The sequence below is a fragment of the Halomonas sp. R57-5 genome, assembly GCF_900070345.1.
Lineage (GTDB): Bacteria > Pseudomonadota > Gammaproteobacteria > Pseudomonadales > Halomonadaceae > Vreelandella > Vreelandella ventosae_B.
The window spans coordinates 2,478,794-2,536,464 of the sequence record NZ_LN813019.1; the positions used below are offsets into that span (position 1 = coordinate 2,478,794).

Here is a 57,671-nt window from a genome sequence, read left to right on the forward strand (position 1 = left end):
GCCAAAACGGTTCCCCAGTTGGCAGCGCGAGGCGCTTAGGCTGGCAAAGAGAGCAGGGGTAGCGCTTAGTGCCGCTGCGCTAGAACCACTTGGGCCACTCTTAGCACTGGCTTACCCTGAACGCATTGGCCAGCAAGTAAGCCCTGGTAACTTTCGGCTTGCCAATGGTAAAACCGCCACGCTGTCGTTAAGCGATACATTGGCGCATCAACCCTATTTAGTGGCCGTGGCGTTAAATAGCGCGGCAAGTGGTCAGGCACGTATTGCCGCGGGTGAACCGCTGTCACTTGAATCGCTGCTTTCGCTCTATCCCAGTATTCAACAATGGCAGCCGCGGATAACATGGTCGCAGGAAGAGGGGCGTTTAGTCGGTGAAGAGGTGCAGGCGCATGGCAGCCTCGCTATTGCCAAACGCCCTTTAGCGCATCTGCCGGAAGAGGCGGTGAAAGAGGCGCTATTGAACGCCTTACGTCAGCAGCCTGAAACGTTATTTGGCGATAAGCTACAGCAGTTACGCGGGCGAATGGCGCTGCTGCGTGAATATCAGGGAGAGGCTTGGCCCGACTGGTCTGAAGAGGCATTGCTAGCCACGTTAGACAGTTGGTTAGCTCCCTATCTGATCGGGGTCAATCGGCTGAGTCAAATTGAGAAATTGCCGCTAGAGCGCTACCTGCTCAATTCACTGCCCTGGGAGGCGCAAGGTGAATTTGAGCAGTTAACGCCATTAACGCTTGAAGTGCCTAGTGGCAAGCAGGTTGGCTTAGACTACCTGCCATGTCTTTCCCAACGCCCACCTATTTTAGCGTTGAAACTGCAGGAGGCCTTCGGCTGGCGGGTAACTCCTACCGTTGTGAATGACGCTGTTGCAGTGATGATTCATCTGCTTTCACCTGCGCGTCGGCCGCTGCAGGTAACCCAGGATTTAGTTAGCTTTTGGCAAAATGGCTACCCTGAAGTGCGTAAAGAGATGCGCGGTCGTTACCCCAAGCACCCTTGGCCAGAAGACCCGCTGACTGCCTCCGCCACCGCGCATACCAAGTGTAAGATGTGACAGTTTTGACATCCGCCGCGCTGGTAGCTACTCGCTGCGCTTTTCCGGGATCTCATCTGGAATCCGGTAGCGCACACCATCTACCCGCTCTTCTTCATAGCGCTGATTCTCCTCGTCAGGCACAACCCCGATGACGGTTTCCTGAGAGCCGTCCGGCCATGTATAAGTCGTACAACCAGCTAACAGCAGCAGAACAATAACAAATAGCGCATTGATGGGTAATGCGAGGCGGCGCTTGAGCATAAGGCACTCCATTGGGTGGCGCTGATCCTGAGAATAAGTTGAGTATCTCACATTAAGAAACTATAGGTAGTCATTTGCCTAGCTGTAAATGCTTAGATTTCGACACTTTACCCTGACGTAATGCTTATGTATGCCTATGATAATAGTGATTAACTCATTCAGGGCTGAATAAATGCAAGAGCGTCAATTCCCCTCGGAGGTTCTATGTGGTCGGTGGTGAAGTCAGTGCTAGCAGCCTTGCTAGGCGTTCAGAGCAACCAAAAGCGGGAGGAAGACTTTAGTAGTGGCAGGCCAGCAGCCTATCTTGTCACTGGTGTGGTGATTACGCTGCTGTTTGTTTTGCTGCTTATTTTTTTGGCCATCATGGCGGCCCGCTGAAAAGCGTTGATAGCGTTAAATGAGCAAAGCGTGACGAATCGCACATATTTTCTATACTGCTAATATCTCATTTCATCCTGCCCTAATCTAACGATAAGTAATAACAATAAAATTGGAGGTATCTATGCATTCACGGTGGTGGCTAATCGCCATATTCCTTACTGTAAATGAGTCGCAGGCTCAGTCCAACGGCTGGAATATGCCCGTTGGGGTAACAGATGTAAGCAGCGATATTTATGGCCTGCACATGACCATTTTTTGGATATGTGTCGTGATTGGCGTGGTGGTCTTTGGGGCAATGTTCTACTCATTGTTTCGTTATCGTCACTCCAAAGGAGCAAAGGCTGCTCACTTTCATGAACATACCAGTGTGGAAGTGTTATGGACTGCCATCCCCATTCTTATCCTGGTTGGTATGGCCGTGCCCGCCACAGCCACCCTAAAAAACATGTACGACGCATCAGACGCCGAGTTGGACGTCATGATCACTGGTCAGCAGTGGCGCTGGCGCTATGAGTATCTTGGTGAGGACGTAGCGTTTACCTCCAATATGAGTACCCCGAGAACGCAAATCAGTGGTGAAGAAGCCCGCGGTGAGCACTACTTATTAGAGGTTGACGAACCCCTGGTGCTGCCGATTAACCGTAAAGTACGTTTTCTAATGACCTCGGACGACGTGATTCACTCATGGTGGGTGCCGGACTTGGCGGTCAAGCAGGATACGATTCCCGGCTTTATTAATGAGAACTGGGTAAAAATCAACGAACCGGGTATTTATCGTGGTCAATGTGCTGAGCTGTGCGGTATTGATCACGGTTTTATGCCGGTGGTGGTGCATGCCGTAGAAGAAGAAGAGTTTGAAAGCTGGCTGGCTGAGCGGAAAGAGGCCGCTGAGCAAGAGGCAATGGGGGTAGACCGTGAGTGGGAAATGGCAGAACTAGTAGAGCGCGGTGAATCCGTTTATCAATCGATTTGCTCCTCTTGTCACCAAGCCGAAGGCCAGGGCTCGCCGCCGGCATTCCCGGCACTAGCAAATAACGAACAGCTATTAAGTGATGTGGATTGGCACCTTGATAAGGTGGTAAACGGTGTCTCGGGCGCGGCAATGCCCGCTTTTCGAAGCACCTTAAACCCTGTTGAAATCGCTGCTGTAGTCACCTATACGCGTAATGCTTGGGGTAATGATACGGGAGAGGTGGTGCAGCCTTCTGCAGTGGCTGAGTTAATCGCCCAATGACGTTGGTTTGCCACGCAATCGGACAACAACAATATTTTGGAGAGACACATGGCGCCCAAACTGCCCCCTCAGCCACCACTACAACATAGCTCTACAGCCGTCGCCGACGGTCAATCGCATGGTCATGCCGCGCCGCCAAAAGGTATTTTGCGCTGGCTATTGACCACCAACCACAAAGAGATCGGCTCTCTCTATTTGATTTTTTCGCTGACGATGTTTTTCATTGGCGGCATATTTGCCCTGGTGGTCAGGGCTGAGCTTTTCCAGCCAGGCTTGCAGCTGGTTGAACCTGAGTTTTTTAACCAGATGACCACCATGCACGGTTTGATAATGGTGTTCGCTGCGGTAATGCCCGCTTTCACCGGGTTAGCAAACTGGATGATACCGCTGCAGATTGGCGCGCCGGACATGGCGTTACCGCGGTTAAATAACTTCAGTTTTTGGCTGCTGCCGGTGGCGTTTACGCTGCTACTTTCAACGCTATTCATGCCCGGCGGGGGGCCTAATTTCGGCTGGACATTCTATGCGCCGCTGTCGACGAATTTTGCGCCACCCTCGACAACTTTCTTTATTCTCGCCCTGCATATTGCCGGCATTAGCTCCATTCTCGGTGCTATCAACATTATCGCAACCATTTTAAATATGCGTGCGCCGGGCATGCGTTTAATGGATATGCCGCTGTTTGTTTGGACATGGCTGATTACTGCTTTTCTGCTGATTGCCGTGATGCCGGTTTTGGCGGGTGTGATCACCATGATGCTTATGGATATTAACTTTGGCACCAGTTTCTTTGATGCAGCAGGCGGTGGTGATCCGGTGTTGTTTCAGCATCTATTCTGGTTCTTCGGTCACCCCGAAGTGTACATTATGATTCTGCCCGCCTTTGGGATTGTCTCGGCGATCATCCCCACCTTTGCACGTAAGCCTCTGTTCGGTTACGCATCGATGGTGTATGCCACCGCAGCTATTGCATTGCTGTCGTTTTTAGTCTGGGCTCACCATATGTTTATAGTGGGGCTCCCGCTGGTGGCAGAGCTGTTTTTTATGTACTCCACCATGCTGATTGCCGTGCCTACAGGGGTTAAGGTATTTAACTGGGTCACTACCCTGTTTCGCGGCTCAATTAGTTTTGAATCGCCGATGCTATTTTCCCTGGCCTTTGTGGTGCTATTTACCATCGGCGGCTTCTCCGGCCTGATGTTGGCCATCGCGCCAGCGGATTTTCAGTATCACGATACCTACTTCGTCGTCGCCCACTTCCACTATGTGTTAGTCCCAGGGGCGATCTTCGCCATCATGGCGGGGGTGTACTACTGGTTGCCGAAATGGACCGGTCACTATCCCAACGAGCGACTGGCTCAGTGGCATTTTTGGTTCTCGATTATTGGCGTCAATTTAACCTTCTTCCCCATGCACTTCGCAGGCTTGGCGGGGATGCCACGGCGAATCCCTGACTACGCCCTGCAGTTTGCTGATTTTAACTTGCTCTCAAGTATCGGTGCTTTCTTCTTCGGTGCGTCGCAGCTGCTGTTTGTATTGGGCGTGATCCTATGCATCCGCGGTGGTAAAAAAGCGCCCGCCAAAGCTTGGGAGGGAGCGGTTGACCTGGAGTGGACGGTGCCTAGCCCAGCGCCACTACACACATTTGAAACGCCGCCAGTGTTTCAGCGCACGTCTCACTAAAAATACATAAACCGCACGGGTCACCGGCCTAAGAGGTGTTATGAATAGTCAAGAACAGACACAAGTGGGAGTGCGACGCACGGTTATTAGGACAGTCGCCGTGCTGGTCGGCATGTTTGGGTTTGCCTTCGCACTGGTGCCGCTCTATGACGTTTTTTGCCAGATCACCGGTCTTAACGGCAAAGTGGATGCCACGGCGCAAAGTATCGTGCATGAAGAGGTGGATGAATCGCGTTATATCAACGTGCAATTTATCACTCGCGGCAGCCCCGGCCTGCCATGGCAGATGAGCGTTGAAATGCGCCAGATGAGCGTGCACCCCGGGCAAATGGCGGAAGTCGATTTTACCTTTACCAATAATAGTAATAGCGAAAGCTGGGGGAGAGCCGTGCCCAGTGTGTCTCCCTTCACTGCCACGACGCACCTGCGTAAAATCAGTTGTTTCTGCTTTCAAGAGCAGCAGTTGCAGGGCGATGAACGGTTAACCATACCGCTGGTATTCCAGCTGGCGCGTGACCTGCCTGCAGATATTAATACTATTACGCTGGTATATACCCTGTATCCCGTAGAGCATGCGATTCAAAATGCTTCACTGAATAGCGCTAATAGCGACTTAGAGAATGATGACGACCTGAGCAATGGTCCCGAAAACAGTCTCAGTAACGAGCCCAAAAACAATAAAGCGGTGGGAGAAGCGATATGAGCAGTGGTAGCTATTACGTTCCGGCGAGTAGTCGGTGGCCTGTTCTTGGCTCGGTTGCCCTAGGCGCCATGATGGTGGGTACCGGTATTAAGCTCGTCTACGACACGGGGTTGCCGCTGGTGTTAATCGGCGTAGTGGGCGTTATTGCGGTGATGGGGCTCTGGTTTCGTGACGTGATTAGTGAGTCTCGGGGAGGACTTTACGATGCGCAAATGGACCGTTCATTTCGCTGGGGGATGGGTTGGTTTATTTTTTCGGAAGTGATGTTTTTCGCCGCTTTTTTCGGTGCGCTATTTTACGTACGTATGTTTGCCATTCCATGGTTAGGGGGGGAAGGGGCAAAAGGCGTTTCCGCGTTGTTGTGGCCTGATTTTGTAGCCACATGGCCGTTGCTGAACCCGCCGGACTCATCTATCGCTGGCCCGCAACAAGTCTTTAGCCCGTGGCAGCTTCCTCTCGTCAATACCCTGATTTTAATTACCTCCAGCATCACATTAACCGTTGCCCACGAAGCGCTAAAGTTAGGCGACAGGAAGACATGCCGCAACTGGCTAACGGGCACCGTGCTGTTGGGATTCTGCTTTATCATGATTCAGGGCATTGAGTATTACGAGGCCTACGCGCATTACGGAATTACCTTAGAAGCCGGTATTTTTGGTGCGACATTCTTTATTTTGACGGGTTTTCATGGCGTGCACGTCATTATTGGCACGCTGATATTAGCCACCATGCTGGTGCGTATTATTAAGGGGCACTTCGCCGACGAAAACCACTTTGGTTTTGAAGCCTCTTGCTGGTATTGGCACTTTGTGGATGTGGTCTGGGTGGGGCTGTTTATTTTTGTCTATGTCTTATAGTCGCATTAGCCTAACTGGCCTGACCAATAGCCGAAAATAATAAGGGCTACAAGCAAACAACCTAAACCAATTCTCCATTTGAGAGAACGTAATAAGCGGTGAGAAGAGGCGTTATCTCGAATCAGAAAAACGGCGCCCATGGCCAGGCTGATGACCATCGCGATAAATACGGCGGCAATGAGTAGTTKTAACCACATGATGAAACCCTCTCGGCAATGGCGTTTTTATAGTTGGTGTCTGTTCTGGAGTGTACTGGTGGCGTTAGGCGCCTGTTTAGGACTATGGCAGTGGGAGCGGGCAGATGACAAGCGGTTAGCAATAGCCATGCGCGATGCAGCCCCCGCTTTGGTAAAACCGACAGCACAGCCAGCCCAAGGCGCCCAGGTGACACTGCGGGGAGAATACTTGGCTGAGCAAACACTCTATTTGGATAATCGCATCGTAGACGGAAGGGTCGGTGTGGCGGTACTAACGCCACTGCGTGATATTCACGGTCAGTTGTGGCTGGTGCAGAGAGGCTTTTTAGCCACCGGGCCGCGTCGCGAAACACCCCAGGCCGCAACACCCAGTGGGACGGTTGACCTGACTGGCGAGTGGCAGGAGGTACAGGCGGGCGGTCCGCTATATGGGGAAAACAGAGAAGGGGCACGGCTGCAGCAGCTCAGTCTTGAGCCATGGCGCGCTTCGCTAGGTGCCTTCAGCTACGCTGGCTGGTTGCATGCTTCCGAAGGCGATGGGGTTCTCACCCCGTGGTGGGAAGCCAATGTCATGCCACCCAGTCGGCATATGGGCTATGCGGTTCAGTGGTGGGGCCTAGCCCTGGCAGCCTTGGTGGTCATGTTTATCGGCGGCCAGAGGTTGCGTCGCGATGGGACTCAACAAAAGCGTTCAGGTTATAAAAATAAACAGGGGTGAAAGTATGCAGGATGCCAAACACATTCGCCGCCAGCGGCTCAAGTTAATCCTTATTTTTGTGATATTCGCGGCACCTATGGTCGCTGCGTGGGGAATGGTCGAGTTACGCATTGGTATTCCAGACCGGCATACGGCTCACGGCAAGGTTGACCTGAAATTACCCATGCTCGATGAATGGCCGTTAACCACGCTGGCTGATAATAGCCAAGAAGAGTGGATATTGGTGTTTGACTGCGCCCAGCAGTGCGAACAGCGCATGGATGAGTTTTGGCGGCTACACCGTGCTTTAGGTCGCGAGGCGCCGAGATTAACCCGTTTGCGGATCGGTGGGGATGCAGAGCCGCTACCGGGAGAGATGACCAGCGAATGGCAGCACTTACCCTCATGGCGTGAAGACAACTCAGTATGGGTACTCGATCCCATGGGGCGTCCTGCACTGGCTTTTGAGGCCAATGTAGCCACTAAGTATGTGCTCGAGGATATCCAGCATTTGCTTAAAGTGAATCCTCAGTAAAGCAAGCTAACCCCTGTTGTTAAGGAACCGCCATGCACGATTCATATGCGCGCCGCTTGCGGTGGTTAGTGCGATTAACGCTGGTAGGGGCTCTGTTTACCACGGTGGTCATGTTGGTTGGTGCCTGGACGCGTTTAGTCGATGCGGGGCTAGGCTGCCCTGATTGGCCGGGGTGCTATGGAAAGTTGTTAGTTCCTGATAGTGACTTGGCCACGCTGCGCCATCCTGATGTCCCGCTGGACCCTTTTAAGGCGTGGGTGGAGATGGCGCATCGCTATATCGCAACGCTACTGGGATTGGTGGTACTTAGCGTTGTGGTGTTGGGTTGGCCGTTGCGTCATCGTCGCGATTATCCATGGCATCTGAGTTTGATGCTGCTAGTGGTTATTTTGCTCCAGGGCGCCTTTGGTGCCTTCACCGTTACGCTTAAGTTGTGGCCTCAAGTCGTTACTCTCCATCTGCTGGGCGGGTTGAGCGTACTGTTGCTGTTCTTGTGGGTACATCTTCGCTTACGTCTCGCTGTGGCGCCAACGCCAATAAATGAACCGCGGCGTGCCAATGCATGGTGGGGCATTGCGGCTTGTTTGCTCGTTGCGCAATTGGCGCTAGGCGGCTGGGTAACTAGCAATTATGCCGGTGTGGCTTGCCAAGGATTCCCTACTTGCAATGGTCAGTGGTTGCCCGCCATGGACATCAGCGAGGGCTTTCACCTTACCCAGACCGTCGGGCCCAATTACCTGCATGGACAGTTGCATGCCGAGGCACGTACCGCGATTCAAGTGGTTCATCGTTTGGGGGCGCTGCTGCTGGGGGGCGGGCTGATAGCGCTTTGGTGGCGTTATCGGCATTGGCGGAGTGCTGCAAGGCCGCTCGCGATAGTTGTCGGTTTGTATGCGCTGCAGGCTGCGTTGGGGGTTGCCAATGTGGTGCTTTGGTTGCCGCTATGGCTGGCGCTACTGCACACCGCTGGCGCCATTGCGCTGGCCGCTGGGTTGGTTTGGGCGTGGTGGCGTTGGCGCTATCAAGTGGCTGAGGTTTACTCTACGACAACTCATTCACCTTATAACAACGTTATCGCTCAATAAAAGGGAAGCATGCCATGCGCAATATAACAATGACGCTACCCACGGCTGTGCCTTCTATGCTGTGGGGTTGGAAAGAGCTATTGGGCCTGTGCAAGATTAAAGTGGTGGCCGTTATGTTGGTGTGTACGGCCGTAGGGATGGCATTAGCGACCCCAGGCCTACCACCGCTGACGAACGTAATGCTTGGTCTAGCGGGGATCGGTCTCGCCTCTTGCGGTGCGGCTGCTTTTAATCATGTTATCGACCGCCGCCTGGATGCGGTAATGACGCGAACTGCTCGTCGCCCTGTGGCAAGTAAGCGGCTACCCGTGGCGATCGCTCTAGGGTGGGCGTGCATGCTGTCTGTCGCGGGTGTTGGGCTATTGGCGTGGCAGGTTAACCMCTTAACAGCTGCGCTCACCTTTGCCTCCCTGATTGGCTATGCGCTGATTTATACTGCTTTTTTAAAACGTGCTACGCCACAAAATATCGTTATTGGTGGGGTAGCTGGCGCGGCGCCGCCACTTTTAGGTTGGGTCGCTATCACAGGGCACATCAGCTCTGAATCGCTGCTGCTGATGCTGATTATTTTTGCCTGGACGCCGCCACATTTCTGGGCCCTGGCTATTCATAAGCGCGATGATTATGCACGTGCGGGGATTCCCATGCTGCCTGTTACGCATGGCATTCCTTTTACACGGCTGCAAATTTGGCTGTATGGGTGGTTAACCGTGTTGGCCACCTTAATGCCGGTGATGATTGGCATGAGTGGCGCACTCTATCTGTTCGTCGTGATGTGTCTTAATGCACGCTTTATGGTGTGGAATTGGCGAGTATGGCGCGGGCAGGATCCCGCCGCCCCCATTAACGCGTTCTGGTTCTCGATTCGCTACCTATTGGGTGTTTTCGGTGCGCTATTACTCGATCATTACGCTGCCGTGCTTGTTTGGTAAGCCCGTGTAGCAAGTGGCTAGTGGAGTAAATATTTAGCTAGCTGGAACTCAAGCCTGGATGCCATTGGCAGAATGGTGGTATAAGGGTGTACAATTTTCGTCAAGTAATTTATCCGCTTAATGAGGAGTTTCATGAACTCAACGGTAGCGCTGATATTACTGGCCGTGGCGATTGCAGTGATTGTAGGACTATGCATCTACGCATGGGGGTTACGCAAAGAGGTCAGTCGCCGAGAAGCTTATCGGCGCGATGAAGATGCTCGCGCTCAGCAAAACAGCTTAGAAAACCTTGATTATGTCGCCAGCGCACTGGTTCAGGAGCAGGTCGATATCACTGAGGGCGCTTGGCGCTGTAAGGTGCTTCTTGAAATCATTGATCCTAGCTTAACGGAACGAGCGGAATTTAAGGCATTTCTTGACCACCATAGTCGCACTAAACACCTGAATACGCATTCCGCACGTCAGCAATTGACCGCCCGAGAGCGTATGCAGGAGGACAAAGAGCGGTTGATGGTGGAAAATGATATGCGCGAAGCTGTACTCGAAGCCGCTCGGGCAGTGTTAAAGTGGCGTGCTCAAGGTAAAAATGCGTTGCATTAACTATTGGATTTTGGCGGTTTAAACCGCCAAAATGCATAGCAAACTAATTTTTAGTGCCCATCGCGGCATTTTTGCTATGCTGAGGGATGTCGGTATTGGCAAGAAGTTGATATCTTGGCATTGTTGCCTTCTAGCGCTTAGGCGTTAATGATAGGTACACCGTTCTGTATTGACTGGGTTCTAGGTAATGAGTACGTCGTCATTAGTACTGAGAGCTTGGTTCATTAACCAGTGGTTCAGAACAGGCGAAAAATGGATGCTCTCGCAAATAAGAAGCATTGGATAGATTTGGTCACTTATGACCATTTCAGCATTGGATCAAGAAGGAGTCTTGCATGAAAAAATCAACGACTGGGTTGCTAATCGGTTCCGCCCTGGTAGTCGGCCTCTCTGGCTGTGCCAGTTCGGCCTCACAATCTTCCGGCCAATCAAGCGCTAGCAGTGACCGTAGCTGGTATCAGCATCCTGCGGTATGTGGTTTGGCCGGCGGTTTAATTGGTGGCAGCATTGGCTACGCCACCAGCAGCAGTTCTGATGAAGAGAGCGGTGCTGCTACTGGTGCCGCTGCTGGTGCTGCTATCGGCGGTCTGCTATGTGCTGACCGTACGCCTGAGCCGGTTGCACCACAGTGCCCAAGCTATGGCGAAGTGCCTGCTGGTGTTGCTGTTGACGCTGAAGGTTGCCCGCTAGATTCTGACGGCGACGGCGTACCGGACTACCGTGATCAGTGCCCAGGCACACCTGCTGGCGTTGAAGTTAATGCCAATGGTTGCCCGCTTGACTCCGATAACGACGGCGTGCCGGACTACCGTGATCAGTGCCCGAATACACCAGCTGGCGTAGAAGTTAACGCACTTGGTTGCCCGGATAGCGTTGTTCTACAAGATGTTAACTTCGAGTTTGACTCTGCTCAATTGACTTCTAACGCTCAGAATGTCCTGAACGGTGTTGCTGAGCGTTTGGTTAGCAACCCTGATGTGCGTGTAAGCATCGAAGGACACACTGATTCACGCGGTTCTGATGAGTACAACAAAAACTTGTCACAAGAGCGTGCACAGTCTGTTGCATCTTACCTCGCTAGCCGTGGTGTAGAAGCCAACCGCATGCGTGCAGTAGGTTACGGTGAAGAGCAGCCGGTCGCGTCTAACGAGACTGAAGAAGGCCGCTTCCAGAACCGTCGCGTTGAATTGGACGAGTGGAACTAAGTTCACTTATCCTCTGAGGGTTGTTGATTGCCTATAAACGGCTAGCTGCAACCCACAGGTAAAGAAACGGGAGGCTTATGCCTCCCGTTTTTATTTTAAGCGGTAGGTAAGTCTGCTAGGCTTGCCGCTGCTTTATAGCGGTACACTTTGCACCTCCCAAGACCATTGATAGCGAAATGTGATCCTTGGTATGGATCACCACTGCGCTCAAGGAACCTGAATGCCTATTGTTACTCTGCCTGACGGCAGTCAAAGAACGTTTGAAGCACCGCTGACCATTATGCAGCTCGCAGAATCCATTGGCCCTGGTTTGGCTAAGGCCTGTATTGCTGGGAAAATCGATGGTGTGCTGGTAGATGCCGCTGACCTGATTGAACAAGACGCGAAAGTGGCCATTATTACCGCGCGTGACGATGAGGGTCTGGAAATTATCCGTCACTCCTGCGCCCATCTAATTGGTCATGCGGTCAAGCAGATGTACCCCGAGGCCAAAATGGCGATCGGGCCGGTCATTGATGACGGTTTTTACTACGATATCGAGTTTGGTCAATCTGTGACGCCGGAAGACCTGGAAGCGATAGAAAAGCGTATGCAGTCACTGATTGAGAGCGAGTACGATGTCGTACGCGAATACGTTAATCGCGATCAGGCAATGTTGACCTTCTTGCATCGTGATGAGCCGTACAAGCAGGAAATTGTTCGCGATATTCCCGATGACGCGAAAATCCGGCTTTATCATCACGAAGAGTACACTGACATGTGCCGCGGGCCGCACGTGCCGAATACCCGCCACCTAAAAGCGTTCAAGCTGACAAAGCTAGCCGGTGCCTATTGGCGTGGCGACGCTGCAAACACCATGCTAACGCGCATCTACGGCACCGCATGGGGCGATAAAAAGCAGCTTAAAGCGTATCTCAAGCGTCTTGAGGAAGCCGAGAAGCGCGACCATCGTAAGCTCGCCCGCAAGATGGACTTATTCCATATTCAAGAAGAAGCGCCGGGCATGGTGTTTTGGCACCCCAATGGCTGGACGATGTATCAGGCCTTGGAAGAGTACATGCGCAACATTCAGCGCGAGCATGGCTACCAGGAAATCAAAACGCCTCAGGTGGTTGACCTCTCTTTGTGGAAAAAATCCGGGCACTGGGGTCATTACAGTGATCTGATGTTCACCACTGAGTCTGAGAAGCGCGAATACGCGGTCAAACCCATGAACTGTCCTTGCCATGTGCAGGTATTTAATCAGGGGTTGAAAAGCTACCGTGATTTGCCACTGCGTTTAGCCGAGTTTGGTAGCTGCCATCGTAATGAACCTTCCGGCTCTCTGCATGGTCTGATGCGCGTGCGCGGCTTTACCCAGGATGATGCGCATATTTTCTGCACCGAAGGCCAAATACAGGCTGAGGCAGAAGATTTTATAGCGTTAACGCTGCAAGTTTATAAAACGCTCGGTTTCGAAGATGTTGAACTGAAGCTCTCAACGCGCCCGGACGACTTCCTTGGCGAAGCTGAAGTGTGGGATCAGGCCGAACAGGGGCTTGAGGCGGCATTGAATGCAACGGGCTTGGCGTGGGATCTACAGCCAGGTGAGGGGGCTTTTTATGGGCCTAAAATTGAATTTGCACTGCGCGATTGTCTGAATCGTGTCTGGCAGTGTGGTACCCTACAGCTCGATTTTAACTTGCCAGGGCGTTTAGGGGCACAGTACGTTGATGAAGATGGCGTACGTAAGACCCCGGTGATGCTTCACCGCGCGATTTTAGGCTCCTTCGAGCGTTTCTTGGGGATTCTGATTGAGCACTATGCGGGCGCTATGCCATTATGGCTTGCGCCACAGCAAGCGGTTGTCATGACCATCACCGATTCACAGCGCGAATATGCGCTTGATTTGGAGAAACGCCTGCAAAAAAGTGGCTTGCGTGCTAAAGCGGACTTGAGGAACGAGAAGATCGGCTTTAAAATCCGTGAGCATACGTTACAGAAAGTTCCCTATCTCCTTGTGGTGGGAGATAAGGAAGTCGAAGCTGACTCAGTGGCCGTGCGAACACGCAGCGGCGAAAACCTCGGTACAATGACGGTCGATGAATTTATTGAACGCCATACTGCCGAGAGAGCAGCCCTGGCGACATCGTCAATTGCCTAAGGAGACGGAACGATCAAGAGAAGCAACCAGCGCGGGCGTCCAGCAGACAAACGCCCACCAATGAACGAGCGAATTGTCGAAGAAGAAGTGCGTCTTATTGGTAGCGACGGTGAGCAGCTGGGCGTTGTGCCCACCACCGAAGCGCTAGAGCGTGCTGAATCTGAAAGCTTAGATCTCGTGCAAATTTCGAATGCCGATCCCATCGTCTGTAAGATTATGGATTACGGCAAGTTCGTTTTTGAGACCAAGAAGCAGAAAGCGGCTCAAAAGAAGAAGCAGAAGCAAATCCAGGTTAAGGAAGTTAAATTCCGTCCTGGCACCGATGAAGGCGATTATCAGGTAAAGCTTAAAAACCTGACGCGCTTTTTGGAAGGTGGTGACAAGGGCAAAGTCACACTGCGCTTCCGTGGTCGTGAAATGGCGCACCAGGATATCGGCCGTAAGCTGATGGAAAGGATCGCGGCAGACCTGGAAGAGATCGGAGTGGTAGAGGCCTTTCCTAAAATGGAAGGCCGCCAGATGATCATGATTATTGCCCCGAAAAAGAAGTGATCCAACGGCGATGTCAACGGGCCACCGTTAAACCGGTGGTCGGCCCTGGGTTTTCTAAAAAATATCGAGCGGAGTTTTCCTCATGCCGAAAATCAAAAGCAACAGCGGCGCTGCCAAGCGCTTCAAGAAGACTGCTAATGGCTTTAAGCACAAGCAGTCTCACCGTAGCCACATCTTGACCAAGAAATCGACCAAGCGTAAGCGTCAATTGCGTGGAATGAAGCAGATCCACGCGTCTGATAAAGCGCTCATCCAGCGTATGCTGCCGAATCTATAAGTCGGGTTTTCGTTTTTCTGAGTGCACAATTTTTTTGCCTCAGCCTTAAAGTCAGGAGTGTGTTATGACTCGAGTTAAACGTGGCGTAGTAGCGCGTCGTCGCCATAAAAAAGTATTGAAGCTTGCCAAAGGTTACTACGGTGCCCGTTCGCGTGTTTTCCGCGTTGCCAAGCAAGCCGTTATCAAAGCGGGCCAGTATGCTTACCGTGACCGTCGCAACCGTAAGCGCCAGTTCCGCGCGCTTTGGATCCAGCGTATTAACGCTGGTGCACGCGTAAACGGCATGTCTTACAGCCGTTTTGTAGGCGGTCTTAAGAAAGCCGGTATTGAAATCGACCGTAAAGTATTGGCCGATTTGGCGGTACACGAGAAGGCTGCATTTGCTGCCATCGTGGAAAAAGCCAAGGCTGCCCAATAAGGTAGTATGCACTGGGCGTATGCCCGTGTTACGTGCCTGAGGTCATTTCAGAGTGACCCATCCAGGGGAAGAGCAGCCGCTCTTCCCCTGTTTTTTTGTCACCTTCAACGTGCCACGCCATCTTCACGGATGGACACCGCTTAATTCGGAGTGAAACGGATGGATCACCTTCCTACTCTGGTATCTGAGGCGCGCGACGCCATTCAGGCTGCGCAGAGTGTCGCCGCACTAGACGAGTTACGAGTACGCTACTTAGGTAAGAAAGGTGAGGTAACTGCCTTGCTGAAAGGCCTGGGTAAGCTGTCAGCCGAAGAGCGCCCGGCGGCGGGCGAGCTTATTAATCAAGCCAAGCAAACGCTGGCCGACGAAATTGATGCCAAGCGCGAACAGCTTGAAAGTGCTGCGCTGAGTGCTCGTTTGGCCGCTGAAAGTATTGATGTCACCTTGCCGGGGCGTGGCCAGGCCGGTGGTGGGTTGCATCCCGTGACGCGTACCCTCGAGCGTATAGAGGGTCTGTTCACCCGTATTGGTTATGATGTGGCGATAGGGCCAGAGATTGAGGACGACTATCACAATTTTGAAGCCCTCAATATTCCCGCGCACCATCCCGCTCGTGGTATGGCGGATACGTTCTATTTTGATGCCACGCGCTTGCTGCGTACTCACACTTCGCCGGTGCAAGTGCGCACCATGAAGAGTAGCGAGCCGCCCATCCGTATCGTCTGCCCAGGGCGTGTTTATCGCAGTGACTCTGATCTGACCCACACGCCGATGTTTCATCAGGTTGAAGGGCTGTTGGTCGATGAGGGGGTTAGCTTTGCTGACCTTAAAGGTACCATCGAAGACTTTCTGCAGGCATTTTTCGAGCGCGACGATCTTTCGGTGCGTTTCCGACCCTCCTACTTCCCATTCACTGAGCCTTCCGCCGAAGTGGATATTCAGTGCGTGATGTGTAGCGGGGCTGGCTGTCGCGTCTGTTCCCATAGCGGCTGGCTGGAAGTAATGGGCTGCGGCATGGTGCATCCTGAGGTATTTCGTCACTCGGGCATTGATACCGAGCGCTATACCGGATTTGCCTTCGGAATGGGGGCTGAGCGTTTGGCAATGCTGCGCTACGGCGTGAATGATTTACGCCTGTTCTTTGAAAACGATCTGCGTTTTTTACGTCAATTCGCTTAAGACCGCCGCCGAATACAGGATCAACCATGAAATTTTCAGAACAGTGGCTGCGTGAGTGGGTTTCCCCGCAGCTTGAAACGCAGGCAATGGCCGACCAAATCACCATGGCGGGCTTGGAAGTTGACGCTGTTGAAGCGGTAGCCGCCGTCTTTAGCGGTGTGGTGGTGGCTGAGGTGCTGAGTAAAGAGAAGCATCCTGACGCCGATAAGCTAAATGTCTGCACCGTTAATGACGGTAGTGGCGAACCTGTTCAGGTTGTCTGCGGGGCGCCCAATGTCGATGTTGGCCAGAAAGTACCCTTTGCCCAGGTGGGTGGTGTGCTGCCGGGCGACTTTAAAATCAAAAAAGCCAAGCTGCGCGGCGTTGAGTCGCGGGGGATGATCTGTTCGGCCTCCGAGCTGGGGCTTGAAGAGGAGACGTCGCCTGGCATTCTGGTGCTGTCGGCTTCAGCTCCAGCGGGTGTCGACTTCCGAGCGTTTATGCATCTCAATGACATGACTATTGAGGTCGACCTGACGCCCAATCGCGGTGACTGCCTAAGTGTTAAAGGGCTGGCGCGTGAAGTCGGCGTACTCAATCGCTTGCCGGTTCGCGGTCCCGCAATAGCACCAGTGGCGGCGGAGGTTGAAGATAGCTTTGCGATAAGCATAGAGGCGCCMGAGCAGTGCCCACGCTATCTCGGTCGTGTCATCAAAGGCGTCAATGTTCAGGCTGAAGCACCCCTGTGGATGGTGGAGCGCTTGCGCCGCAGTGGCGTTCGCTCCATTGACCCCGTAGTGGATATTACCAATTACGTCATGCTGGAGTTGGGCCAGCCGATGCACGCCTTTGATCGTGACAACCTGCAAGGGGGGATGGTTGTGCGCATGGCCAAACCAGGTGAGCGGCTAACGCTGCTTGATGGTAATGACGTGGCGCTGCGTCCTGAAACGCTGGTGATTGCCGATCATTCCGGCCCGCTAGCCATGGCAGGGGTGATGGGGGGTGAAAACTCCGGCGTTAATAAAAATACCCAGACTATTTTCCTTGAATCAGCCTTCTTTACGCCGCTTGCCATTGCCGGGCAGGCGCGCTCTTACGGACTGCACACCGACGCATCGCATCGCTTTGAGCGCGGTGTTGATCCGCAGCTGACGCCAGTGGCCGTCGAGCGGGCCACACAGCTGTTGATTGAGATCTGCGGCGGTCAGGCTGGGCCTGTTGTGGAAGCACAAAGTGTCGAGCATATGCCCGTAGAGCGCGCGATTCTGTTGCGCAGTGCGCGTTTAGAGCAGGCGCTTTCCAAGGCCCTCGATAGCGATGATGTGACCGATATTTTGCAACGCCTAGGGCTTGATGTCAGCGTACAGGATGACGGTTGGGCAGTCACCGCGCCAAGCTGGCGTTTTGATCTAGCCATCGAAGAAGATCTTATCGAAGAAGTGGCGCGTATCCACGGCTACAATAATTTGCCGGTACGTCGCCCTGCGGCGCGCTTGGCGTTGCGCTCTGCCGATGAGGCAACGCTCACCCAGGCTCGCTTGCGCCGCCAAATGGTGGCCCGCGGTTTTCAGGAGGCGATTACCTACAGTTTTGTGGCGCCCGAGCTGCAAGCGGTCATGCTGCCTGATGCTGTAAGCCCAGCGCTCGCTAATCCTATCTCGGCTGATATGTCGGTGATGCGCGCTAGCCTGTTTCCCGGCTTGGTGCGTACCATGGRGTACAACCTTAACCGCCAGCAAGCCCGTGTTCGACTGTTTGAAACCGGTTTGGTCTTTAACGGCGAGCTGGATGCATTGTCACAAGTGCCGATGCTCGGCGCCCTGGTGTGTGGCCCAAGGGAAGCCGAGGGCTGGAGTGATGCTAAAGGCCGCGTCGACTTTTACGATCTAAAAGGTGATTTAGAAAGTGTCCTGGCCTTGGGTGGCGACGCTGACGCATGGCGCTTTGAGCCAGCTGAGCACCCAGCGCTTCATCCTGGTCAAAGTGCGCAGCTGCTGCACCATGGAGAGCCCGCTGGCTGGATTGGCACCCTGCATCCGCAAGTGCGCGCCAAGCTGGGCTTAAAAATGGATGCGGTGCTGTTTGAAGTGCGCCTGGATGCACTGAGTCAAGGTCGGATTCCTGCTTTTGAGCCGCTATCACGCTTCCCTGAGGTGCGCCGTGATCTAGCGTTTATACTCAAAGAGGCGACACCTGTGCAGGCGCTACTGGATTGTGCCAAGCAACAAGCAGGCGAATATCTGCAGGATATTAAGCTTTTTGATGTTTATGTCGGTAAAGGTGTCGCCGAAGGGTGCAAGAGTATTGCATTGGGCTTGACCTGGCAGCATCCATCGCGCACGCTAAACGACGAAGAAATCAATCAGTTGGTCGATTCGATTGTCACACAAGTGCGTGTCAAGCTGGATGCGGAGCTGCGCGGCTAAGTTAGTAGTATAGGTAAGTACTATAATTAGTACCTACGTACCTGGGCCACGCCACGATGCTTATCACGTTCTTGGCAATGCGTTTGCCACTGTATGTTGACTACAGGGCGTTTGTTGCTGTGTTTGCTGCAAGGATAAGGAGAAGCCTTATGGGTGCGTTGACCAAAGCAGAGCTAGCTGAACATTTGCATGCGGAGCTAGCGTTGTCTAAACGAGAAGCGAAGGCCATGGTCGAAGCTTTTTTTGAAGAGATTCGAGCCTGTCTACGTGAAAACGAACAGGTTAAGCTGTCGGGGTTTGGTAACTTTGATCTGCGTGATAAGCGCGAGCGACCAGGACGTAACCCCAAAACCGGGGAAGAAATACCTATTTCTGCTCGTCGAGTCGTAACGTTTCGTCCAGGCCAAAAGCTCAAACAGCAGGTCGAACACTATGTAGGCGGTGAGTAGTCTATTAGTCTATGAGGTGCTATTGATTCCAAGGTGGTGGGTTGTGCTCATCGCCACCAATGCTCATAGCTAATCAGACTCATGCTTTGTAAAAGGAGTGCCTTCGGGCGCTCCTTTTCTTCTTGTGATGAGCGTTGGGGTCAGAACGCCTTTGTAGTGTGAGTTCATTGATGCCCTTAAATGCCACCACTTTCAATCAGCCAAGTAATCACCACTTTAATGACGTAGCCCAGCATGCCAGCGCCCAGCACCACAAACAGCATGATGGTGCCAAACTTGCCAGCGTTCGACTTTTTAGCCAGATCCCAAATAATAAAACACATAAATATGATTAAACCGCCAATCATTAGCGGGGTGATCCAAGCCTCGAAGGTTTGCTGCATAGCCACTCCTGTGTGCTGCGTGTGAGTCACCCGTTGCGGGTGATGTGTCTCATTCTAACCAGCCATGTTAATATTTGAGCAAATTCATCGGGTATTTGTCGACTTGACGGTTGGCACTGTGACACTTTGACAGGGGAGTGACGATGCCGAAGCTGAATATTTTGGTGGGCACCATGTATGGCGGTGCCTTAGATGTGGCAGAGCAGGTGAAACCCCTATTTGAGCAGGCGGGTTACGCTGTGGCGATTCTTGAACAGCCTGCTGTCGATGATATTGTCGGTGGCGATGCTGACTTGGTGCTGTTTTGTGTGTCGACCACGGGCAGCGGCGATTTTCCCGGCGGTTTCGTGCCCTTTGTACGCAATTTGCGCGATCAAAGCCCCTCGCTTACCTCGCTTCGTTACGGGCTCATCGCGCTGGGTGACAGCTCTTATGGCGATACCTTCTGTGGCGCAGGTCGCGCGCTTGACGAACTGCTGGCGGACCACGGTGCGACCCGGTTAGGTGAGCGCCTAGAGATTGATGCCATGGAAACCTTTATGGCCGACGATGCTGCCGTGCCCTGGGTGGAAGAGTGGATCGTTGCCCAGCAATTAGAGGTAGCTTAAGCGATGCAGCGAGCGCCTACTTCACCTGAGCGCATTAGCGTTGCGCTGGGCTTGTGTATCGTTATGCTGGCGACGCTGCCTCGCTACGTTGCGGGCGGGCATGAAACCCGCCAGACGCTGATTATCATTGCTCTGGCGCTGGTTGCCTTTGTAGCCGTTATACAGTGGCGCTTATTGGCCTTAGAGGCGCGTAGGCGGTTGCCACAACTGTGCAAACGGTTAGTGGTCATGCTGCTGCTAGGAATGGTTGTCATGGGTGGTTGGCACGCGCTGTTTACGGACTGGATTAGCTGGCAGGTATTCATCTCCCACGGGGCAACCCTTGGCGTGCTGATGCATGCGCTAAGCCTATGGTGGTCAGGTGAGCGTCAAGCTGGCTAGGATTTTTCTGCAGCGATTGAAAAAGTCGCTGCAAGACGCACAAAACAGTAGAATGGCAACAGTAATGCAGTGTGGGGGCCAATAATGAAGCCAAACACACCCTAAAACGGTTAATTGCTCGCTTATTGCCTTGTTTTTATAATCACTGCCCCCATGTTGCGAGCATGGTGCTTGCCACTATGCGTTGGGGTTCTTAAAATTGCCCCTTTGATCTTTTTAGACGCAATCAGCACAATTACATGCAATCAACACAACGCCCAGCCGTTAGAGGACAATTCATGCAAGTTTCTGTCGAGACGACCTCCCAGATCGAACGCCGCATTACCATTCAGGTGCCGGCTGCCGAAATTGACGAGGCCGTTAGCGCTCGCTTGAAAGACACCGCGAAGAATGTTCGCTTGAATGGTTTTCGCCAGGGCCGGGTGCCAATGGCAGTAGTCCAGCAGCGCTACGGCCAAGACGTACGTAACGAGGTGGTCAGCGAAGTAATGCGCGAGCGATACGTGCGCGCTATTACCGAAGAAGGCCTAAACCCGGCTGGCTTCCCGCAAATTGAACCTTCCGTTAACGAATCAGGCAAAGACCTTGAGTTCGTGGCGGTCATGGAAATCTACCCGCAGGTTGAGCTGACCTCCATCGAAGGGACTGAGGKTGAACGCCCGGTGGTTTCCGTCAGCGATGCTGATGTCGACGAAATGATCGATACGCTGCGTAAGCAAAACGCCGGCTGGGAAGAAGTAGACGCTGCTGCAGCCGACGGTGACCAAGTCGCTATCGACTTCCAGGGCTACATCGGTGATGAGCCGTTTGAAGGCGGTAGCGCCGAAGGCCACACGCTGGTCATTGGCTCCAATAGCTTTATTCCTGGTTTTGAAGAGCAGTTGATTGGCGCTAAGGCGGGCGAAGAGAAAACGCTGAACGTCACTTTCCCGGCAGATTACCAAGCCGAGCATTTGGCCGGTAAAGACGCCACCTTTAAAGTCACGGTGCATAAAGTCAGCAGCCAGAAGCTACCCGAAGTCGACGCTGAGTTCATTGAGCGCTTTGGTGTTGAAGGCGGCGACCAGGAAAAATTCCGCGCTGAAATCAAGAAAAACATGACCCGTGAGGCGTCACAAGCCGTTGATAATCGGGTTAAGCAGCAAGTGCTTGATGCGCTGAAAAAGGTTAACGAAATTCCTGTGCCTAGCGCCCTGGTTCAGCAAGAGACAGATGGCATGAAGCGCCAAGCGGCGCAGCAATTTGGTCTGGGCGAAGATTTTGATGTCAGCCAGTTGCCCAACGAACTGTTCGAAGAGCAGGCCAAAGGCCGCGTTCAGGTTGGTCTATTGCTAGCTGAAGTAATCAAAGCTAACGAACTCGATGCTGACGATGACGCTATCAAAGCTAAAGTGACCGAGTTGGCTGAGCAGTACCAGGATCCTGATGAAGTGGTCAGCTACTACATGGGTAATGAAGAGCTGAAAACCCAGGTTAAATCTGCCATTCTCGAAGAGAAAGCGGTTGCTAAGCTACTTGAGCAAACGAACATTAAAGACGTTGAAATGTCTTACCAGCAAGCCCTTGCTGCTGCGCAACAGCAGGCAGAGCAAGGTGAGGGTGCTGAAGAAGGCGAGCAAGCTAGCGCCTAACACCTTGGAACGTGGCGCACCTTTATGTCGGTGCGCCTTTCCCTTCCCGGACGCAAGGAATCACCTGAATGAGTGAGTTTGATATTCAAAACGCCGGTGGTCTAGTACCCATGGTGGTTGAGCAGAGCGCCAAAGGGGAAAGAGCCTACGACATTTACTCACGCCTTTTAAAAGAGCGTGTGATCTTTTTGGTAGGCCCTGTAGAAGACTACATGGCTAATCTGGTTGTCGCCCAATTGCTGTTTCTGGAGTCGGAAAACCCCGATAAAGATATTCACCTGTATATCAACTCGCCGGGTGGGTCGGTCACCGCGGGTATGTCGATTTACGACACGATGCAGTTTGTGAAACCAGATGTCTCTACAGTGTGTATTGGCCAGGCGGCCAGCATGGGCGCGCTGTTGTTGACAGCAGGCGCGGCTGGTAAGCGCTACTGCTTGCCTAACTCGCGGGTGATGATTCACCAGCCGCTGGGCGGTTATCAGGGGCAAGCGTCTGACATCGAAATTCATACCCGTGAAATTCTGGGTATTCGTGAGAAACTGAATCAAATTCTTGCCCATCATACGGGGCAGGATATTGAAGACGTTTCGCGTGATACCGACCGGGATAATTTTATGAGCGCCAATAAAGCCAAAGAGTATGGTTTGATTGATGCAGTGCTGGATAAGCGGCCTACATCCTGATAGCGTGATAGGATTCTGCTTTTCTAACGAGCTTTTCCGGCGGCGAAAGCCGCCGCAGTGATAGAGGTATGCGAATGGCCGACGGCAAAGGCAAGGACGAAGGTGGCAAACTGCTCTACTGCTCGTTTTGTGGCAAAAATCAAAACGAAGTGCGTAAGCTGATTGCGGGCCCGTCCGTTTATATCTGCGATGAGTGTGTCGACTTATGTAATGACATCATTCGCGAGGAAGTTCTCGAAGCCGATGCCGAGAGCGATGAGGAGCGTTTACCTACGCCTCGCGAAATACGTCATACGCTTGATGATTATGTTATCGGACAGGATCGCGCCAAAATGGTGCTTTCCGTAGCGGTGTATAATCACTACAAGCGTCTGAAAACAGATGTACGTGACGGCGATGTAGAACTAGGTAAATCAAACATTCTGCTGATTGGTCCCACTGGTAGCGGTAAAACGCTGCTGGCGGAAACAATGGCACGGCTACTGAATGTACCTTTTACCATTGCGGACGCAACCACGCTGACGGAAGCCGGCTATGTCGGTGAAGATGTTGAAAACATCATCCAGAAGCTGTTGCAGAAGTGTGATTACGACGTCGAGAAAGCCGAGCGCGGTATCGTCTATATCGATGAAATCGATAAGATTTCACGCAAATCGGATAACCCTTCAATCACTCGCGATGTGTCGGGTGAAGGTGTTCAGCAAGCATTGCTGAAGCTGATTGAAGGCACGACAGCTTCTGTGCCGCCTCAGGGCGGACGCAAACATCCGCAGCAGGAGTTTGTCCAAGTTAATACGGGCAATATTCTGTTCATCGTCGGCGGTGCTTTTGCGGGGCTGGATAAAGTTATTCGCGATCGCGCTGAGAAGGGCGGCATCGGTTTCAACGCGGCGGTAAAAAGCAAGGAGTCCTCCCGCGGGGTGGGTGAGCTGTTGGCCGACGTAGAGCCTGATGATCTGGTTAAATTTGGTTTGATTCCAGAGTTTGTGGGTCGCTTGCCGATCATCGCGACGTTGATGGAACTCACCGAAGATGCCCTGGTGCAGATTCTTACCGAGCCCAAAAACTCGCTGGTTAAGCAGTATGCCAAGCTGTTTGAGATGGAAGACGTAACGCTTGAGTTCAGAGATGAAGCGTTACGTGCGGTGGCTGAAAAAGCCATGGAGCGTAAGACAGGTGCTCGCGGGCTGCGCTCTATCTTAGAGTCGGTGTTACTGGATACCATGTACGAAATTCCATCACTTGACGGCGTCAGTAAGGTCGTTATCGACGCTTCAGTTATCGCTGGAGAAAGTGAGCCACTGTTGATCTACTCTCAGCAGGAAGAAGCACGTGTCGACGGCACTGATGGTTAGTGGTTAGTCGAGTATTGCGGCCCAGCTTCAACCGCTTACGCTAAACCAAGGGGTCGCCTAGGCGACCCCTTGTTCTTGCAGAGTTATTGCAGAGCTATGGTGTAGAGAGTTCTGGTGTAGAAGACTCTTATAAAGCGTGTGATGAAATCTAGCGATCTAGCTAGAGAGCTACAAAGCCTAATTCGTGAAGTGTTACTGCCTAGCCGATTCAATGTTAACGTTTTTAAACGTCAGCATTTTGAAAAGTGTGCAGTACTTTTCCAAGTACTCCTTTAAGTACTCATCCGATTTGTCGAGGAACGTCTGCGATGCAGCAGAACGCCGAACAGACACAATGTCTACCCCTGTTACCATTGCGCGATGTGGTTGTTTATCCGCAAATGGTCATCCCCCTTTTTGTAGGTCGTGAAAAGTCTATCCAGGCGCTCGAAGCGGCGATGGAGGCTGATAAGCGTGTGCTACTGGTGGCTCAGCGTGAAGCGTCTCAAGATGAGCCTGACAACGCGGATCTTTACGCAATGGGCACCGTGGCCGATATCATGCAACTACTTAAGTTGCCTGATGGTACGGTCAAAGTCCTTATTGAGGGCAATTTCCGGGCGGATGTTCTGAGTGTGGAAGAGAACGCCGCAGGCTACACTCAAGCCCATTTAACGCCCCGGGAGAGTGAGCCGCTTACCAGCCGTGAGCAGGAAGCGCTGGTTCGCGTGCTACTCAACCAGTTCGAGCAGTACGTTAAGCTCTCCAAAAAAGTCCCCAACGAAGTGCTTAATTCGTTGTCGGGGATTGAAGATCCAAGCCGTTTGGTGGACACCATTTGTGCCCATCTGTCGCTTAAGATTGGCGACAAACAAGAGCTGCTTGAGATGGATCGCGTGCGCGATCGTATTGAGCACCTGATGGCGCTGATTGAGTCAGAAATCGACCTGCTTCAGGTAGAGAAGCGCATCCGCTCGCGGGTTAAAGAGCAGATGGAGAAGACTCAGCGCGAGTACTATCTCAACGAGCAAATGAAAGCCATCCAGAAAGAGATGGGTGAGCTGGATAATGTGCCCAATGAGGCCGAGAAGTACGAGCTGGCGATTAAAGAGTCCGGTATGCCGAAGGAGGCGTCTGAGAAAGCCACGCAAGAGCTCAACAAGCTCAAAATGATGGCCTCAAACTCCGCCGAAGCAACCGTGGTGCGCTCTTACCTGGATTGGTTAGTCGCTGTTCCATGGAAAAAGCGTACCCGCGTCAAACATGATCTTGTCAAAGCGCAGCAGGTGCTGGATGAAGATCATTACGGGCTGGAAGAGGTTAAAGCGCGCATCCTGGAATATCTTGCCGTGCAGAAGCGCGTGCGCAAGATGAAGGGCCCTGTGCTGTGCCTCGTCGGGCCGCCTGGGGTGGGCAAGACGKCGCTTGGCCAGTCCATCGCCCGTGCCACCAATCGTAAATATGTGCGTTTGGCGCTGGGTGGTGTTCGTGATGAGTCGGAAATTCGTGGTCATAGGCGTACCTATATTGGCTCGCTGCCGGGTAAGTTAATGCAGCGGATGAGCCGGGCTGGGGTTAAAAACCCACTGTTCCTGTTGGATGAGGTCGACAAGCTAGGCATGGATCACCGCGGTGACCCGGCGTCTGCACTGCTCGAAGTGCTCGATCCCGAGCAGAACAACAGCTTCAGCGATCACTACCTTGAGCTTGACTACGATCTCTCCGAGACGCTGTTCATCTGTACCGCTAACTCGATGAATATTCCCAGCGCCTTGCTTGACCGTATGGAGATTATTCGTCTGCCGGGTTACACCGAAGATGAGAAGTTGGCTATCGCTAAGCGCTACTTATTACCCAAGCAACTAGCCGCGAACGGTTTAAAAGGCGATGAGTTAACGCTGGAAGACAGCGCGCTTTTAGAGCTTATTCGCTACTATACCCGCGAAGCGGGTGTGCGTGAGCTGGAGCGGCAGATTGCCAAAGTGTCGCGCAAGGTGTTGCGTGAGCGGCTTGAGAAAGAGCGTGACCCGCAAGCCGCCCAAGCGGGGCAGAGCTTAACGGCTGAGCAAATTGAGCACTACGCGGGCGTGCGCCGCTACAGTTATGGCTTGGCGGAACAGGACGACCAGATCGGCCGAGTAACAGGGCTTGCCTGGACATCGGTGGGTGGTGAGCTGCTCAACATCGAGTCAGTGGTGACGCCGGGTAAAGGGCGGATCAACAAGACCGGATCGCTGGGCGATGTGATGAAAGAGTCAGTGAGTGCCGCCCACACAGTGGTGCGCGCCAGGGCTGAAACTTATGGCATTGATCCCGAGCGGTTTGAAAAAGAGGATCTGCATATCCACGTGCCGGAAGGGGCAACGCCGAAAGATGGCCCCAGTGCGGGTATTGCCATGGTGACGGCGATCGTTTCCGCTTACACCCAGCGTGCGGTACGCTGTGATGTGGCAATGACCGGTGAAGTCAATCTGCGCGGAGAAGTATTGCCGATTGGAGGGTTGAAGGAGAAATTGCTGGCAGCTCGCCGCGGTGGTATAAAGACAGTGCTAATTCCTGAAGAAAACCGTCGTGATCTCAAGGAAGTACCTGACAATATCAAAGGTGCATTGGATATTCGTCCGGTACGCTGGATAGATGATGTCTTAGCCGTAGCGCTAGCTGATAAGGTAGAAGACGGTGCGCCATTGAAAAGCACCGAAGCATCGTTTAGTAATACCGTTGTTGCTAGTACCCATTAAGCTGTTAAAGTCCTCGTTGGTCTTTAATTTTACTTAATATTTGCCCGCCGCTTGTGTGGCGGGTATATCGCAGTATGGTTGCTTGACAGATGTTTCAAGGCATTGCTATAAAACGCAGCTATGCTTTGATCGTCGTATCCATCGGTAACCATGCCGTTCAGAGCCATTTTTTGAAACAGTCAAGGGGTGAAGAGTGAATAAGTCCGAGCTGATTGAAGCCATTGCCGCGTCTGCAGATATTCCCAAAGCAGCGGCAACCCGCGCATTGGATGCCATGGTGGAGTCTGTCACCGATAGCCTTAAGAAGGGCGAAAGCGTATCTCTGGTAGGTTTTGGTACCTTCGCGATCAAAGAGCGTGCTGCTCGTACTGGCCGCAACCCACAAACGGGTGAGCCAATTCAGATCAGTGCTGCCAAAGTACCCAGCTTCAAAGCAGGTAAAGCGCTGAAAGACGCCGTCAACTAATTTGACCGCGTTTGCTGTAACCTAATGGGCGCATCGCATTGGCGATGCGCCCATGTTATTTTCTAACCCACTATTTATTAGGGGTTAGCGGGCCGATCTGTTTGGCTGTGACTATCTGAGGCTAGCATGCTGCAAAGTATTCGAGATGGCTCCAGGAGCTGGGGTGCCAAAATTATTATTGGTGTTATGGTCGCTGCCATGGCACTTTTCGGGATTGAGTCACTGTTTGGGCTTTTTGGCGATGATCCAAACGAAGTAGCGAGTGTTAACGGTCAGCCGATTATGCGCCAGCAGCTTGAGCTTGAGGTTCAGCGTGCGCTGCGTTCCGGCCAAGTACCGCCAGAGCAAGAGCGCGCTCTGCGCCGCGATATGCTCGATCAGTTGATCACTCAGCAACTGCTATCCCAGTATGCTGAGGAGGGTGGTTTTGCCGTTTCTGAACAGCAATTAGATCAGTTAATTGTCAGCCTGCCGGAGTTTCACGACCAAGATGGCCGCTTCTCCGCCGAGGTATTCCGCAATCGCCTCGCCAGTGCAGGCTATACGCCGGTTGCCTTCCGTGAAGAGTTACGTGTCGATATTCAGCGGCAGCATTTACAGCAAGGCTTAGCCTTCAGCGATTTTAGCCTGCCGAACGAACAAGAGCGCCTAGCCGAGCTACAGCGCCAGCAACGTAGCTTTCGCTACCTGATCCTGGATAGCGACGATGTCGAGGCTGATGTCGGTGTTAGCGAGGACGATCTCCAGGCTTATTATGATGCCCACCAGGAGCGCTATGAGCGTCCTGAGCAGGTGCGCCTTGAATATGTGTTAATTGACCGCCAAGCCATGGCGGAGGGGCGTGACGTAGACGAAGAGACACTGCGTGATGCATGGCGTGAGCAAAACCGTGATGCCGATCGCCGTGTATCCCATATAATGATCACCTTTGGTGATGAGCGCAGCCGGGATGAAGCGCAGCAGTTGGCTGAGACCGCCCGAGAAGCGCTGGACAACGGTGAGTCGTTTGCCGATACAGCCGTTCGCTACTCTGATGATACCGCCAGTGCGGAAGAGGGTGGTGATCTTGGGGTAATTAGCCGTGGTTTCTTTGGCGACAGCTTTGATGAAGCTGCCTTTGGCCTTGAAGAGGGCGATGTTTCCCAGCCGGTTGAGCTGGATAGCGCTTTCCATATTATCCAAGTGACGGATATTCAGGGGCCCACCTTTGAAGAGCAGCGCGATGAATTGGCGCGTGAAGTCGCACTACGTGATGTAGATGATGAGTTTAATCAGCGGGTTCAGCAATTAATCGATGAGAGCTTCGCTGCCGATGACTTGCAGAGTGTTGCCGATGATCTTGATCTGACCCTGCAGGAGAGCGACTGGCTCGCCAGTGATGATGAGGCGGAAGGCGTGTTATCTGAGCCGGGTGTAATGTCGGCGGCGTTTAGCAGCGATGTGCTTGAAGAGGGCTACAACAGTGAAGTGATCGAGTTGGATCAGGATCGTCGTTTGGTGCTTCGAGTTGCCGAGCAGCGCGATGCGACATTGCTGCCGCTGGATGAAGTACGTGAAGAGGTTGAAGTATCGGTAGCCGCCGAGCTGCAGCAACAAGCGCTGCGTGAAGAGGCGCAGGCGCTGGTCGCCAACCTGCGAGAAGATCAGCAGGTGGATGTTGATTGGCTCGAAGCCAATAACGTAAGCCGCCAAGCTGACACCACTGTGCCTCAGTTGATTGTTCAGGAAGCCTTCCGCATGGCGCGCCCCGAAGAGGGCGAGAGCGTCTATCGCACGGTTGAACTCCCGCAAGGTGTTGCTGTGGTGGCTCTGGATGGCGTCAGAGATGGTGAGGTCGATGAACAGATGGAGGCGTTTGTTGCCCAAATGGCCGAGCAGTTGCGTGCTCAATCGGTGCTGCAGGGATTAATTGATGACCTACGCAGCGATGCGGATATACAGCGGTAGGCACGCTTAAGTCCGAGTTTAAAATAGTAATAGCAAAAAAAAGCCGATCTCGTGATCGGCTTTTTAATGCGTAAAATGCGCTTAGGCGTCAGGCAGTTGCGTTAAAGAAAACTGACGCAGCCGTGGCGCCGTGTGGTCGCTGCGCTCGATAATAATATCCCAGCCGTGCTGAGCATCCCAGTCGCCTAGCACATAGCGTTTGGCCGGCACATCTTCTACCGTCAAGTCATGGACGTGCGGACGGTGGGTGTGACCATGAATCATGGTGCTCACACCGTGGCGCTCCATGACATGGATGACCTCCTGGTGAGTGACATCCATGATCGCCTCAGCCTTATTGGCATTGGCCTCACCCGATTGCGTGCGCAAACTCTGGGCAAGCGCTACGCGCTGCTCCAAAGGTAGCGCAAGCATTTGTGCCTGCCATTCAGGGTTGCGCGACTGCTGGCGAAAAGCCATATAGGCTTCATCCCGAGTACACAGGCTGTCGCCGTGCAACAGCACAATCGGTACGCCCTGAATTTCCACTTCCTCAATATCCGGTAGTAGAAACGCCTGACAGGCATTGATAAAGCGCTCGCCGAGCAGAAAGTCGCGGTTGCCGTGCATTAAATACACAGCGGTGCCATCGCTGCTAAGTTTGCGTAAATGCTTGATAACCTCTTGGGCAACACCGCAAAGTGGGTGCGTATTGGCGTCGAGTAGATCATCGCCAATCCAGGCATCAAAAAGGTCACCAAGAATATACAGCGCGTCGGCTCCTGGAGCGGTGTGCTCTAAATAGCGGTAAAACCCCTGGTTGATCTCTGGGGTATCGCTACTCAGATGAAGATCGGCAACAAGCAGTGTGCGCATAAGGCTCCCGGCGTTATTCTGCGCCTTTGACGTACGCGCGCTCGATAATGACATCTTCAGAGGGCACGTCGGCGTGCATGCCGCGACGGGTCGTCGCTACGTTTTTAATCTCGTTGACCACATCCATGCCGTCAACGACTTCGCCAAAGACCGCATAGCCCCAGCCTTGCAGGCTTTTACCGCTGTGATCAAGAAAACTATTATCGCCCACATTGATAAAAAACTGGGCAGTCGCCGAGTGTGGGTCTTGGGTGCGAGCCATTGCCAGCGTGCCAATGGTGTTTTTCAAGCCATTGTCAGCTTCGTTGTCGATAGGGTCACGGGTCGGCTTTTGCTCGAAGTCTTTGTCGAAACCACCGCCTTGAACCATAAAACCATCGATGACGCGGTGAAACAGGGTGCCGTCGTAGAATCCGTCGCGAACATACTGCTCAAAATTCGCTGCGCTAATCGGCGCTTTTTCGTGGTTAAGGGCGATGGTGATGTCACCATGGTTGGTCTGTAATACGATCATAGATAAATTCCTGTTCAATAAAGGCGTTCGCCTTGGCGCTGTGCATCGGCGTCACGTTATAATAGCGGTTTTGACCTGCACCGCGAAGGGCCATAGGCGTATCCTATGTTTTCACAGCATGTTTTCACAGCATGTCTTCACGGCTCAGTACGCCATCCACCACGAGGTTATCAACACCATCATGACCAACGAGACCACCCCAGCGCCGAACTTCATTCGCAACCAAGTACGCGACGAAATCGAGGGCGGCCAGGTCACTAAAATCGTGACGCGCTTCCCCCCGGAGCCCAATGGCTTTCTGCATATCGGCCATGCGAAGTCTATCTGTCTAAATTTCGGGTTGGCGAAGCAACTGGGTGGCGAGTGTCATCTACGCTTTGACGACACCAACCCGGCCAAAGAAGAACAGGCCTACATCGATGCGATCAAAGAGGACGTCAGCTGGCTAGGCTTTGAGTGGGCAGGCCCAGTGCGCTTTGCCTCCGACTATTTCGACCAGCTCTACGCCTGGGCGCAGCACTTAATGCGTGAAGGCAAAGCCTATGTCGACGACCTGTCGCCGGATGAAATCCGTGAGTACCGCGGTACCCTGACAGCGCCGGGTAAACCTAGCCCCTACCGCGAACGTAGTGCCGAAGAGAACCTGGATTTGCTGGCGCGCATGCGTGAAGGTGAGTTTGGCGAAAGTGAAAAGGTGGTGCGCGCCAAGATTGATATGGCTTCACCCAATATCAATCTACGCGACCCCATTATTTATCGCATTCGCCACGCCACCCATCACCAAACCGGTGATAAGTGGAAAATTTACCCCTCTTATGACTTTACCCACGGACAATCAGACGCCATTGAGGGCATTACCCACTCGATCTGCACCCTGGAGTTTGAAGATCACCGCCCGCTGTACGAGTGGTTTTTAAATAATCTGCCGGTACCTGCGAAACCGCGCCAGATTGAGTTCGCGCGGCTGAATCTTGACTATACCCTGACCTCCAAGCGCAAACTGAAGTTGCTGGTGGATGAGCAAATCGTGGATGGTTGGGATGATCCGCGTATGCCAACGATCTCGGGCATGCGTCGCCGTGGCTACACGCCCGCGTCGATTCGTAAATTCTGCGAAATGATAGGCGTTACCCGTGCTGACGGTGGCTTAGTGGATATCGCCATGCTGACCCACGCTATTCGCTCGGACCTGGAAGACAACGCGCCCCGCGCCATGTGTGTGTTAAAACCGTTAAAAGTCGTGCTCACCAACGTGCCGGAAGACCACGAAGAGGTTTACGAAGTGGCGGGCCMCCCCGCCCGAGACGATATGACCATGCGCAAAGTGCCGTTTAGCCGCGAGCTGTATATCGATCAAGACGACTTTATGGAAGATGCGCCCAAAAAATTCTTCCGCCTAGCGCCCGGTAAAGAAGTACGCCTGCGCAATAGCTACGTGATTCGCTGTGACGAGGTGATCAAAGACGCCGCCGGTGAGATCAGCGAACTGCACTGTTCGGTGGATTTCGATACGCTGGGTAAAAACCCAGAAGGGCGCAAGGTCAAGGGCGTTATTCATTGGGTTAGCGCTAGCCACGGCGTTCCAATGGAGGTCCGTCTTTACGACAACCTGTTCACCGTTGAACAGCCTGATCGTGATAAAGATGTCGATTTTCTAGAGCATCTTAATCCGGAGTCGCTGGTCGTTTGCCAAGCCATCGGAGAGCCCAGCTTAGCCTTCGCAACGCCCGAGTCACGCTTCCAGTTCGAGCGCGTCGGCTACTTCTGCGCTGACCGTCACGACTCTACGCCAGAGCATTTGGTGTTTAACCGTACCGTGGGGTTGAAAGATAGCTGGGCTAAAATCAAGCAGAAGGGCTAAAACAAACATGGATAGCCATATGCATATTTACAATACGCTGACGCGCCGCAAAGAACCTTTCACCCCGCTGGAAGCGGGTAAAGTGAGCATGTATGTCTGCGGCATGACGGTGTATGACTACTGCCACCTGGGGCACGCCCGTGTCATGGTCGCCTTTGACGTTATTACCCGCTACTTGCGTGAACGTGGCTATGACGTTAACTACGTGCGCAACATTACCGATATTGACGACAAAATCCTCAAGCGCGCCGACGAGAATGGCGAAAGTATTACGGCGCTGACTGAGCGCATGATTGACGCCATGCACGAAGACGAGCAACGCTTGTTTGTTTTGCCGCCCAGTCATGAGCCCCGCGCCACCGGCCATATCGACGATATTGTGGCGATGATTGAAACGCTGATTGAGAAAGGCTTTGCTTACGCGGCAGATAACGGCGACGTCTACTACCGGGTACGTAAATTTGCCGATTACGGCAAACTCAATAATCGCCAGCTCGACGATATGCGCGCAGGCAGCCGGGTTGATGTGGATGTTCATAAAGAAGATCCGCTCGATTTTGTGCTCTGGAAAGCCGCTAAACCAGGGGAGGCGCACTGGCCGTCACCCTGGGGTAACGGCCGCCCAGGTTGGCATATTGAGTGCTCGGCAATGTCGACCTGCTGCTTAGGTGATACCTTTGATATTCATGGCGGTGGGCCGGATTTAACCTTTCCGCACCATGAAAATGAGATTGCTCAATCAGAGGCAGCCACGGGTAAAACCTACGTCAACACCTGGATGCATGCAGGTGCCGTGCGGGTGAATCAGGAGAAAATGTCCAAATCCCTGGGCAACTTTTTCACCATCCGCGACGTGCTGGCCGAGCACGACCCAGAAGTGGTGCGTTTTCTGCTGGTGGCTAGCCACTACCGTAGCCCGATCAACTACTCGGTTGATTCACTGACTGAGGCGCGTAAATCGCTAACGCGCTTGTACACCGCGCTGGAAGGTATTGAGCTAGGAGGCGCAAATGGTGATGCAAGCGGGGACGCTTCGGCTTACCGTAAGCGCTTTACTCAGGTAATGGACGATGACTTCAATACGCCTGAAGCCTTGGCAGTGATGTTTGAGTTGGCACGAGAGGTTAATCGCGCTAAGCAAGAGCAACCTGATGGCGCCGCCAAGCTTGCGGCCGAGTTAAAGCAGCTAGGGTCTGTTTTGGGACTGCTCCAGCAAGCGCCGCAAACGTTCCTAAAAGGCACCCAGCAGCAGGGGATGCCACTAAGTGAGGGCGAGGTCGAAGCCAAAATTGCTCAGCGTATCGCGGCTAAAGCCAATAAAGACTTCGCCCAGGCGGACGCGATCCGCGATGAACTTGCTGCGATGGGAATCATGCTCAAGGATTCCCGAGAGGGCACGTCTTGGGTGTTTGAAGCGCCTTAATAAGGAACCTTAATCACTCGTTGGTAGCTCATGCGCTAACTTAAACGTTGAAGGCTTTTATGCTGCAACGCTGAAGGCTCTTATGCCGACAAGCTGAAGGCTCTTATACTGAATAAGAGCCTCAGAAGACAATACCAACGTAAAAGGAACTCAAAATGCGCTTTTCAGCTAATGCTTTAATTGCTGCCTGTGCCGTATCTGCTATCTCCCTTTCCCAGGCCAGCGCCAATGAGCCTGTCGTAGTGTCATCCAAAATCGACACGGAAGGTTCGGTATTGGGCGAACTGATTATTCAAACCCTGGAACGCCACGATATTACTACTGAAAACCGTTTACAGCTGGGTGGCACCAGCGTCGTACGCACGGCTTTAGAAGCTGGTGAGATTGACCTTTACCCAGAATACACGGGTAATGGTGCGTTCTTTTTCGATATGGCCGATAGTCCGGTATGGAATAATGCCGATCAGGCTTATGAAACAGTACGCGAGCGTGATGCGCAGCAAGGCTTGATATGGCTGCAGCCCGCCAGCGCTAATAACACCTGGGCAATGAGCATCCGGGAAGATGTCGCCGCTGAAAATGAGCTGGTGAGCCTGGACGATCTTGCTGCTTATTTAGCCGATGGCGGCGATTTTAAATTTGCCGCAAGCGCTGAATTTGTTGAGTCTGCTCAAGCACTGCCAGCGTTCCAGGAAGCCTACGGTTTTGAGCTCAGTGATGATCAACTGTTGGTGCTCTCTGGTGGCAATACCGCCGCCACCATGCGGGCGGCCGCTCAGCAGACCAGTGGCGTTAATGGCGCTATGACCTATGGCACGGACGGTGGCTTAAGTGCGCTGGGATTGGTCGTACTGGAAGACACGAAGGGCGTGCAGCCGGTGTATCAGCCAGCTCCCGTGGTGCGTGAAAGCGTACTGGAAACGTACCCAGAAATTGAAGCGCTGCTCAATGAGGTGTTTACCACTCTCGATTTGGTCACCCTGCAAACGCTCAATGCCGATGTCGCCGTAAATGGCCTGTCGCCATCTCAAGTGGCTAGCGACTACCTCGATACGCTTAATAATTAATGCCTGGTACTCTTATAAATTAATGCTAATGCTAGGGATAACTAATTAATGTCGTTAATGGATGCACTGCCTACCCCGCGGCTTCGTTGGGAGGGGCGGCACCCTAACATTGTGCTCGTTAGCCTTAGCTTTCTCATGCTAGCCTCATTCTGGACGTTTGACGTCGTTAGCATGGCCCCCAACCGGATTGTGTTGGGGACGGGGCATGGCGCACTGGAGGCCTTTGGTTGGCCTGGCGCGCTATTGGTGACCCTGCTGCTCTCTTGCATCGGTATTCTCGCCTGGCAACCGAGCCATCGTCACTACCGGGCGCTACTTGCGGCGGTAGTGGTCATAATGGCGCTGATGCCGGTTGGGTTGATGGCGAGCAGCTATTTACTGATTGACCCTGAGTTGCCCCAGGCGCGTTTAGGCTTAGGCGCGGCGTATTGGGTAGTGTTATTCGTACTGCTGCTGTGCTTGGTAGAACTACGTTTGCGTTTAAACCTAACGCGAATATGGCCCACGCTGTTGCTGTGTGGTGTCGCGCTGGTGTGGTGGCTATGTGCGGCTTTTGGCTTGGAGACGCTCGCGCTTGTTCAAGAGTTTAGAGCACGTGACCAACAGTTTTTACGCGCCGTTGTGCAGCACATTAAGCTGGTAAGCCTCGCCGTTAGCGTCAGTATTGTGCTTGGGATGGCACTCGCCATGTTAATGCGCCGCTATGCCCGACTACAAAAAGGTGCTTTTGCACTCCTCAATTTTCTACAGACGATACCTAGCCTGGCGCTATTCGGACTACTGCTGGTGCCGCTTGCCTGGCTTGCCGCCAGCGTGCCTGTGTTAGACCAACTTGGCGTTAGCGGTATTGGCACGACCCCCGCCTTAATCGCACTGATCGCTTACAGCCTGCTGCCCATTGTCCGCAATACCTACACGGCGCTTGAGCAAGTGAGTGCCGATACCTTGGAAGCCGCAAAAGGAATGGGTATGCGTGCCGGCCAGCGGTTTTGGCAGGTGCGGCTACCGCTGGCGCTACCGGTGCTGTTGGAAGGGGTAAGGATTACCACTGTTCAGGCAATTGGACTCACCGCCGTTGCCGCTCTGATTGGTGCGGGCGGGCTGGGTACGTTTATTTTTCAAGGCTTAGGCCAGGCCGCCATGGATATGGTGTTACTTGGTGCACTGCCGATCTTAATGCTGGCTCTGGTGGTGGATGCGAGCTTAGGTGCTCTTGCAGAAGCGCTGCGCCCCGGAGGAATGAGATGATTGAGCTGTCCCATGTATCCAAGCGGTTTGGGGATGAAACTGCGGTGGACGATATTTCACTACGGGTGCCAAAGGGCAAGTTTTGTGCATTAGTAGGTACCTCGGGCTGTGGGAAATCGACCACCTTGCGTATGATCAATCGCTTAATTGCGCACAGCGAAGGCGATATCATCCTCGATGGGCAGGCGATTGACGTCTACGACCCGGTGAAGCTGCGTCGTCGAATTGGCTATGTGATTCAACACACGGGGCTGTTTCCTCACTGGAACGTTGCGCGCAACATCGGCCTGGTTCCGCGGTTATTGAAGTGGTCAACAACCGACGTTCAGTCGCGGGTTGCGGAGCTAATGCATTTACTCGGCTTGCCGGTTGATGAGTTTGGGCATAAATATCCCCATCAGCTTTCCGGGGGGCAGGCCCAGCGCGTGGGCGTTGCACGTGCCCTGGCGGCAGACCCAGACATTCTGCTGATGGATGAGCCGTTCGGCGCGCTGGACCCTATTACCCGCGAAAAGCTGCAGGATGAGCTGGCCAAGCTACAGGCACGACTGCACAAAACCGTGGTGTTTGTGACCCACGATATGGATGAAGCACTTAAGCTGGCGGMCCACTTAGTGGTGATGCGTGAAGGTCGAATTGTGCAGCAAGGTTCACCGCTGGCGCTATTACAAAACCCCGCCGACCCGTTTGTCGAGTCGCTGTTGGGTGGGCTGGAAAGGGGACTCAAACAGGCAGCATTAACCCGGGTGAAAGATCACATGACCTCCATGGGGCCTACCTTGCCCGCGCAGTCGCGGATCCCTGGGGTATTCTCGCTACGTCAGGCACTCTCCATGATGCTGCGCGACCATACCGACCGGCTGACCGTCGTCGACCAGCATGATGTGCCGGTCGGCGAACTGTCGTTGCGTAGAATTATCAAGGAGGCTCAACTGGATAATGGACACCCACGTGAGTAACTCCCTAAGCGTTGCCCAGCCCGATAAAAAAGCCCCCCAATGGCTATGGCCACTGCTGTGGAGTGCGCTACTGCTGGTTAGCGTCGTGGGCATGTCTGCTGCCGAACCGCTGTTTCGCTGGATAGAGCCTGAAGCACGGCAAGTTATTTACAACCGCGCCGAGTTTTACGTTCTGCTAGGCCGTCATCTCTTCGTGGTCGGTATCGCCGCAGTCGTAACCATTATCGTGGGGGTGGCCGCGGGCATCGCGGTGACCCGCAGGTGGGGCAGCGATTTTCTACCGCTGGTGGCTCAACTGGCATCACTGGGGCAAACGTTTCCGCCGGTGGCCGTTTTAGCGCTGGCGGTACCCGTGCTGGGTTTTGGCACCTTACCTATTATTGTCGCCTTAATGCTCTACGGGCTACTGCCTATCGTGCGCAATACCCTTGCCGGTCTGCACGGAGTGGAGAGCGATATTAAAATGGCTGCCCACGCCATGGGCATGACGCCAGCGCAAATCCTACGCCAAGTCGAACTGCCGCTGGCAGCACCGGTCATTTTGGCGGGCATCCGTACTTCGGTGACGATTAATATTGCTACCGCAGCGCTCGGGGCGACCGTGGGTGCCAGTAATCTGGGCGACCCGATTATCTCCGGCATCGTCAACGGCAATATGGCTTATGTGGTTCAGGGGGCGCTGACCATTGCGCTATTGGCGCTGACGATCGATAGCCTGTTTGAACTGCTGCAGCGTCAACTACGTTCCCGCCTCTCTGCGCCTTAAGCTCTCTCTGCACCTTAAGTAGCATCCCTAAAGTTCTTGTGCTGCGGTACTGTCCTTATTGTTGTGGTAACCCTGGATGTTGCGTTGGCCTATGGCAGATAAATCCACTGGCATAAACGGTCAATACCAACAACACTGCCCTCAAAAGGGGTAAAACAAGGACAATAATGATGACACAGTACGTACACCAGCCGGACTTCATGACCGGCGATGAATTTTCGATTCCCACCTTTAGCCTGCTTAATCCCGAGGGTGAGCTCTATAGTGGCGCTGATGAGCCTGCGCTTGAGCGTGATCACGCCCGGCGTATCTATCAGGCAATGCTGGCGACGCGCATTCTCGATGAACGCATGATGGCGGCTCAGCGCCAGGGGCGGCTGAGCTTCTACATGCAGTGTACCGGCGAAGAGGCCGCTGTAGTGGGCGCCACCGCTGCGCTAAATGACGCCGATATGATTATGGCGCAGTACCGCGAGCAGGGCGCCTTGATGTATCGCGGCTTCTCGATCGACGAATTTATGAATCAGCTGTTCGGCAACGAGCTGGACTACGGCAAAGGCCGTCAAATGCCGATTCACTATGGGTCGCGCAAGCTGCACTACATGACCATCTCGTCTCCCTTAGCGACTCAGATTCCTCAGGCCACGGGCTACGCCTACGGCCAAAAATTGGCTGGTAACGGTCACTGCACGTTAACTTTTTTTGGGGAAGGCGCTGCCTCCGAGGGTGATTTCCACGCCGCGCTGAATATGGCTTCAGTGCATCAGGTGCCGGTGATTTTCTTCTGCCGTAACAATGGATATGCCATTTCCACGCCTGCCGTCGAGCAGTTTGCCGCCGACGGTATCGCTCCGCGTGCCTTTGGCTACCATATGCACGTGATTCGGGKCGATGGTAACGACGTGCTGGCTGTTTACGAGGCAACTCGGCAGGCACGCAAAATCGCCGTTGAGCACAATCAGCCGGTGTTAATTGAGGCCATGAGCTATCGCCTTGCCGCGCACTCTTCTTCCGATGACCCTTCTGGCTATCGCTCGAAAGATGAAGAGGAGGTGTGGCGCGCCAAAGACCCACTGCTGCGACTGCAAAAATGGCTCTTGAAGAAGCAGTGGTGGAGCGAAGAGGAGGAGACCTCCCAGCAGGAAACCCTGCGCCGCGAAGTGCTGGAAACCATGAAGCGGGCAGAGAAACGCTCGTCACCGCCGCTGGAGAGCCTGATCAGCGATGTGTATGCCGATATCACTCCGTCGCTGCAGCGTCAATTCGATCAGTTAAAACGCCATATTCGTCGCTACCCAGAGGCTTATCCCCGCGGTGCGCAGTCGTTGGATTTAGACGTGGGCACCGAGACTGATACCCAGGGAGAGGCGTAACATGGCTACCATGAACATGCTCCAGGCAATTAATAATGCACTGGATATCGCCATGGCAGAGGATGAAAAAGTCATCTGCTTTGGTGAAGACGTGGGTATCTTTGGCGGTGTCTTTCGAGCTACCAGCCACCTGCAGGAGAAGTACGGCAAAGCGCGCTGTTTCAATACGCCACTTGTCGAGCAGGGCATTATCGGCTTTGCCAACGGCTTGGCAGCCCAAGGCTCGGTGCCTGTTGCAGAAATACAGTTTGCCGACTATATCTTTCCGGCGTTTGACCAGATCGTTAACGAAACCGCCAAGTTCCGCTACCGCTCAGGCGATCTGTTTAACGTTGGTGGTTTGACCATTCGCACCCCTTACGGTGGCGGTATCGCTGGTGGCCTCTATCACTCTCAATCACCGGAAGCTTATTTCACCCATACACCTGGATTAAAGGTAGTGGTGCCGCGCAACCCCTATCAGGCCAAAGGGCTACTGCTCGCCGCTATTCGCGATCCGGATCCGGTACTTTTTCTGGAGCCGAAGCGTCTTTATCGCGCTTCAGTCGGTGAAGTACCCGAAGAGGATTACCAGCTACCCATTGGCGAAGCCGAAATCACCAAAGAGGGCACGGATATTACCGTGGTGGGCTGGGGCGCGCAGATGGAGGTGATCGGCAAAGCGGTCGAGCTAGCCGAAGAGCAGGGCATCGCCTGTGAAGTGATTGACCTGCGCTCACTGTTGCCCTGGGATGCGGATACGGTGGCTGAGTCGGTGCTGAAAACCGGCCGGCTCGTGGTGAGTCATGAAGCCCCCTTAACCGGCGGCTTTGCCGGTGAAATTGCCGCGACTATTCAAGAGCGTTGTTTTCTCTACCTGGAATCGCCCATTGCCCGGGTGACAGGGCTGGATACGCCTTTTCCGCTGGTGTTGGAAAAAGAGTATCTGCCTGATCACCTGAAAATTTTTGAAGCGATTCGCGAAAGCGTCAACTTTTAGTGCCTATTAATGCCTAAGTACGCATGGGGAGAAAAACAATGAGCGATTTTTTACTGCCGGATATTGGCGAAGGCATCGTCGAGTGCGAAGTGGTTGAGTGGCGCGTCGCGGAAGGCGATCAAATTGAAGAAGACCAGCCCATCGTTGAAGTGATGACCGACAAGGCGCTGGTGGAGATTACCGCCCCCGAAGCGGGTGTCGTCACCAAGCTGTATGTGGCTCAGGGGCAAATTGCCAAAGTGCATGCGCCGCTATTTGCTTATCAGGTGGAGGGGGAGAATCAGACCGGCGACCCGACTAGCAACAATAAGAGTGAGGCTGAGACAGAAACGGCCCAATCGGCCGCCAGTGAAAAGCCGAGCGAACGGCCGGCAGAATTCTCCACCGCTACAGCTACACCGGCTGCTGGCCGCTTATATAACAAGGTTCCCGCCAGCCCTGCCGTTAGACGCCTGGTGCGTGAACACGCCTTACAGCTCACGGAGATCGCGGGTAGCGGTAAAGATGGCCGAGTGCTAAAAGAGGATGTGCTAACGCATCTTGACCAAGCATCGCAAACCGCTACCCCATCCAGCCAAGCAGCGGTTAAAACCCAAGCCGAAAGCAGCGCGCCCAGGGTAGAGCCACTGCGCGGCGTGCGTGCAGTGATGGCCAAGCGTATGGTGGAAGCGGCGAGCACCATTCCCCATTTTCACTATGGCGAAGAGATTGACGTGACCGCACTGCTGGCGCTGCGGGAGCGCTTAAAGCCATTGGCAGAAGCCCAGGGTGAACGGCTGACGCTAATGCCGTTGTTTATGAAAGCCATGGCACTGGCGGTCGCCGAAGAACCCATCGTTAATGCCCAATTAAATGCCGCCGGGGATGAGCTGCATTATTATCCCCAGTGTAATATCGGTATGGCTGTCGATAGCAAAGCGGGCCTGATGGTGCCCAATGTTAAAAACGTTGAGCGCCTAACCCTGCTGGAGATTGCGCGGGAAGTCGGCCGGTTAACCACGGCGGCACGAGAAGGGCGGGTGGATCAAGCGGATCTAAAAGGCGGCACCATCAGTATTTCCAATATCGGTGCGCTGGGAGGCACCTACGCCGCACCGATTATTAACGCCCCGGAAGCCGCTATTGTGGCGATTGGTAAAACCCAGTGGCTACCGCGTTTTGATGAACAAGGCGCCGTGCAGCGCCGCGCGATTATGACCATCACCTGGGCGGGCGATCACCGCTTTATCGACGGTGGAACCATCGCACGCTTCTGCAATACCTGGAAAGGTTTTCTGGAAGCGCCAGACAGTATGCTGCTCCATTTGGCATAGCTTTTGGAATAGCCTCTGGAATAGCCATTGGAAAAGAGATGATCTCTCAGGCACCGCTTCAGCAGTTCTATATACCCGAAGAGCAGTCGGTCTACCTGCTGAGTCATCACGATGCCCGCAAGCTGAAAGACTGGGTGGCGCTGTGTCAAGCGCAGCTCACCCAGTTGGGCTATCAAGGCATCGAGTTAATTGGCAAGGGCGCCTACGGCTTTGTATTTGCCGGAAGCACCGTCCACCAAGGCGCTACTGCCCACTACGTGTTTAAGTTCTCGCGCATTACCCTACCTACCCATTTGCAGGAGCGCCTCGAAGAAGAGGCGTTCATGCTCGATCAGGTCTCGCACCCGCGAATACCTGGCCTGATCGCCTACCAGCGCTCCCGGGGCCAATCCATTTTAGTCATGGAGCGTGCCCCTGGCTGGAATTTAGAGCAGGTATCGCTTAAGCGGGGACGCTTGTCGCCTAGGCTGATCGTGCGTATCGCCGCCCAGTTGGCTGATATTCTTGCCGCCCTTCGGCGTGAGTCAGGCCCTCAGGCTCGTCCGGTCGTGCATGGCGATATAAAGCCTTCCAACCTGGTGTATGACAACGAGCACGAGTCTATCGCGCTAATCGACTGGGGTTCATCGGTATTTGCCCAGCTAGATGCACAGCTGCAGTTTGTGGGCGCTAATGTGATGGAGCTGATGTCGGATAATTTGCAGCAAACCAATGCCCGTCTGGGCGATGTCTACTTTATCGGCGAAGAGCAATTGAACGGCGCGCTGTCGTCACCACGATTTGATGAGCAGGGGGCAGCGGGAACCCTGTATGCGCTGGCGTCAGCGCAGTCGTGTCGCTTCGGCTGTCGAGCGATTCCCGCCAGTTCGCTGGGTCTGCCGATGGAGTTTGCCCGAACCCTGGATGGCATGCTCGACCCCGACCCTCAGGTGCGGCGCAAAGCCGGCGACTACTTTTTAAACAACATGCCGCGTATGGCCAGGGTGGTGATGATTGATCTGCCTGCATCGCTGAATGTACCGCTGGTGCCTGTATGGGCGCGACCCGCGCATCAGGAGATCGATACCGTGGTGTACAGCTCGCGCAAGGCCTTTCTACGCGAAGTCTTTTCACAGGAAGAGCATGCCCAAGAAACCCTGAATGATGTCAATGATGTGCAGTTAGACCGCTACTACAAGCAGTTTATGCAGGGTATGGGTGAAACCGAAAAAGCCTTTTTGGCATCGGTCAGCCGACTGGGGAAGTACCCGGTAGTGGGCGGCTTGGCGGTACGCTGGGAGCGGGAGGGTGTGTATATCGACTCGTCGTTAAATTTACACGACCCGGCACTCAAGCCTGCCTTCATCGAGGCGGTTAATAATATGGTGCATCTGGCGCGGGCAATTCATCGCCAAGGGGTATTTAAAAGCTGCCTGTTTAATGCCCGCCAGACGCTTCATTTAGAACGTGCTTCTGTCGATGAGGCGTTTGTCAGCGAACCCAGCATGGCCATTGGCTACGAACTGAGTGCGGTGCCGGAGCTTGAAGATCGCACCCGCCAACACAGCTATTTTGAAGATGGGCCCGATCCCGAAGAGCTACTCATACTGCCTGAATCGATAATGCGCGTGCTGCAGCAGCTCAATGATATTCACCATACTGGCATGATCATTTTTGAAGCGCTGCCCCAGCACCTCAAAATACATAGCTACTACCGCCTGCTGGATCCAGCCCGAGAGGGCGAGTTCCGCACGCTGCTGGCGCACATTCTTGCCTCGGTAGACCAAATCGAGGGCCTAGGCGTCTCGGGCTACATGAAAATGCCCTATAAAGACACCCGCTACTTTACCCACCTGGCAAGCCAGCCTGAGCGCTATTACCCCCGCGACCCAAAGGAATATGCGAAAAAATTAACAGAACAGTAAAAGCACCCTCTATTTCTGCTCTGAGCTGTTCATTGCATCCGTCTGATCCGCCAACCACGCTGTCAGCTGTTCAGTGAGCTCGTCGCTGGCGCTGCCAAACGCATCCACCACGTTGGCAATAGCGACGCTGCTCGCTTGAGCGCTGGTGGTGAAGCTCTGAGTGGCAATAGACGTGCGGTTTTGAGCGCTGACGAGCTGTACATCGAGCTGTACTTTCACCGTGGGCGGCTGGGTCACATAATCGCTCTGGAAGTGGCGTAGTTCGCTGAGTAGCAGAAGCTCGGAAGGCAGGCTGTCGCTTCCCACACTGGCAAAGAGGCGACTCTGCTGTAACCCTGCGATCAAGCGCGTCTGGAGTAAGTCTGGGGCATTCTCCTGCCAGCGGGCGCCTTCATACACATTAACGGTATTGCCCTCTGGGTAGACCACAATGCGGTTGCTGCTGAGTAAATGGCCCGCTTGTGGGGCAGCCMCCGCGAGACGTTGTCTAGTCGTCAGCGAATTGGATGAGGGGGTAACGGGCTGTATATCGGCACTGGGCAAACGATACAGCGTCGCTGGCTCACTTTCGGGCAATATTGAACAGCCACTACTCATTAGCAGTACGGCAGAAACGCAGACAACAGAAACGAAAGCAGCGGGGCGTAACTTCATGGGCGGAACTCCTCTACCTGATCACGGCCGAGGAAAAAGTCCGTTGGGCTCTCCTCTAGCTGGCGGGTAATACGATCTAGCGTAGCGAGCGTGGAGCGCAGCGAAGAGAGCGCCGGGGCAATATCTTGCGCACCCTGTAAGCTACCTTCGATGGCCCCAGCGTTAGTCTCCACTAACTGCTCGATGCGCTGTGCCGCACGTGCCACATCGCGGCTTGCATCGGCAGCGCTCTCCATCACCAGGCGGCCATCCTGACGCAGCAACTGGGTTGCTTCCTGGCTAAGTGCATCAATGCTGCTGAGTGTGGTCGTAGCTTGACGGGTCGCCTCGCCGAAAAGTGCCATGTTTTGGTCTAGAGCGTCCTGCTGGGTGGCAATCATTTCGGTGATCTGAGCAATATTGGTTAAAATACTGCCTGCCTGCTCACGGTTGTTATCGTCAAACAGTTCGTTGACGTTTTGCAGGATTGAATTGATGTTTTCGATCATATCTTCGCCCTCATCAAACAGCGTAGCGATGGGCGAAGGGTCTGCGTTTATAAACGGTGCTTCGATATTGGTTTGGTCAATTAGCAGTGGGGCTTCAGGGGTGCCGCCATGGAGCTGAACAGACATGCTGCCGGTGATGCTGGCAAAGGCGAGCTTTGCCCGGGTGTCTGTCTTGATCGGCGCGTCATCGTAAACGCGGATATGGGCAATCACTTGCCGAGGATCGTCAGGATTGAGGTTAAGCTCGGTGACGTCACCTACCTCAATACCGTTATATTGCACACGACTGCCGACTGATAAACCGCTCACGCTGCGCTCAAATAGAATACGGTAAGGCTGATAGCTACGTTCGCCTGCTGCATAGCTCATCCATAGCGCAAACAGCAGCGCCGCGGCGGCGGTGCCCAGCGTGAATAAACCGATTAACACGTGATGCGCGCGGGTTTCCATCTWCCCTCACTCCTGTGTGTAAGCATTCGTTGAAGAGGCAGTATGAGCACGTTGCGCGGCTCGACCACGCGGCCCATGAAAGTAATCTTGAACCCATTCATCGTCGGTCTCCGCGACCTTGTCGATGGTATCCACCACCAACACGCGTTTCTGCGAGAGCACGGCGACCCGATCACAGGCGGCGTAAAGCGTATCCAGGTCATGGGTGACCAGAAAAACACTGAATCCTAAAGCATTGCGAAGGGTGACCAGCAACTGGTCAAAAGCCGCCGCGCCAATAGGGTCAAGCCCTGCCGTCGGTTCATCAAGAAATAGAATGTCGGGGTCCAGTGCTAAAGCCCGGGCCAGCGCCGCGCGCTTCACCATGCCGCCAGACAGCGATTCAGGGAACTGAAGCGCAGCCTGGGGCGGTAAACCGACCAGCGAGAGCTTTACTCTGGCAAGATGTTCGGCATCTTCACGGGGTAGCTTGGCATGCTCAATCAGCGTTAGCGCAATATTCTCTTGCAGGTTCAGCGAACTAAACAGGGCTCCGCGCTGAAACAGCACGCCAAAGCGCCGCTCTATTTGGCTGCGCTGTTGGTCGTCTAGCTCGTTAAGCGTATTGCCAAGCACTTCAACCGTGCCGCCATTGGGGCGTTTCAAACCAACGATACTACGCAAAAGCACTGATTTACCGGTACCTGAACCGCCCACAACGCCAAGAATTTCTCCGCGCTTAAGGGTTAAATCCAGGTTTTCATGAACTACATGGGCGCCGAAACGGTTAACTAATCCCTTTACCTGAATTACCGGTTGATCGGATTGTTCTGTCGATTTAGCTGAATCTATCACCAGCCCATCTCCATAAAGAACAGCGCGGCGACGGCATCAATCAGAATCACCATAAAAATCGACTGAACCACGCTTGAGGTGGTGTGTTCGCCCACAGATTGTGCGCTACCGCTGACCTTAAAGCCTTCAAGGCAGCCGATAACGGCGATCACAAAGGCAAATACCGGTGCTTTGCTAAGCCCTACCAAAAAGTGCATCACCGACACGTCTTTTTGCAGCGTGGCCATAAACTGGGTGAGTGAAATATCCAGTGACAGGGAGGTGACCATAGCGCCACCGGCTAAGCCGCTGAGCATACCCACAAAGGCGAGCATGGGCAGGCTAATTAACATCGCCATTACCCGAGGCAGCACCAATAGCTCGATCGGGTCTAGCCCTTGGGCTTGCAGGGCATCGATCTCTTCGTTGGATTTCATGGCGCCAATTTGGGCGGTAAAGGCGCTGGCGGTGCGCCCTGCTAATAGAATCGCGGCCAGCAGAACACCGAACTCGCGTAAGAACGAGAACGCCACAAGATCAATGGTATAAATCGTCGCGCCAAAGTCCTGCAAAACAGTGGCCCCAAGGAAGGCGACGACAGCACCCACCATAAAGGTGAGTAGGGCGACGATAGGCACCGCATTAAGGCCGCTCTGCTGAATGTGGGCGACGGTGGCCGTTAAGCGCCAGCGGCGCGGCCGTAATGCCAGATGGAAAAGGGTGGCAATGACCAGGCCAATAAACGCAAGCAGCTGGCGCTGTTGAGACCACAGCCCCACCATTTGCTGACCAATGCTGGCAAGTGCTTGATTAATCCGTGAGTGGGAAGGTTTATCAACGTTGAGCGGCGCGTTCATGGCCTCGGCAATGCGGATCAGCAACGCCTGCTGCTCCTTCGGCAGTTCGCTTGCCCATTCGGTGACTGATATGGCTTTTTCAACACCAATCAGCTCAATAATCAGTACCGCACCCGCTGTATCTAGCCGAGTAATCGCGTCTAAGGAAACAGTTTCATGTGTTGCCTGGCCAACATCACTCTGGGTAAGCGCTGATTTAATATCGCGGTAATGGGCAAGCGTCCACTCACCTTGTAGCGCTAACGTTTGATCATGACGCGCAATCCACTCGCTTGGCATCCTAGCTCCTTGGCGCTCTGGGTATCGATGCGCTTGTTTAGCAGGCTATGATGCATTCAAACGAGTGTTAGTTAAAGTCTTCCTAGGTCTAAGTTATCGAGCAGAAGGGTTCCTTGGCGCCAATTCTTGCTTTATCTGGTTAGCGACTTCTTTGAGCCTTGGGCCTAGATTGTTGACCAAGCGGTCATGGTCCAAGCGCAGGCTGGAGCCACCGCAGTTGATTGCCATGACCTCTGCGCCATCTTCGAGGATCAGCGGCATGGCTACCGCGCTAATATCGCGCTGCCAATCCTGTTCTGAAAGACAAAAGCCATACTGCGCATAGTCTTTAAGGCTCTGTTGAATGCCCGCTTCATGCTGCGGCCAGKCGTCACCGTATTCGCTTGCCAACTCTTGAAGCACCTGCTGACGGCGTTCGTCGGATAAGCCGCAGAGCCAAGCGCGACCAATGGCGGAGGTGACGATCGGCAGTCGTGAACCGGTATCCAGGCGAATGATGAGGGGGCCATGGCCGTGGCAGGTTTCCAGATAGACCATATCGCTGCGATCAGCGCCGCCCAGGCTAACGTTGCAGTCCGTGGCATCGGCGAATTTCTGTAGATGTGGGCGGGCAATTTCACGAATGCCCATATTGGCGAGAAAGCGATACCCCAGCGCCAAAACGCCGGGGCCGAGGCGATACTTCTCTAAATGCGTGTTGTGCTGCAAATAGCCAAGCTGGGTCAGGGTGTAGGTTAACCGTGACACCGTCGGGCGGGGAATATTGGTACGGTTGGAGAGTTCGGCGTTGCCTAAATACTCTTCACCCGTGCCAAAGGCGCGCAGTAGCTCTAAACCGCGCGCTAGCGCGGTCACAAAATTACGATCTTTTCCTGGCAGCTGCGGGTCGTCAGCATCAGTGTCGGTGGGGTGCATTGAGKATCCCAACAATAGGTGGCTTATGGCGCCCAGTATTGCATATCTACTTAGACGCAGCTGTTATGCCCATCAACGAAAAGGCGTTGGTTATAAAACTATCTCACCCATCCAGACGCTCAATAATCGTGGCGATGCCCTGGCCGACACCGATGCACATGGTGACCAGCGCGTAGCGTCCGCCAGTGGCTTCTAACTGACGTAAGGCCGTCAATGCCAAGCGCGCGCCAGAGGCACCCAGCGGGTGCCCGATAGCAATTGCGCCGCCGTTGGCATTTAAGCGCGTGTCGTCACAGGAAAGCCCCAACTGCTGAACGCAGCCGAGTACCTGAACGGCAAAGGCTTCGTTAATTTCAATCACGTCGATTTGCTCAAGGGTCAGCCCTGCGCGGGCAAGGGCTTTTTGCGAAGCGGGAACGGGGCCCAAGCCCATCACTCGCGGCGCAACACCGGCAACGGCGCTGGCAACAATGCGCGCGCGTGGGGTTAAGCCTACACGCTCACCGGCAGCCTGGGTGCCCACAATCAGGGCGGCGGCGCCATCGTTAAGGCCTGAGGCGTTGCCTGCGGTCACCACGCCGCCCTCAAACAGTGCGGCTAACTTGGCCAATTTATCTTCCGTGCTTTGCGGACGTGGATGCTCGTCTTTATCTACCAGCAGGGGGGGCTGTTTGCGCCCTTGAGGAACCTCAACACCCAACATTTCGCCGTCGTAGAAGCCGGCTGCCAGTGACTGGGCGTAGCGCGCCTGGGAGCGGGCGGCAAACGCATCGCTGGCATCGCGGCCAATGTTGAGATCATGGGCAATGTTATCGGCGGTTTCCGGCATGCTGTGGCTGCCGTACTCTTTGGCAATCCAGGGGTTGGGGAAGCGTGAACCTATCACCGTGTCGAACATCGGCTGGTTGCGGGCAAAAGGGGAGTCTGCTTTACCCAATACATAAGGTGCGCGGGACATGGACTCAACGCCMCCGGTCAAAAACAGCTCGCCTTCACCCAGTCGAGCTGCCCGGGCAGCATCCATCATCGCCGCCAAGCCACTACCACAAAGCCGGTTGACGGTTTGGCCCGCCACTTCAATAGGCAGGCCTGCCAACAGTGCACCGTGGCGGGCCACGTTACGGGAGTCTTCACCTGCCTGGTTGGTGCAGCCTGCCAACACCTCTTCATAGCTTTCCGGCGCAAAGGGGTTGCGGGCTACCAGCGCTTTCAGCGTCAGCCCCAGCAGTTCATCGGGGCGAATAGCCGCCAAGCTGCCACCGTGGCGGCCAAAAGGGGTGCGTAAACCGTCGTAAATATAGGCGTCTTGCATGATGGTTTTCCTGTTGTTGTTAAGTTGTTGTTAAGCAGTCGTTAGCGACATTTGCAGAGCGGCACGACGGCGCAGCCATGGGCTAGGGCGATAGCGTGGGTCACCGGTGGCCTCGAGCAGGTTATTGAGTATCGTCATAATGCGCGTGGCGCCGTAATGGTCACCCATACGTAGCGGGCCCAAGGGGTAGCCCAAACCCAGCTCAACTGCGCGGTCGATAGTGGCGGGTTCCGCGACGCTTTGCTGGGCAATCTCGGCACCAACGTTAACGATGCAGGCAACAACGCGTTGAAGTACAAAGCCGTTACTGTCTTGAAGCGTGCTCACCGGGGTGCCGTCGTGGTTGAGTAGGCTTTGCGCTGCTTGAATGAAGGTGTGCTGAGTTATCGGTGTGGTCATCATGCTGCGGCGTTTATCTAGCCCCGCGAGCATATCCACCGCCACGCACTGTTTGGCGTCCAGCCCTTGGCGCAGCGCACAGCTAGTAGCGTCTTCACCAAAAGGCGTCAGCAGGCAGAGCGCTTGCTCAGTGGGCTGTGGGCCGGTCTCTAATGGCCAGCCCGCCGTGTTGACCAATTCAGCGAGCGCTGCGGCGGATTCGGGGTCGTCTTGACTGATCCACACCGGGCAAGGAGACACCGCCGCGATAGCGGGCTCATCCGCCATTTGTTGCTTGCCTTCCACATAGCGGTAAAAGCCTTCGCCGGTTTTACGCCCCAGCAAGCCTGCAGCCAGGCGCTGCCGCGTTAGCGGTGAAGGTCGGAAGCGCGCTTCCTCATAATACTGGTGATACACCGATTCCATCACCGCGTGGGAGACATCCAGCCCGGTAAGATCCAGCAACGTAAACGGCCCCATTCGGAAACCACCCTGATCAACCATAATGCGATCAATGGTGGCTGGGTCGGTAACGCTTTCGCCTAGAATACGCAGCGCTTCGGTGCCGAAGGCGCGCCCGGCGTGGTTGACTAGAAAGCCAGGCGTATCGGTAGCCTGGGCAGTAAAGTGGCCCATGGCTTTGCCCAGAGCATTCAACCGCTGGGTGACCTCATCGGCGGTGCGTAAACCAGGAATGACCTCGGCAATCTTCATCAGTGGGACGGGATTAAAGAAGTGGAAACCAATCACTCGCTCAGGGTGTTGGCAGGTAGCGGCAATGGCGGTGACGGATAGTGAAGAGGTATTGGTCGCTAGCACGGCCTGCTGGCTGACAATCGTTTCTAAATCACTGAACAGACCCTGCTTGGCCTCAAGCTTCTCGACAATGGCTTCTACGACGATATCGCAGGGGGCCAGCGCGGCGAGTTCGCTTGCCTCTGTCAACTGCTCACTATAATGCTGCGCCTGCTCTTTAGTGATGCGCTGCTTATCAGCACTTCTCTCCCATAGGCCGTTAATAAACGTTTTGGCTTCTTTTACAGCACCCTCCTTAACATCGAACAGTATGACCTTTAGGCCTGCTTGGGCCGCCAGTTGAGCGATTCCACGGCCCATGGCGCCAGTGCCGACAATGCCAAGCGTGGTGAAGGGGGAAGGTGTTGATTCGCTAGCCATACGCCAAATCCTCGCTGCAAGTGAGTGCTTTATAGATTTTGATTCTGCATTGCAGAACTGTGTTTCAATTATTGACTGCCATCCTAGGCTATGCAAAAGTGCCTGACAAGAATAGTGAACAATAGTTTTGCTATGCAAAATATGCGCATTGTCCATGCTCAGCGCTACTTCTAATGATAACGCTAACTATAAAACCCGTTGCCACCAGGAGCCGTCATGATTCGCGATCCCGAACTGATTAACCAGCTTGTCGATACCATCGCCCGTTTTGTCCGTGAACGCCTAATTCCCAATGAGGCGAGACTGGCAGAGGAGGACGCGGTACCGCCGGAAATCCTTGCTGAAATGAAAGAGATGGGGCTGTTTGGGCTTTCGATTCCAGAAGGGTACGGCGGCCTGGGGCTGACCATGGAAGAAGAAGCGTTGGTGGCGATGGAGATAGGTAAAACGTCGCCCGCCTTCCGCTCGGTGTTTGGTACTAACAACGGCATTGGTGCTCAGGGCATTTTGATTGATGGCACCGACGAGCAGAAAGCCAAGTATGTGCCGCGTTTGGCAACGGGGGAGATTCTTAGCTCGTTCTGTTTGACCGAGCCGGATTCAGGCTCCGACGCGGCCAGCCTGCGGACGACCGCGGTGCGCGACGGCGACCACTACATCTTGAACGGCACCAAGCGCTATATCACCAATGGTCCCGAAGCTGACCTGTTCACTGTGATGGCACGCACCAACCCGGAGAATAAAGGCGCGGGCGGTATTTCTGCGTTTATTGTTGAAGGCGACACACCTGGCTTAGTGCGCGGCGCGGCGGATAGCAAGATGGGACAAAAGGGGGCTCACACCTGCGATATTATTTTTGATAACTGCCGGGTCCCCGCCGAAAACATTATTGGCGGTAAAGAGGGGCAAGGTTTTAAAACGGCCATGAAAGTACTGGACCGCGGACGGCTGCACATTTCTGCAGTCTGTGTCGGTGTGGCTGAACGCTTAGTGGAAGAGTCTTTACGCTACACCATGGAGCGTAAGCAGTTTGGTGCTGCCCTTGCCGAGCACCAGTTGATTCAAGCCATGCTGGCAGATAGCAAAACCGAAGCCTACGCAGGCAAAACCATGGTAATTGACGCTGCACGGCGCAAAGATGACGGCGAAAATGTTTCGACACTGGCCTCCTGCTGCAAACTGTTCTGCGCCGAAATGGTAGGCCGTGTGGCCGACCGCGCCGTTCAGGTGCACGGCGGCGCTGGCTATATGTCCGAGTACGCCGTTGAGCGCTTCTACCGTGATGTACGGCTATTCCGTATTTACGAAGGTACTACGCAAATTCAGCAGATCGTGATTGCTCGGAATATGGTGCGGGAGGCGTCCTAATGGCTTTGTCGGTACCTTACCAAGCGCCGGATGAAAGTATTTTTGGACGTCTCGCTAGCGAACTAGTGGCTGAGCTTCCCGAGCGGCTCAGCACCCGCGTGCTTGAAAATGCCAAACGTATGGGTGGTCAGCCCGCCATTGTGGATGGCAGTGTGCGTTGGAGTTATGCAGAGCTGGGTGAAGAAATACACGCCGCCTGCGACTGGTTAAGCGCGTTGGATATTCGCCAAGGCGACCGGATTATGACGGTGAGCGAAAACTGCCGCGCCCTGGTCGTGCTATTGCTGGCCGCCAGCGAGATGGATGTGTGGGTGGCGATTGTGAATTCGCGCCTCTCAGCTCAGGAAGTTGACCTGATCCAGGGCAACTGCTTGCCCCGGCGCGTGTTCTATACCTGCGATGCGTCGCCAGAGGCGTGCCAGCACGCCGAGCGCCACGCCGCCGACCGCTATCAGCACCCTCAGTTGGGTGGGCTGGCGATTTCTTCTCTCTACGAGAGCGAACCCGAGCCGGTTTGCGCTAGCGGTGCCGATCAGGTGGCCGCAATGATCTACACCTCGGGCACGACCGGCACCCCTAAAGGCGTCATGCTGACTCATCGTGGCATTCTCTATATCGCCTCAATCTCAGGCGGTATGCGTCACTTAAGCGAAGGCCAACGGGTGTATGGCGTGCTGCCAATGTCTCACGTGTTCGGTCTCTCATCGGTCTGTATGGGGTCGCTGTATAACGGCGCCTGCCTCTATACCGTGCCGCGTTTTGATGCAGCGCATATGCTGGACACACTAAAGCAGGAGCGAATCACCGTGCTCCAGGGCGTGCCTGCTATGTATGCCCGGGCGTTAGAGTTTTTAAAACGCGAGCAACGCACTCTTGAAGCGCCTGAGCTGATTTACATGTCTGCGGGTGGTTCGCCGCTGGATAGCGACACCAAAGTGCGGGTGGAGGCAGCCTTTGGCCTAACGCTACATAATGGCTACGGATTAACCGAGGCCAGCCCCACCATCAGTCAAACCCGTATTGATGATCGCCATACCAACAGCACTGTTGGTCGTGTATTGCCCCTGTTGGAGTATCGTCTGGAGCCGCTAAGCGATAGCGGCACTGCCGAGCAGCCCGGTGATGAAGTGGGTGAACTGTGGGTGCGCGGCCCCAATATTATGAAAGGCTACTTTCGCCAACCGGAAGCCACCCGCGCTACTCTGACCGAAGAGGGTTGGCTCAACACCGGCGACATTGCCAAGCTCGATCATGATGACCAGCTGTATATCGTGGGGCGTAGCAAAGAGCTGATTATCCGCTCGGGCTTCAATATCTACCCACCGGACGTGGAAGCGGTGATCAACGAGCACCCGGCAGTAACACTGACTGCCGTGGTAGGGCGCCAGATCGCCGGTAACGAAGAAGTCGTGGCCTTTGTGCAGTGCGAGCCGGGCGTTGACGTTGATATGGCGGAGCTCAAGGCGTTTATCGCCGAGCGGTTGGCGCCTTACAAACGGCCTACTCAAATTGTATTGATGGATACGCTACCTTCCACCGCCAGCGGCAAAATTCTTAAAGGGCGGTTGCGGGATTTAGCACAGCAGGAGAGCGGGTTATGAGCCCTTCGCAAATACATACGCCAGATACGTCTCAACAAGCGCTGATGGGCTATCACGAACTGCTGGGCATGCAGGTGGTTGAGTGGCAGCCAGACCGCGCCGTGGTAGAACTCACTATCGAGCCCAAACATCTAAACCGTAGTGGTAATGTACACGGTGGCGTATTGGCCTCGATGCTGGATAGTGCGCTGAGCTTGGCAGGTCTGCACTGTGACGTACCCGGTAATATTCGCCGGGGAATGACGCTATCACTGACTACCACCTTTGTTGGACCCGCTCGGCAGGGCGTGCTAAGGGCAACAGGCAGTGTGCGCGGTGGCGGTCAGAAAACTTATATGAGCAGCGGCGAGATCGTCGATGAACAGGGCACTTTAGTGGCCATGGGTGAAGGTTCATTTCGGCGTCGCAGGGGTAGCGAATCGCCTGAGGGCTTTGCGGATAACAACCCCGGGGAGCCTGCTGAGTGAGCCCAGCCCGTCTGCGGGTCTCGCTACTGCTGCTAGTCACTCTGGCAACGCTATACCATCTGGTGGTCGGCAACCTATTCTGGCAGGCCGTTGGCATTGGCGCATTGCTGCTCTATTTAGCAACGCTGGCGGGGCAGCTTACCCGTATGGCCAAAGGGTTGCTGCTGGTGGCGGGCGTGTTGACGCTAGTCGCGTTGTGGCGATCGCCAAACCCCGCTCAACTGCTGTTTGAGGCCAGCGGGCGTTTTGCTTTTTTTGCCACCTTTGTGGTGGCGCTGAGTATGCTGCGCTTACCTGCCTATCGTTCCCGTTTGGTGCGCCGATGCGGTCAGAGTATGTTGCATCACCCCCCCAGCCGCCGTTACCCCATTTTGTCGTTAGGTTCGGCACTGTTTGGAATTATCCTTAATATTGGCGTGCTTAATCTGTTCGCCGCCATGATCGAAAAAAGCAACACGCTAGGTGCCGCCCAAGGGCGCGCCTGGGTTCGCGAAGCTCGACAGCGGCGCATGATGCTGGCGCTGCTGCGTGGGTTCTCCCTGGCGCCACTTATTTCGCCCATGGGTATCGGCGTCGCCGTCGTACTGTCGAGCCTTCCTCAAGTCACCTGGCTTGAGCTTGCGCCGTATATTTTGGGCGCCGCAATACTGATTTTTCTAGCGGGTTGGGCAGTGGATTACTTAACCGGTCCGCATCCGCCTGCCAATAAAGCACAGGCAACTTCACCTTCTTTACGCCCGCTGGCGCAGTTTAGCGTGTTGCTTGTCGGTATTGTCGCGCTGGTATTCTCTATTGCCTGGCTGCTTGATTTACGGCTGCCTATTGCCGCGCTGTTGGGCGCACCTACCGGTGCATGTCTATGGCTTGCCTGGCAGCGACGCAGGCTCGGCTATGGCGGGCTACCTGCGGCAATGACGGTGGTGCATCGTCAGCTACCTTGGTTGCTGTCGCCCAGTACCAATGAAATCGTGGTGTTGGGAGCAGCGGGCTATTTAGGCCACTTATGCGTTGGACTAGTGGATACACAACAGTTGGCACCGCTATTAACCGTGTTAAATCAGTGGGGCGCCTTTAATGCCGTGCTGGCTATGCTAATGGTGGTGGGGCTTGCCCAAATAGGCGTTAATCCGATTGTAACGGTGACGCTATTGGTGGGCTTACTGCCTCAATTAGCTATTGAGGGCCTGACGCCGCCGCTAATTGGCGCGTCACTCATGGTAGGTTGGGCGCTGGCGCTAATGTCGTCGCCGATGACGGCATCCATGCTGATTTTATCGCGGTTTACCGGGGTGCCCGCCACGCGCATTGGCTACCGTTGGAACGGCCGATTTCTGGTAACCTCGATTCCACTGTTAGCGGGGTGGTTTGTCTGGTCACCTTTTTAAGGGGCGCCACAATAAAGAAGCGCTTGACCTTTGTCCGGCGTTTTTTTATTGTTCTTGTTATAAAGTGAAATAATATTCTGCTATGCGAAACTATATGTTTATTAATCGCATGAAGTATTTATTAATCGCCTGGAGCACGCCTTATGAAARTWCTCGTCGCGGTTAAACGCGTYATCGACTACAACGTCAAAATYCGCGTTAAAGCGGATCACTCGGACGTCGACCTTACCAAYGTCAAAATGGCCATGAACCCGTTCTGCGAAATTGCTGTGGAAGAAGCAGTACGCCTGAAAGAGAAGGGTGTGGCCACCGAAGTGGTTGCCGTCACCGTTGGCCCCAAAGCCGCCCAAGAGCAGCTGCGTACGGCACTGGCGCTGGGTGCGGATCGTGCTATTCATATCGAAACCGATGAGCGCGCCGAATCCCTGGCCGTGGCCAAGCTACTGGCTAAAGTGGTCGAGGAAGAGCAGCCGGGCTTAGTGGTTCTCGGCAAACAGGCCATCGACACCGACAACAACCAGACCGGCCAAATGCTTGCCGCGTTGACCGGCCTGCCCCAGGGGACGTTTGCGTCAGAAGTGGCGGTGGACGGTGACAAGGTGCATGTGACCCGTGAAATCGACGGCGGTCTGCAAACCATTGCCCTGACGCTGCCGGCGATTGTGACCACCGATCTGCGCCTCAACGAGCCGCGCTACGCTAAGCTCCCCGATATCATGAAGGCCAAGAAAAAGCCCCTGGAAGTCAAAACCCCCGCCGATTACGGTGTCGAGGTTGCCTCCAAGGTGAGCCTGCTAAAAGTCGAATCGCCAGCGGAGCGCAAGGGTGGCGTTAAAGTCGCCTCGGTAGACGAACTGATCGATAAACTCAAAAACGAAGCCAAAGTACTTTGAACAAGGTGCTTTTACTTTGAACAAGGTGCTTTAAAGAGGAGCTGATTCCATGAGCATTCTGGTACTTGCTGATCTACACGAAGGCCAACTGGCCGGTGCGACGGCTCACGTGATTGCGGCCGCCCAAGCCATCGGCGGCGATATCGACGTTCTCGTTGCCGGTGAAGGGGTGCAAGCCGCGGCCGAGTCTGCCGCCAAGCTCGACGCCGTGAGCAAAGTGCGCGTCGCCGATAACGCCGTTTACGCCCACCAGCTGGCCGAGCCCATGGGTACGCTACTGGTCGAACTGGCAGGTGATTACACCCACGTACTTGCCAGCGCCTCCACCACTGGCAAAAACGTGCTGCCGCGCCTGGCGGCGCTAAAGGACGTCAGCCAACTGTCGGATGTACTTGGTGTAGAAAGTGCCGACACCTTCCTGCGCCCGATCTATGCCGGTAACGCCATCGCCACGGTTAAAAGCGATGACGCGCTGAAGGTCATCACCATCCGCACCACCGGCTTTGACGCGGTAGGCGCTAGCGGCAGTGCACCGATTGAAGCGGTCGACACCGTGGTGGAAAACACCCAGTCCAGCTTTGTCAAAGAGGAGCTGGCGAAGTCTGATCGGCCTGAGCTGGGCGGTGCCAAGGTGGTGATCTCCGGTGGTCGCGGCATGGGCAACGGCGAAAACTTCAAGCTGCTTGACGGCATTGCCGACAAACTAGGCGCGGCCATTGGCGCTTCCCGTGCCGCGGTAGACGCAGGCTTTGTACCCAACGATATGCAGGTCGGCCAGACCGGTAAGATCGTTGCCCCGGATCTCTACATTGCCGTGGGTATCTCCGGTGCCATCCAGCACCTGGCGGGCATGAAGGATTCCAAGGTGATCGTCGCGATCAACAAGGACGACGAAGCACCTATTTTCCAGGTGGCGGATTACGGCCTAGTGGGGGATCTGTTTGAGATCCTGCCGGAGCTTGAGAGCAAGCTGTAAATGCTTCTGGCATCCACGTATTGGTCGGAACAACCCGTAGCGGGGGTCTTTCGCCAGGGGTGGCGAAAGTAGCGCCCATGGATGGGTTCACAGCGCCCCCGCGTAGGGTTGTTCCGACCATGCCATTGCAGTGTGACATCTTCTTGAAAGGCCCAGTGGGGCCTTTTGCAGTATTGCCTCACAATAACAACCAGCGAGTTTCCCATGCTAACGCGCCTAACCGCTTCATTAACCCTGCCGGTGATCGGTTCACCCATGTTTATCGTCTCCGGGCCAGAACTGGTGATTGCCCAGTGCCAAGCGGGCATTCTGGGTGCTTTCCCCGCGCTCAACGCCCGACCTGCTGACGTATTACGTGAGTGGCTACAGCAGATCACTCAAAACCTGGCAG

Annotated in this window: 56 protein-coding genes (2 of these 56 running past the window's edge); 44 read left to right on the plus strand and 12 right to left on the minus strand. The window is 54.2% G+C overall.

The window, feature by feature from the left end; genetic code table 11:
* Positions 1-1,051, plus strand: partial view of an ATP-dependent helicase HrpB gene (gene hrpB, locus HALO_RS11375; protein WP_035579563.1) — the 3' portion only. 1,388 nt of this gene lie to the left of the window's left edge; the window shows 1,051 of its 2,439 coding nt (coding positions 1,389-2,439); the start codon falls outside the window, past its left edge; its stop codon occupies positions 1,049-1,051.
* A 27-nt stretch (positions 1,052-1,078) separates the two neighbouring features.
* Here the strand turns inward: hrpB and HALO_RS11380 are convergent, their stop codons facing one another.
* Entirely contained in the window at positions 1,079-1,294 is a 216-nt protein-coding gene (locus HALO_RS11380) for a hypothetical protein (RefSeq protein WP_035579562.1), read from the minus strand.
* 204 nt (positions 1,295-1,498) lie between these two features.
* On the opposite strand from HALO_RS11380, the gene HALO_RS11385 reads away from it, so the two are divergent.
* The 5 genes from HALO_RS11385 to HALO_RS11405 all read left to right on the plus strand — a co-directional run bounded on the left by HALO_RS11385 (position 1,499) and on the right by HALO_RS11405 (position 6,152).
* Positions 1,499-1,672, plus strand: coding sequence for a DUF2970 domain-containing protein (locus HALO_RS11385; RefSeq protein ID WP_081899074.1), 174 nt, complete (start codon positions 1,499-1,501; stop codon positions 1,670-1,672).
* 124 nt (positions 1,673-1,796) lie between these two features.
* A complete protein-coding gene (gene coxB / locus HALO_RS11390) occupies positions 1,797-2,909 on the plus strand; it encodes a cytochrome c oxidase subunit II (protein WP_035579560.1) in 1,113 nt (370 codons plus the stop codon).
* A 48-nt stretch (positions 2,910-2,957) separates the two neighbouring features.
* The gene (ctaD, locus tag HALO_RS11395) at positions 2,958-4,592 is read left to right on the plus strand and encodes a cytochrome c oxidase subunit I (RefSeq protein WP_035579559.1); all 1,635 of its coding nucleotides are present in this window, start codon (positions 2,958-2,960) and stop codon (positions 4,590-4,592) included.
* Positions 4,593-4,632: 40 nt separating this feature from the next.
* Positions 4,633-5,295 (plus strand): cytochrome c oxidase assembly protein, encoded by a 663-nt coding sequence (locus tag HALO_RS11400; protein ID WP_035579557.1) that lies wholly within the window; start codon positions 4,633-4,635, stop codon positions 5,293-5,295.
* Positions 5,292-6,152 (plus strand): cytochrome c oxidase subunit 3, encoded by an 861-nt coding sequence (locus tag HALO_RS11405; protein ID WP_035579555.1) that lies wholly within the window; start codon positions 5,292-5,294, stop codon positions 6,150-6,152. Before HALO_RS11400 ends, HALO_RS11405 begins: the two co-directional genes overlap by 4 nt.
* Before the next feature lie 5 nt (positions 6,153-6,157).
* On the opposite strand, the gene HALO_RS11410 is transcribed toward HALO_RS11405, so the two are convergent.
* Complete coding sequence (locus HALO_RS11410; RefSeq protein ID WP_050713438.1) at positions 6,158-6,349, minus strand: DUF2909 domain-containing protein; 192 nt, start codon at positions 6,347-6,349, stop codon at positions 6,158-6,160.
* On the opposite strand from HALO_RS11410, the gene HALO_RS11415 reads away from it, so the two are divergent.
* The 13 genes from HALO_RS11415 to HALO_RS11475 all read left to right on the plus strand — a co-directional run bounded on the left by HALO_RS11415 (position 6,348) and on the right by HALO_RS11475 (position 18,829).
* A complete protein-coding gene (locus HALO_RS11415; protein WP_035579551.1) occupies positions 6,348-7,067 on the plus strand; it encodes an SURF1 family protein in 720 nt (239 codons plus the stop codon). The two genes, HALO_RS11410 and HALO_RS11415, sit on opposite strands and share 2 nt — an antisense overlap.
* Positions 7,068-7,071: 4 nt before the next feature.
* Entirely contained in the window at positions 7,072-7,581 is a 510-nt protein-coding gene (locus HALO_RS11420; protein WP_035579549.1) for a hypothetical protein, read from the plus strand.
* Positions 7,582-7,613: 32 nt separating this feature from the next.
* The gene (locus HALO_RS11425; RefSeq protein ID WP_035579547.1) at positions 7,614-8,666 is read left to right on the plus strand and encodes a COX15/CtaA family protein; all 1,053 of its coding nucleotides are present in this window, start codon (positions 7,614-7,616) and stop codon (positions 8,664-8,666) included.
* A 14-nt stretch (positions 8,667-8,680) separates the two neighbouring features.
* Entirely contained in the window at positions 8,681-9,598 is a 918-nt protein-coding gene (gene cyoE / locus HALO_RS11430; RefSeq protein WP_050713439.1) for a heme o synthase, read from the plus strand.
* A 132-nt stretch (positions 9,599-9,730) separates the two neighbouring features.
* Entirely contained in the window at positions 9,731-10,198 is a 468-nt protein-coding gene (locus HALO_RS11435; RefSeq protein ID WP_035579544.1) for a DUF2489 domain-containing protein, read from the plus strand.
* 335 nt (positions 10,199-10,533) lie between these two features.
* On the plus strand, positions 10,534-11,403 hold the full coding sequence (locus tag HALO_RS11440; protein ID WP_035579542.1) for an OmpA family protein: 870 nt from the start codon (positions 10,534-10,536) through the stop codon (positions 11,401-11,403).
* A 220-nt stretch (positions 11,404-11,623) separates the two neighbouring features.
* The gene (gene thrS, locus HALO_RS11445; protein WP_035579540.1) at positions 11,624-13,546 is read left to right on the plus strand and encodes a threonine--tRNA ligase; all 1,923 of its coding nucleotides are present in this window, start codon (positions 11,624-11,626) and stop codon (positions 13,544-13,546) included.
* Positions 13,547-13,606: 60 nt separating this feature from the next.
* Positions 13,607-14,098, plus strand: coding sequence for a translation initiation factor IF-3 (gene infC, locus HALO_RS11450; protein WP_009287797.1), 492 nt, complete (start codon positions 13,607-13,609; stop codon positions 14,096-14,098).
* Positions 14,099-14,180: 82 nt separating this feature from the next.
* A complete protein-coding gene (rpmI, locus tag HALO_RS11455; protein WP_027959586.1) occupies positions 14,181-14,375 on the plus strand; it encodes a 50S ribosomal protein L35 in 195 nt (64 codons plus the stop codon).
* 64 nt (positions 14,376-14,439) lie between these two features.
* The gene (rplT, locus tag HALO_RS11460) at positions 14,440-14,793 is read left to right on the plus strand and encodes a 50S ribosomal protein L20 (protein ID WP_007114344.1); all 354 of its coding nucleotides are present in this window, start codon (positions 14,440-14,442) and stop codon (positions 14,791-14,793) included.
* Between the two features lie 159 nt (positions 14,794-14,952).
* On the plus strand, positions 14,953-15,972 hold the full coding sequence (pheS, locus tag HALO_RS11465; RefSeq protein WP_050713440.1) for a phenylalanine--tRNA ligase subunit alpha: 1,020 nt from the start codon (positions 14,953-14,955) through the stop codon (positions 15,970-15,972).
* Between the two features lie 26 nt (positions 15,973-15,998).
* On the plus strand, positions 15,999-18,380 hold the full coding sequence (gene pheT, locus HALO_RS11470; RefSeq protein WP_050713441.1) for a phenylalanine--tRNA ligase subunit beta: 2,382 nt from the start codon (positions 15,999-16,001) through the stop codon (positions 18,378-18,380).
* 149 nt (positions 18,381-18,529) lie between these two features.
* Positions 18,530-18,829 (plus strand): integration host factor subunit alpha, encoded by a 300-nt coding sequence (locus HALO_RS11475; protein WP_035579533.1) that lies wholly within the window; start codon positions 18,530-18,532, stop codon positions 18,827-18,829.
* 176 nt (positions 18,830-19,005) lie between these two features.
* Here the strand turns inward: HALO_RS11475 and HALO_RS11480 are convergent, their stop codons facing one another.
* Complete coding sequence (locus HALO_RS11480; RefSeq protein ID WP_035579531.1) at positions 19,006-19,212, minus strand: DUF2788 domain-containing protein; 207 nt, start codon at positions 19,210-19,212, stop codon at positions 19,006-19,008.
* A gap of 143 nt (positions 19,213-19,355) precedes the next feature.
* Here HALO_RS11480 and HALO_RS11485 point away from each other — a divergent pair, with 143 nt between their 5' ends.
* The 8 genes from HALO_RS11485 to HALO_RS11520 all read left to right on the plus strand — a co-directional run bounded on the left by HALO_RS11485 (position 19,356) and on the right by HALO_RS11520 (position 29,006).
* Positions 19,356-19,820 (plus strand): flavodoxin, encoded by a 465-nt coding sequence (locus HALO_RS11485; protein ID WP_035579530.1) that lies wholly within the window; start codon positions 19,356-19,358, stop codon positions 19,818-19,820.
* 3 nt (positions 19,821-19,823) lie between these two features.
* Positions 19,824-20,201 (plus strand): hypothetical protein, encoded by a 378-nt coding sequence (locus HALO_RS11490; RefSeq protein ID WP_035579528.1) that lies wholly within the window; start codon positions 19,824-19,826, stop codon positions 20,199-20,201.
* A gap of 278 nt (positions 20,202-20,479) precedes the next feature.
* The gene (gene tig, locus HALO_RS11495; protein WP_050713442.1) at positions 20,480-21,832 is read left to right on the plus strand and encodes a trigger factor; all 1,353 of its coding nucleotides are present in this window, start codon (positions 20,480-20,482) and stop codon (positions 21,830-21,832) included.
* A 68-nt stretch (positions 21,833-21,900) separates the two neighbouring features.
* On the plus strand, positions 21,901-22,518 hold the full coding sequence (gene clpP / locus HALO_RS11500; RefSeq protein ID WP_035579525.1) for an ATP-dependent Clp endopeptidase proteolytic subunit ClpP: 618 nt from the start codon (positions 21,901-21,903) through the stop codon (positions 22,516-22,518).
* Positions 22,519-22,592: 74 nt separating this feature from the next.
* On the plus strand, positions 22,593-23,873 hold the full coding sequence (gene clpX / locus HALO_RS11505) for an ATP-dependent Clp protease ATP-binding subunit ClpX (protein ID WP_035579522.1): 1,281 nt from the start codon (positions 22,593-22,595) through the stop codon (positions 23,871-23,873).
* Between the two features lie 308 nt (positions 23,874-24,181).
* Entirely contained in the window at positions 24,182-26,593 is a 2,412-nt protein-coding gene (gene lon, locus HALO_RS11510; RefSeq protein ID WP_050713443.1) for an endopeptidase La, read from the plus strand.
* Positions 26,594-26,786: 193 nt separating this feature from the next.
* The gene (locus tag HALO_RS11515) at positions 26,787-27,059 is read left to right on the plus strand and encodes an HU family DNA-binding protein (RefSeq protein WP_035579518.1); all 273 of its coding nucleotides are present in this window, start codon (positions 26,787-26,789) and stop codon (positions 27,057-27,059) included.
* Positions 27,060-27,185: 126 nt separating this feature from the next.
* Positions 27,186-29,006, plus strand: coding sequence for a SurA N-terminal domain-containing protein (locus tag HALO_RS11520; RefSeq protein ID WP_035579516.1), 1,821 nt, complete (start codon positions 27,186-27,188; stop codon positions 29,004-29,006).
* A gap of 81 nt (positions 29,007-29,087) precedes the next feature.
* Here HALO_RS11520 and HALO_RS11525 read toward each other — a convergent pair whose 3' ends face one another.
* Both HALO_RS11525 and HALO_RS11530 read right to left on the minus strand, forming a co-directional pair.
* Complete coding sequence (locus HALO_RS11525) at positions 29,088-29,861, minus strand: UDP-2,3-diacylglucosamine diphosphatase (protein ID WP_035579515.1); 774 nt, start codon at positions 29,859-29,861, stop codon at positions 29,088-29,090.
* A gap of 13 nt (positions 29,862-29,874) precedes the next feature.
* Positions 29,875-30,375, minus strand: a complete 501-nt coding sequence (locus HALO_RS11530) for a peptidylprolyl isomerase (RefSeq protein WP_035579513.1) — start codon at positions 30,373-30,375, stop codon at positions 29,875-29,877.
* 181 nt (positions 30,376-30,556) lie between these two features.
* Between HALO_RS11530 and HALO_RS11535 the strand changes: the two genes are divergently transcribed.
* The 10 genes from HALO_RS11535 (at position 30,557) to HALO_RS11580 (ending at position 43,268) form a co-directional block, all read left to right on the plus strand.
* Positions 30,557-32,236, plus strand: coding sequence for a glutamine--tRNA ligase/YqeY domain fusion protein (locus HALO_RS11535; RefSeq protein WP_050714165.1), 1,680 nt, complete (start codon positions 30,557-30,559; stop codon positions 32,234-32,236).
* A gap of 19 nt (positions 32,237-32,255) precedes the next feature.
* Positions 32,256-33,659: a cysteine--tRNA ligase gene (cysS, locus tag HALO_RS11540; protein WP_172821673.1), complete on the plus strand. Its 1,404-nt coding sequence runs from the start codon at positions 32,256-32,258 to the stop codon at positions 33,657-33,659.
* Between the two features lie 155 nt (positions 33,660-33,814).
* Positions 33,815-34,726 (plus strand): glycine betaine ABC transporter substrate-binding protein OsmF, encoded by a 912-nt coding sequence (gene osmF / locus HALO_RS11545; RefSeq protein WP_035579509.1) that lies wholly within the window; start codon positions 33,815-33,817, stop codon positions 34,724-34,726.
* Positions 34,727-34,774: 48 nt separating this feature from the next.
* Entirely contained in the window at positions 34,775-35,974 is a 1,200-nt protein-coding gene (locus tag HALO_RS11550; RefSeq protein ID WP_035579507.1) for an ABC transporter permease, read from the plus strand.
* The gene (locus HALO_RS11555) at positions 35,971-36,933 is read left to right on the plus strand and encodes an ABC transporter ATP-binding protein (RefSeq protein ID WP_050713444.1); all 963 of its coding nucleotides are present in this window, start codon (positions 35,971-35,973) and stop codon (positions 36,931-36,933) included. The genes HALO_RS11550 and HALO_RS11555 overlap by 4 nt, the downstream gene beginning before the upstream one ends.
* On the plus strand, positions 36,914-37,699 hold the full coding sequence (locus HALO_RS11560; protein ID WP_035579502.1) for an ABC transporter permease: 786 nt from the start codon (positions 36,914-36,916) through the stop codon (positions 37,697-37,699). Before HALO_RS11555 ends, HALO_RS11560 begins: the two co-directional genes overlap by 20 nt.
* 170 nt (positions 37,700-37,869) lie before the next feature.
* Positions 37,870-39,072, plus strand: a complete 1,203-nt coding sequence (locus HALO_RS11565; protein ID WP_050713445.1) for a thiamine pyrophosphate-dependent dehydrogenase E1 component subunit alpha — start codon at positions 37,870-37,872, stop codon at positions 39,070-39,072.
* A gap of 1 nt (position 39,073) precedes the next feature.
* Positions 39,074-40,051, plus strand: a complete 978-nt coding sequence (locus HALO_RS11570) for an alpha-ketoacid dehydrogenase subunit beta (protein WP_009287805.1) — start codon at positions 39,074-39,076, stop codon at positions 40,049-40,051.
* A gap of 38 nt (positions 40,052-40,089) precedes the next feature.
* The gene (locus HALO_RS11575) at positions 40,090-41,364 is read left to right on the plus strand and encodes a 2-oxo acid dehydrogenase subunit E2 (RefSeq protein ID WP_035579497.1); all 1,275 of its coding nucleotides are present in this window, start codon (positions 40,090-40,092) and stop codon (positions 41,362-41,364) included.
* Positions 41,365-41,405: 41 nt separating this feature from the next.
* On the plus strand, positions 41,406-43,268 hold the full coding sequence (locus HALO_RS11580) for a serine/threonine protein kinase (protein ID WP_035583397.1): 1,863 nt from the start codon (positions 41,406-41,408) through the stop codon (positions 43,266-43,268).
* 9 nt (positions 43,269-43,277) lie between these two features.
* Here the strand turns inward: HALO_RS11580 and HALO_RS11585 are convergent, their stop codons facing one another.
* The 7 genes from HALO_RS11585 to HALO_RS11615 form a co-directional block, all read right to left on the minus strand.
* On the minus strand, positions 43,278-43,922 hold the full coding sequence (locus tag HALO_RS11585; protein ID WP_050713446.1) for an ABC-type transport auxiliary lipoprotein family protein: 645 nt from the start codon (positions 43,920-43,922) through the stop codon (positions 43,278-43,280).
* Positions 43,919-44,860 (minus strand): MlaD family protein, encoded by a 942-nt coding sequence (locus HALO_RS11590; RefSeq protein WP_035579493.1) that lies wholly within the window; start codon positions 44,858-44,860, stop codon positions 43,919-43,921. The genes HALO_RS11585 and HALO_RS11590 overlap by 4 nt, the downstream gene beginning before the upstream one ends.
* 6 nt (positions 44,861-44,866) lie before the next feature.
* Complete coding sequence (locus HALO_RS11595) at positions 44,867-45,691, minus strand: ABC transporter ATP-binding protein (RefSeq protein WP_035583380.1); 825 nt, start codon at positions 45,689-45,691, stop codon at positions 44,867-44,869.
* Positions 45,691-46,809, minus strand: coding sequence for an MlaE family ABC transporter permease (locus HALO_RS11600; RefSeq protein WP_035579490.1), 1,119 nt, complete (start codon positions 46,807-46,809; stop codon positions 45,691-45,693). Before HALO_RS11600 ends, HALO_RS11595 begins: the two co-directional genes overlap by 1 nt.
* Positions 46,810-46,902: 93 nt before the next feature.
* Entirely contained in the window at positions 46,903-47,724 is an 822-nt protein-coding gene (locus tag HALO_RS11605) for an IclR family transcriptional regulator (RefSeq protein WP_050713447.1), read from the minus strand.
* Between the two features lie 103 nt (positions 47,725-47,827).
* Positions 47,828-49,036: a 3-oxoadipyl-CoA thiolase gene (locus tag HALO_RS11610; RefSeq protein ID WP_035579486.1), complete on the minus strand. Its 1,209-nt coding sequence runs from the start codon at positions 49,034-49,036 to the stop codon at positions 47,828-47,830.
* Between the two features lie 30 nt (positions 49,037-49,066).
* Positions 49,067-50,590 carry a 3-hydroxyacyl-CoA dehydrogenase gene (locus tag HALO_RS11615; RefSeq protein WP_035579484.1) on the minus strand — a complete coding sequence of 508 codons (1,524 nt, stop codon included), beginning with the start codon at positions 50,588-50,590 and terminating at the stop codon, positions 49,067-49,069.
* 216 nt (positions 50,591-50,806) lie between these two features.
* Here HALO_RS11615 and HALO_RS11620 point away from each other — a divergent pair, with 216 nt between their 5' ends.
* From HALO_RS11620 to HALO_RS11650, 7 genes are all read left to right on the plus strand, one after another.
* Complete coding sequence (locus tag HALO_RS11620) at positions 50,807-51,958, plus strand: acyl-CoA dehydrogenase family protein (protein WP_035579482.1); 1,152 nt, start codon at positions 50,807-50,809, stop codon at positions 51,956-51,958.
* Positions 51,958-53,559, plus strand: a complete 1,602-nt coding sequence (locus HALO_RS11625; protein WP_035579480.1) for a class I adenylate-forming enzyme family protein — start codon at positions 51,958-51,960, stop codon at positions 53,557-53,559. The genes HALO_RS11620 and HALO_RS11625 overlap by 1 nt, the downstream gene beginning before the upstream one ends.
* The gene (locus tag HALO_RS11630; protein ID WP_035579478.1) at positions 53,556-54,026 is read left to right on the plus strand and encodes a PaaI family thioesterase; all 471 of its coding nucleotides are present in this window, start codon (positions 53,556-53,558) and stop codon (positions 54,024-54,026) included. Before HALO_RS11625 ends, HALO_RS11630 begins: the two co-directional genes overlap by 4 nt.
* Positions 54,023-55,411: a hypothetical protein gene (locus HALO_RS11635; protein ID WP_035579476.1), complete on the plus strand. Its 1,389-nt coding sequence runs from the start codon at positions 54,023-54,025 to the stop codon at positions 55,409-55,411. The genes HALO_RS11630 and HALO_RS11635 overlap by 4 nt, the downstream gene beginning before the upstream one ends.
* Before the next feature lie 143 nt (positions 55,412-55,554).
* Entirely contained in the window at positions 55,555-56,304 is a 750-nt protein-coding gene (locus HALO_RS11640) for an electron transfer flavoprotein subunit beta/FixA family protein (protein WP_050713448.1), read from the plus strand.
* 49 nt (positions 56,305-56,353) lie between these two features.
* Positions 56,354-57,280, plus strand: coding sequence for an electron transfer flavoprotein subunit alpha/FixB family protein (locus tag HALO_RS11645; protein WP_035579472.1), 927 nt, complete (start codon positions 56,354-56,356; stop codon positions 57,278-57,280).
* Between the two features lie 204 nt (positions 57,281-57,484).
* Positions 57,485-57,671, plus strand: partial view of an NAD(P)H-dependent flavin oxidoreductase gene (locus tag HALO_RS11650; protein WP_035579469.1) — the start only. It continues 773 nt past the right edge of the window; only the first 187 of its 960 coding nucleotides appear in the window; it begins with the start codon at positions 57,485-57,487; the stop codon falls past the right edge of the window.

Coding starts and splice junctions, on each gene's coding strand:
- HALO_RS11520 (WP_035579516.1), top strand. CDS start 27,186: ATGCTGCAAAGTATTCGAGATGGCTCCAGGAGCTGGGGTGCCAAAATT.
- HALO_RS11480 (WP_035579531.1), bottom strand. CDS start 19,212: ATGCAGCAAACCTTCGAGGCTTGGATCACCCCGCTAATGATTGGCGGT.
- HALO_RS11625 (WP_035579480.1), top strand. CDS start 51,958: ATGGCTTTGTCGGTACCTTACCAAGCGCCGGATGAAAGTATTTTTGGA.
- HALO_RS11645 (WP_035579472.1), top strand. CDS start 56,354: ATGAGCATTCTGGTACTTGCTGATCTACACGAAGGCCAACTGGCCGGT.
- HALO_RS11420 (WP_035579549.1), top strand. CDS start 7,072: ATGCAGGATGCCAAACACATTCGCCGCCAGCGGCTCAAGTTAATCCTT.
- HALO_RS11405 (WP_035579555.1), top strand. CDS start 5,292: ATGAGCAGTGGTAGCTATTACGTTCCGGCGAGTAGTCGGTGGCCTGTT.
- rplT (WP_007114344.1), top strand. CDS start 14,440: ATGACTCGAGTTAAACGTGGCGTAGTAGCGCGTCGTCGCCATAAAAAA.
- cysS (WP_172821673.1), top strand. CDS start 32,256: ATGCATATTTACAATACGCTGACGCGCCGCAAAGAACCTTTCACCCCG.
- HALO_RS11435 (WP_035579544.1), top strand. CDS start 9,731: ATGAACTCAACGGTAGCGCTGATATTACTGGCCGTGGCGATTGCAGTG.
- HALO_RS11550 (WP_035579507.1), top strand. CDS start 34,775: ATGTCGTTAATGGATGCACTGCCTACCCCGCGGCTTCGTTGGGAGGGG.
- thrS (WP_035579540.1), top strand. CDS start 11,624: ATGCCTATTGTTACTCTGCCTGACGGCAGTCAAAGAACGTTTGAAGCA.
- HALO_RS11615 (WP_035579484.1), bottom strand. CDS start 50,590: ATGGCTAGCGAATCAACACCTTCCCCCTTCACCACGCTTGGCATTGTC.
- HALO_RS11485 (WP_035579530.1), top strand. CDS start 19,356: ATGCCGAAGCTGAATATTTTGGTGGGCACCATGTATGGCGGTGCCTTA.
- HALO_RS11575 (WP_035579497.1), top strand. CDS start 40,090: ATGAGCGATTTTTTACTGCCGGATATTGGCGAAGGCATCGTCGAGTGC.
- HALO_RS11560 (WP_035579502.1), top strand. CDS start 36,914: ATGGACACCCACGTGAGTAACTCCCTAAGCGTTGCCCAGCCCGATAAA.
- HALO_RS11475 (WP_035579533.1), top strand. CDS start 18,530: ATGGGTGCGTTGACCAAAGCAGAGCTAGCTGAACATTTGCATGCGGAG.
- HALO_RS11440 (WP_035579542.1), top strand. CDS start 10,534: ATGAAAAAATCAACGACTGGGTTGCTAATCGGTTCCGCCCTGGTAGTC.
- coxB (WP_035579560.1), top strand. CDS start 1,797: ATGCATTCACGGTGGTGGCTAATCGCCATATTCCTTACTGTAAATGAG.
- HALO_RS11530 (WP_035579513.1), bottom strand. CDS start 30,375: ATGATCGTATTACAGACCAACCATGGTGACATCACCATCGCCCTTAAC.
- HALO_RS11630 (WP_035579478.1), top strand. CDS start 53,556: ATGAGCCCTTCGCAAATACATACGCCAGATACGTCTCAACAAGCGCTG.
- HALO_RS11590 (WP_035579493.1), bottom strand. CDS start 44,860: ATGGAAACCCGCGCGCATCACGTGTTAATCGGTTTATTCACGCTGGGC.
- infC (WP_009287797.1), top strand. CDS start 13,607: ATGAACGAGCGAATTGTCGAAGAAGAAGTGCGTCTTATTGGTAGCGAC.
- HALO_RS11570 (WP_009287805.1), top strand. CDS start 39,074: ATGGCTACCATGAACATGCTCCAGGCAATTAATAATGCACTGGATATC.
- HALO_RS11600 (WP_035579490.1), bottom strand. CDS start 46,809: ATGCCAAGCGAGTGGATTGCGCGTCATGATCAAACGTTAGCGCTACAA.
- HALO_RS11400 (WP_035579557.1), top strand. CDS start 4,633: ATGAATAGTCAAGAACAGACACAAGTGGGAGTGCGACGCACGGTTATT.
- clpX (WP_035579522.1), top strand. CDS start 22,593: ATGGCCGACGGCAAAGGCAAGGACGAAGGTGGCAAACTGCTCTACTGC.
- HALO_RS11620 (WP_035579482.1), top strand. CDS start 50,807: ATGATTCGCGATCCCGAACTGATTAACCAGCTTGTCGATACCATCGCC.
- clpP (WP_035579525.1), top strand. CDS start 21,901: ATGAGTGAGTTTGATATTCAAAACGCCGGTGGTCTAGTACCCATGGTG.
- HALO_RS11525 (WP_035579515.1), bottom strand. CDS start 29,861: ATGCGCACACTGCTTGTTGCCGATCTTCATCTGAGTAGCGATACCCCA.
- HALO_RS11385 (WP_081899074.1), top strand. CDS start 1,499: ATGTGGTCGGTGGTGAAGTCAGTGCTAGCAGCCTTGCTAGGCGTTCAG.
- osmF (WP_035579509.1), top strand. CDS start 33,815: ATGCGCTTTTCAGCTAATGCTTTAATTGCTGCCTGTGCCGTATCTGCT.
- rpmI (WP_027959586.1), top strand. CDS start 14,181: ATGCCGAAAATCAAAAGCAACAGCGGCGCTGCCAAGCGCTTCAAGAAG.
- ctaD (WP_035579559.1), top strand. CDS start 2,958: ATGGCGCCCAAACTGCCCCCTCAGCCACCACTACAACATAGCTCTACA.
- HALO_RS11490 (WP_035579528.1), top strand. CDS start 19,824: ATGCAGCGAGCGCCTACTTCACCTGAGCGCATTAGCGTTGCGCTGGGC.
- HALO_RS11425 (WP_035579547.1), top strand. CDS start 7,614: ATGCACGATTCATATGCGCGCCGCTTGCGGTGGTTAGTGCGATTAACG.
- pheS (WP_050713440.1), top strand. CDS start 14,953: ATGGATCACCTTCCTACTCTGGTATCTGAGGCGCGCGACGCCATTCAG.
- HALO_RS11380 (WP_035579562.1), bottom strand. CDS start 1,294: ATGCTCAAGCGCCGCCTCGCATTACCCATCAATGCGCTATTTGTTATT.
- HALO_RS11415 (WP_035579551.1), top strand. CDS start 6,348: ATGATGAAACCCTCTCGGCAATGGCGTTTTTATAGTTGGTGTCTGTTC.